The sequence below is a fragment of the Halomonas sp. B23F22_20 genome (genome assembly GCF_043496985.1).
GTDB lineage: Bacteria > Pseudomonadota > Gammaproteobacteria > Pseudomonadales > Halomonadaceae > Halomonas.
This window is the reverse complement of sequence record NZ_JBIEKH010000013.1, coordinates 94,627-142,614: the sequence shown is the minus strand read 5'-3', so window position 1 is coordinate 142,614 and position 47,988 is coordinate 94,627. Positions and strand designations below refer to the sequence as shown.

The 47,988-nt window shown below is 66.6% G+C and carries 48 protein-coding genes and 1 other RNA gene (1 of these 49 only partly in view); 9 read left to right on the top strand and 40 right to left on the bottom strand.

The genetic code is table 11. The features are described from left to right. Positions 1 to 92 (top strand): IS3 family transposase (locus ACGTN6_RS12695; RefSeq protein WP_378075268.1); only part of this gene is annotated, 92 nt, incomplete at its 5' end. A 91-nt stretch (positions 93 to 183) separates the two neighbouring features. On the opposite strand, the gene murB is transcribed toward ACGTN6_RS12695, so the two are convergent. From murB to ACGTN6_RS12650, 9 genes are read right to left on the bottom strand one after another with little or no spacing between them, the layout of a single operon-like run. Beyond that, positions 184 to 1,200 (bottom strand): UDP-N-acetylmuramate dehydrogenase, encoded by a 1,017-nt coding sequence (gene murB / locus ACGTN6_RS12690; RefSeq protein ID WP_394592043.1) that lies wholly within the window; start codon positions 1,198 to 1,200, stop codon positions 184 to 186. Beyond that, a complete protein-coding gene (locus tag ACGTN6_RS12685; protein ID WP_394592041.1) occupies positions 1,197 to 1,673 on the bottom strand; it encodes a low molecular weight protein-tyrosine-phosphatase in 477 nt (158 codons plus the stop codon). The genes murB and ACGTN6_RS12685 overlap by 4 nt, the downstream gene beginning before the upstream one ends. Then, the gene (gene kdsB, locus ACGTN6_RS12680) at positions 1,673 to 2,446 is read right to left on the bottom strand and encodes a 3-deoxy-manno-octulosonate cytidylyltransferase (RefSeq protein ID WP_394592039.1); all 774 of its coding nucleotides are present in this window, start codon (positions 2,444 to 2,446) and stop codon (positions 1,673 to 1,675) included. Before kdsB ends, ACGTN6_RS12685 begins: the two co-directional genes overlap by 1 nt. 12 nt (positions 2,447 to 2,458) lie before the next feature. Then, on the bottom strand, positions 2,459 to 2,662 hold the full coding sequence (locus tag ACGTN6_RS12675) for a Trm112 family protein (protein ID WP_394592038.1): 204 nt from the start codon (positions 2,660 to 2,662) through the stop codon (positions 2,459 to 2,461). Between the two features lie 57 nt (positions 2,663 to 2,719). Continuing rightward, entirely contained in the window at positions 2,720 to 3,718 is a 999-nt protein-coding gene (lpxK, locus tag ACGTN6_RS12670) for a tetraacyldisaccharide 4'-kinase (protein WP_394592036.1), read from the bottom strand. Further along, positions 3,715 to 5,460: a lipid A export permease/ATP-binding protein MsbA gene (gene msbA, locus ACGTN6_RS12665; RefSeq protein WP_394592034.1), complete on the bottom strand. Its 1,746-nt coding sequence runs from the start codon at positions 5,458 to 5,460 to the stop codon at positions 3,715 to 3,717. The genes lpxK and msbA overlap by 4 nt, the downstream gene beginning before the upstream one ends. Continuing rightward, on the bottom strand, positions 5,457 to 5,879 hold the full coding sequence (locus ACGTN6_RS12660; protein ID WP_394592033.1) for an ExbD/TolR family protein: 423 nt from the start codon (positions 5,877 to 5,879) through the stop codon (positions 5,457 to 5,459). Before ACGTN6_RS12660 ends, msbA begins: the two co-directional genes overlap by 4 nt. Further along, the gene (locus tag ACGTN6_RS12655; RefSeq protein ID WP_394592031.1) at positions 5,876 to 6,577 is read right to left on the bottom strand and encodes a MotA/TolQ/ExbB proton channel family protein; all 702 of its coding nucleotides are present in this window, start codon (positions 6,575 to 6,577) and stop codon (positions 5,876 to 5,878) included. The genes ACGTN6_RS12660 and ACGTN6_RS12655 overlap by 4 nt, the downstream gene beginning before the upstream one ends. A 21-nt stretch (positions 6,578 to 6,598) precedes the next feature. Beyond that, positions 6,599 to 8,911 (bottom strand): DNA internalization-related competence protein ComEC/Rec2, encoded by a 2,313-nt coding sequence (locus ACGTN6_RS12650; protein ID WP_394592029.1) that lies wholly within the window; start codon positions 8,909 to 8,911, stop codon positions 6,599 to 6,601. 158 nt (positions 8,912 to 9,069) lie between these two features. On the opposite strand from ACGTN6_RS12650, the gene ACGTN6_RS12645 reads away from it, so the two are divergent. Continuing rightward, complete coding sequence (locus ACGTN6_RS12645; RefSeq protein ID WP_394592027.1) at positions 9,070 to 9,606, top strand: DUF2062 domain-containing protein; 537 nt, start codon at positions 9,070 to 9,072, stop codon at positions 9,604 to 9,606. A 70-nt stretch (positions 9,607 to 9,676) separates the two neighbouring features. On the opposite strand, the gene ACGTN6_RS12640 is transcribed toward ACGTN6_RS12645, so the two are convergent. The 3 genes from ACGTN6_RS12640 to ACGTN6_RS12630 all read right to left on the bottom strand — a co-directional run bounded on the left by ACGTN6_RS12640 (position 9,677) and on the right by ACGTN6_RS12630 (position 11,998). After that, the gene (locus tag ACGTN6_RS12640; protein WP_394592025.1) at positions 9,677 to 10,417 is read right to left on the bottom strand and encodes an ABC transporter ATP-binding protein; all 741 of its coding nucleotides are present in this window, start codon (positions 10,415 to 10,417) and stop codon (positions 9,677 to 9,679) included. Then, positions 10,410 to 11,651, bottom strand: coding sequence for a lipoprotein-releasing ABC transporter permease subunit (locus tag ACGTN6_RS12635; protein ID WP_394592023.1), 1,242 nt, complete (start codon positions 11,649 to 11,651; stop codon positions 10,410 to 10,412). The genes ACGTN6_RS12640 and ACGTN6_RS12635 overlap by 8 nt, the downstream gene beginning before the upstream one ends. 104 nt (positions 11,652 to 11,755) lie before the next feature. Then, positions 11,756 to 11,998, bottom strand: a complete 243-nt coding sequence (locus tag ACGTN6_RS12630) for a hypothetical protein (protein WP_394592021.1) — start codon at positions 11,996 to 11,998, stop codon at positions 11,756 to 11,758. A 197-nt stretch (positions 11,999 to 12,195) separates the two neighbouring features. On the opposite strand from ACGTN6_RS12630, the gene ACGTN6_RS12625 reads away from it, so the two are divergent. Next, complete coding sequence (locus ACGTN6_RS12625) at positions 12,196 to 13,260, top strand: agmatine deiminase family protein (protein ID WP_394592019.1); 1,065 nt, start codon at positions 12,196 to 12,198, stop codon at positions 13,258 to 13,260. Continuing rightward, positions 13,257 to 14,159: a carbon-nitrogen hydrolase gene (locus ACGTN6_RS12620; RefSeq protein WP_394592017.1), complete on the top strand. Its 903-nt coding sequence runs from the start codon at positions 13,257 to 13,259 to the stop codon at positions 14,157 to 14,159. Before ACGTN6_RS12625 ends, ACGTN6_RS12620 begins: the two co-directional genes overlap by 4 nt. 180 nt (positions 14,160 to 14,339) lie before the next feature. Here ACGTN6_RS12620 and ACGTN6_RS12615 read toward each other — a convergent pair whose 3' ends face one another. The 4 genes from ACGTN6_RS12615 to ACGTN6_RS12600 form a co-directional block, all read right to left on the bottom strand. Continuing rightward, positions 14,340 to 15,287, bottom strand: a complete 948-nt coding sequence (locus ACGTN6_RS12615) for a Nudix family hydrolase (protein ID WP_394592049.1) — start codon at positions 15,285 to 15,287, stop codon at positions 14,340 to 14,342. Positions 15,288 to 15,384: 97 nt separating this feature from the next. Beyond that, entirely contained in the window at positions 15,385 to 16,614 is a 1,230-nt protein-coding gene (argJ, locus tag ACGTN6_RS12610) for a bifunctional glutamate N-acetyltransferase/amino-acid acetyltransferase ArgJ (RefSeq protein WP_394592016.1), read from the bottom strand. Between the two features lie 286 nt (positions 16,615 to 16,900). Then, positions 16,901 to 19,630, bottom strand: a complete 2,730-nt coding sequence (secA, locus tag ACGTN6_RS12605; protein WP_394592014.1) for a preprotein translocase subunit SecA — start codon at positions 19,628 to 19,630, stop codon at positions 16,901 to 16,903. A 25-nt stretch (positions 19,631 to 19,655) separates the two neighbouring features. Further along, positions 19,656 to 20,093 carry a hypothetical protein gene (locus ACGTN6_RS12600; RefSeq protein ID WP_394592013.1) on the bottom strand — a complete coding sequence of 146 codons (438 nt, stop codon included), beginning with the start codon at positions 20,091 to 20,093 and terminating at the stop codon, positions 19,656 to 19,658. A gap of 140 nt (positions 20,094 to 20,233) precedes the next feature. Between ACGTN6_RS12600 and ACGTN6_RS12595 the strand changes: the two genes are divergently transcribed. After that, positions 20,234 to 20,659: a DUF721 domain-containing protein gene (locus ACGTN6_RS12595; protein ID WP_394592011.1), complete on the top strand. Its 426-nt coding sequence runs from the start codon at positions 20,234 to 20,236 to the stop codon at positions 20,657 to 20,659. 171 nt (positions 20,660 to 20,830) lie between these two features. Here ACGTN6_RS12595 and lpxC read toward each other — a convergent pair whose 3' ends face one another. The 17 genes from lpxC to rsmI all read right to left on the bottom strand — a co-directional run bounded on the left by lpxC (position 20,831) and on the right by rsmI (position 39,700). Further along, positions 20,831 to 21,742, bottom strand: a complete 912-nt coding sequence (gene lpxC, locus ACGTN6_RS12590; RefSeq protein ID WP_394592009.1) for a UDP-3-O-acyl-N-acetylglucosamine deacetylase — start codon at positions 21,740 to 21,742, stop codon at positions 20,831 to 20,833. 112 nt (positions 21,743 to 21,854) lie between these two features. Then, the gene (ftsZ, locus tag ACGTN6_RS12585) at positions 21,855 to 23,057 is read right to left on the bottom strand and encodes a cell division protein FtsZ (protein WP_394592008.1); all 1,203 of its coding nucleotides are present in this window, start codon (positions 23,055 to 23,057) and stop codon (positions 21,855 to 21,857) included. Between the two features lie 34 nt (positions 23,058 to 23,091). Then, complete coding sequence (gene ftsA, locus ACGTN6_RS12580; protein WP_394592006.1) at positions 23,092 to 24,384, bottom strand: cell division protein FtsA; 1,293 nt, start codon at positions 24,382 to 24,384, stop codon at positions 23,092 to 23,094. A gap of 198 nt (positions 24,385 to 24,582) precedes the next feature. Beyond that, positions 24,583 to 25,308 (bottom strand): cell division protein FtsQ/DivIB, encoded by a 726-nt coding sequence (locus ACGTN6_RS12575; RefSeq protein ID WP_394592004.1) that lies wholly within the window; start codon positions 25,306 to 25,308, stop codon positions 24,583 to 24,585. 4 nt (positions 25,309 to 25,312) lie between these two features. Further along, positions 25,313 to 26,239 (bottom strand): D-alanine--D-alanine ligase, encoded by a 927-nt coding sequence (locus ACGTN6_RS12570; RefSeq protein WP_394592003.1) that lies wholly within the window; start codon positions 26,237 to 26,239, stop codon positions 25,313 to 25,315. Further along, the gene (murC, locus tag ACGTN6_RS12565; RefSeq protein ID WP_394592047.1) at positions 26,236 to 27,648 is read right to left on the bottom strand and encodes a UDP-N-acetylmuramate--L-alanine ligase; all 1,413 of its coding nucleotides are present in this window, start codon (positions 27,646 to 27,648) and stop codon (positions 26,236 to 26,238) included. The genes ACGTN6_RS12570 and murC overlap by 4 nt, the downstream gene beginning before the upstream one ends. Positions 27,649 to 27,709: 61 nt before the next feature. Next, positions 27,710 to 28,795 carry an undecaprenyldiphospho-muramoylpentapeptide beta-N-acetylglucosaminyltransferase gene (murG, locus tag ACGTN6_RS12560; protein ID WP_394592001.1) on the bottom strand — a complete coding sequence of 362 codons (1,086 nt, stop codon included), beginning with the start codon at positions 28,793 to 28,795 and terminating at the stop codon, positions 27,710 to 27,712. Continuing rightward, positions 28,792 to 30,000 carry a putative lipid II flippase FtsW gene (gene ftsW, locus ACGTN6_RS12555; protein WP_394592000.1) on the bottom strand — a complete coding sequence of 403 codons (1,209 nt, stop codon included), beginning with the start codon at positions 29,998 to 30,000 and terminating at the stop codon, positions 28,792 to 28,794. The genes murG and ftsW overlap by 4 nt, the downstream gene beginning before the upstream one ends. Continuing rightward, positions 29,997 to 31,403, bottom strand: a complete 1,407-nt coding sequence (gene murD / locus ACGTN6_RS12550; RefSeq protein ID WP_394591999.1) for a UDP-N-acetylmuramoyl-L-alanine--D-glutamate ligase — start codon at positions 31,401 to 31,403, stop codon at positions 29,997 to 29,999. Before murD ends, ftsW begins: the two co-directional genes overlap by 4 nt. A 10-nt stretch (positions 31,404 to 31,413) precedes the next feature. Beyond that, positions 31,414 to 32,496, bottom strand: a complete 1,083-nt coding sequence (gene mraY, locus ACGTN6_RS12545) for a phospho-N-acetylmuramoyl-pentapeptide-transferase (protein ID WP_394591998.1) — start codon at positions 32,494 to 32,496, stop codon at positions 31,414 to 31,416. Between the two features lie 8 nt (positions 32,497 to 32,504). Then, a complete protein-coding gene (locus ACGTN6_RS12540; RefSeq protein WP_394591996.1) occupies positions 32,505 to 33,872 on the bottom strand; it encodes a UDP-N-acetylmuramoyl-tripeptide--D-alanyl-D-alanine ligase in 1,368 nt (455 codons plus the stop codon). Beyond that, entirely contained in the window at positions 33,869 to 35,377 is a 1,509-nt protein-coding gene (locus tag ACGTN6_RS12535) for a UDP-N-acetylmuramoyl-L-alanyl-D-glutamate--2,6-diaminopimelate ligase (RefSeq protein ID WP_394591994.1), read from the bottom strand. The genes ACGTN6_RS12540 and ACGTN6_RS12535 overlap by 4 nt, the downstream gene beginning before the upstream one ends. A gap of 30 nt (positions 35,378 to 35,407) precedes the next feature. Then, on the bottom strand, positions 35,408 to 37,123 hold the full coding sequence (locus ACGTN6_RS12530; RefSeq protein ID WP_394591993.1) for a peptidoglycan D,D-transpeptidase FtsI family protein: 1,716 nt from the start codon (positions 37,121 to 37,123) through the stop codon (positions 35,408 to 35,410). Then, positions 37,120 to 37,443: a cell division protein FtsL gene (ftsL, locus tag ACGTN6_RS12525; protein WP_394591992.1), complete on the bottom strand. Its 324-nt coding sequence runs from the start codon at positions 37,441 to 37,443 to the stop codon at positions 37,120 to 37,122. Before ftsL ends, ACGTN6_RS12530 begins: the two co-directional genes overlap by 4 nt. A gap of 7 nt (positions 37,444 to 37,450) precedes the next feature. Beyond that, positions 37,451 to 38,407, bottom strand: coding sequence for a 16S rRNA (cytosine(1402)-N(4))-methyltransferase RsmH (rsmH, locus tag ACGTN6_RS12520; protein ID WP_394591990.1), 957 nt, complete (start codon positions 38,405 to 38,407; stop codon positions 37,451 to 37,453). A 50-nt stretch (positions 38,408 to 38,457) separates the two neighbouring features. Beyond that, positions 38,458 to 38,810, bottom strand: an RNA gene (gene rnpB / locus ACGTN6_RS12515) — RNase P RNA component class A. Between the two features lie 32 nt (positions 38,811 to 38,842). Further along, positions 38,843 to 39,700, bottom strand: a complete 858-nt coding sequence (gene rsmI / locus ACGTN6_RS12510; protein ID WP_394591988.1) for a 16S rRNA (cytidine(1402)-2'-O)-methyltransferase — start codon at positions 39,698 to 39,700, stop codon at positions 38,843 to 38,845. A 46-nt stretch (positions 39,701 to 39,746) separates the two neighbouring features. Between rsmI and ACGTN6_RS12505 the strand changes: the two genes are divergently transcribed. Genes ACGTN6_RS12505 through ACGTN6_RS12490 form a run of 4 tightly spaced genes read left to right on the top strand, consistent with a single transcriptional unit; the run spans position 39,747 to position 43,064 of the window. Beyond that, on the top strand, positions 39,747 to 41,510 hold the full coding sequence (locus tag ACGTN6_RS12505; protein ID WP_394591986.1) for a penicillin-binding protein activator: 1,764 nt from the start codon (positions 39,747 to 39,749) through the stop codon (positions 41,508 to 41,510). Next, positions 41,494 to 41,862 (top strand): YraN family protein, encoded by a 369-nt coding sequence (locus tag ACGTN6_RS12500; protein ID WP_394591984.1) that lies wholly within the window; start codon positions 41,494 to 41,496, stop codon positions 41,860 to 41,862. The genes ACGTN6_RS12505 and ACGTN6_RS12500 overlap by 17 nt, the downstream gene beginning before the upstream one ends. A gap of 24 nt (positions 41,863 to 41,886) precedes the next feature. After that, on the top strand, positions 41,887 to 42,480 hold the full coding sequence (locus tag ACGTN6_RS12495) for a phosphoheptose isomerase (RefSeq protein WP_097788660.1): 594 nt from the start codon (positions 41,887 to 41,889) through the stop codon (positions 42,478 to 42,480). A 5-nt stretch (positions 42,481 to 42,485) separates the two neighbouring features. Further along, positions 42,486 to 43,064 (top strand): BON domain-containing protein, encoded by a 579-nt coding sequence (locus ACGTN6_RS12490; RefSeq protein WP_394591982.1) that lies wholly within the window; start codon positions 42,486 to 42,488, stop codon positions 43,062 to 43,064. Positions 43,065 to 43,158: 94 nt separating this feature from the next. On the opposite strand, the gene ACGTN6_RS12485 is transcribed toward ACGTN6_RS12490, so the two are convergent. The 7 genes from ACGTN6_RS12485 to rplM all read right to left on the bottom strand — a co-directional run. Further along, a complete protein-coding gene (locus ACGTN6_RS12485; RefSeq protein WP_394591980.1) occupies positions 43,159 to 43,638 on the bottom strand; it encodes a ClpXP protease specificity-enhancing factor in 480 nt (159 codons plus the stop codon). A gap of 55 nt (positions 43,639 to 43,693) precedes the next feature. Further along, positions 43,694 to 44,320, bottom strand: coding sequence for a stringent starvation protein SspA (gene sspA, locus ACGTN6_RS12480; RefSeq protein ID WP_183389545.1), 627 nt, complete (start codon positions 44,318 to 44,320; stop codon positions 43,694 to 43,696). Between the two features lie 149 nt (positions 44,321 to 44,469). Continuing rightward, a complete protein-coding gene (locus ACGTN6_RS12475) occupies positions 44,470 to 45,240 on the bottom strand; it encodes a cytochrome c1 (RefSeq protein WP_394591978.1) in 771 nt (256 codons plus the stop codon). Further along, positions 45,240 to 46,499 (bottom strand): cytochrome b, encoded by a 1,260-nt coding sequence (locus ACGTN6_RS12470; protein ID WP_394591976.1) that lies wholly within the window; start codon positions 46,497 to 46,499, stop codon positions 45,240 to 45,242. Before ACGTN6_RS12470 ends, ACGTN6_RS12475 begins: the two co-directional genes overlap by 1 nt. Further along, positions 46,499 to 47,098: a ubiquinol-cytochrome c reductase iron-sulfur subunit gene (gene petA, locus ACGTN6_RS12465; RefSeq protein WP_394591974.1), complete on the bottom strand. Its 600-nt coding sequence runs from the start codon at positions 47,096 to 47,098 to the stop codon at positions 46,499 to 46,501. Before petA ends, ACGTN6_RS12470 begins: the two co-directional genes overlap by 1 nt. Positions 47,099 to 47,314: 216 nt before the next feature. Next, positions 47,315 to 47,704 (bottom strand): 30S ribosomal protein S9, encoded by a 390-nt coding sequence (rpsI, locus tag ACGTN6_RS12460; RefSeq protein ID WP_394591972.1) that lies wholly within the window; start codon positions 47,702 to 47,704, stop codon positions 47,315 to 47,317. Between the two features lie 13 nt (positions 47,705 to 47,717). Beyond that, positions 47,718 to 47,988, bottom strand: partial view of a 50S ribosomal protein L13 gene (gene rplM / locus ACGTN6_RS12455; RefSeq protein WP_394591970.1) — the 3' portion only. 158 nt of this gene lie beyond the right edge of the window; 271 of the gene's 429 nt are visible here — the last part of the coding sequence; the start codon falls outside the window, past its right edge; the stop codon is at positions 47,718 to 47,720.

Below are 47,988 nucleotides of genomic sequence, written 5' to 3'. Positions count from 1 at the left end.
ACATCCACTACTACAACCATCAACGAATCAAGCAGAGACTAAAAGGCCTGAGCCCCGTGCAATACAGGACTCAGGCCATGGCCGCCGGTTAAGAGAACCAACCGTCCAACGATTGGGGGTCAGTTCAATTGGCCACGGGCGTTTTCGTTGCGTCTACTGAAGACGCCGGAAGCATCGATTTCCCTACTCTGTCGCCAGCCGCGGCTCCCGCTCCAGCGCCACGCCGAAGCGCTCTTGCACCGCCTCGGCAACACGTGCGGCGAAGGCGAGCAGCCCAGCCGCGTCTCCGCCGCCGTGATGCACCAGCACCAGAGCTTGGCGATCATGGACGCCGAACGCCCCATCACGCCATCCCTTGAGACCACAGCGATCGATCAGCCAACCGGCGGCCAGCTTGACCCTGCCATCTGCCAGCGGAAAGCTCGGCATGTCGGGATACGCCTCGCGCAGAGCCTCTGCCCGCGCCGCGGACACCGCCGGATTCTTGAAGAAGCTGCCGGCGTTGCCTAGCGCAGCCGGATCTGGCAGCTTCTCGCGGCGCACCGCACACACGGCCTCGGCCACCTCGAGCGCCGCAGGCGCCTCAGCGACACGACTGGCCAGGTCGCCGTAGCCGAGACGCGGCTCGGCCGTACGCGAGACGCGCAGCACTAACCGAGTGATCGCCACCCGCCCCGCCAAGGCATGCTTGAAGACACTATCGCGATAGCCGAAGGCACAGTCATCGGGCGCCAGCACCGCCTCGCGGCCATCGTCGAGATGCACCAGATGCACGGCCTCGAGATGCTCGGCCAGCTCGACCCCGTAGGCGCCGATGTTCTGGATCGGCGCCGCACCGCATCGCCCGGGAATCAGCGCCAAGTTCTCGAGCCCCCAGAGGCCGCGGGCGGCCAGCGCCATGACCAGCTCGTGCCAGACCACGCCGGCCTCGGCGTGCACCCGTACGCTTCCGTTGTCGACCTCCTCCAGCCACCAGTCATTCATGGCCGGGCGGATGACCAGCCCCGGCAGAAAGGCGGGCAGGATCAAGTTGCTGCCGCCGCCCAGCACCAGGATCGGCCAGCCGGCCTCGCGGGCCAGCAACAGCGCCTCGCCGAGCTCGGTGGCATTTGCCGGGCCAACGAGGCGCTCTGCTCGACAGGTCAGCCCCAAGGTGTTGGCTGCGGTCAGGTCGTGGTCGGCGAGGATGGCCAGGCTCAAGCGCCCTCCTCCAGGCGCCGACGCACGTCCTCGACGAGGCCGCGGGACGCCGCCTCGATCAGGTCCAGCACCTCCTCGAAGCCGTCGTCACCGCCGAAATAGGGATCAGGCACCGCCCGATCGGGGAAGCCGGCGAAGGCGAGGAAAAGCCCCAGGTGTGCATCGCAGTCGGACGGGCGGCGCGCGTCCAGGGCGGCCAGGTTGTCATGATCCATGGCCAGCAGGTAGTCGAAGCGCGTGAAGTCCGCATCGCACAGCTGTCGAGCCCGTTGCGTGGACAGGTCGAGCCCGCGCGAGATGGCTGCCGCCTGGGCTCGGGCATCAGGTGACTTGCCCACGTGCCAGGGGCCAATGCCGCAGGAATCGACGTCGACGCGACCGGCGAGTCCGGCCTCCTCCAGATGTTGGCGAAACATGCCCTCGGCAGTCGGCGAACGGCAGATATTGCCCAGGCAGACGAACAGCACCCGCATCAGCGCTCTCCCTCTTCGTGCCCCAGGATCCTGCGCACCCGGTCGAGATCCTCGGCGGTATCCACACCGGCGGGGTGCGGTTCACGGGACAGCGCCACCTGGATGGCATGGCCATGGTGAAGCGCACGCAGCTGTTCGAGTTGTTCAAGCTGCTCCAGCGGCGACGGCGCCCAGTGCCGATACTCGGCCAGAAAGCCGGCTCGATAGGCATAGAGGCCGATATGGCGCAGCCAGGCATCGGTCTCGAGCAGCTCGGGGCGCGCGGCGAAGGCCTCGCGGTCCCACGGGATCGGCGCACGGGAGAAATAGAGCGCTCGCCCCGAGAGGGCACGCACCACCTTGACCACGTTGGGATTGAAGAGCATCTCGACGTCGCCGATCGGCTCGGCGAGGGTCGCAATGGAGGCGCCGGCGTCATCCATCAGCCGCGCCGCCACCTGGTCGATCAAGGTTGCCGGCAGCAGCGGCTCATCACCCTGGACGTTGACCAGCACCGCATCATCGGCAAGCCCCAAGCGCTCGGCCACCTCGGCCAGCCGGTCGGTGCCCGAAGGATGATCGGCGCGGGTCATGATCACCTCGGCGCCGAGGGGCAACAGGGCCTCTCGAATGCGCGAGTCGTCGGTGGCGACGACCACACGGCCGGCAGCACTGGCAGCGGCCTGTCGCCAGACATGCGCCACCATCGGCTCGCCGGCGATATCGAGCAGCGGCTTGCCCGGCAGGCGTGTGGAGGAGAAGCGCGCCGGAATGACGGCGATGAAATCCTGCATCCCGTTGTCTCCTCAGCCCTCGGCGCCGGGCGACGGCGGCAGCTTCTCGTCCACATCGATGGCGCGCGCCTCGTCGGGCAGCATCACCGGAATTCCGTCACGCACGGGGTAGGCCAGGCCGTCGTAGCGACAGACCAACTCGCCCGCCTCGCGGTCGTAGGCCAGTTTACCCTTGCACAGCGGGCAGACCAGCATCGCCAGCAGTTGCTTGTCCATCTCTCACGCCTCCAGGTTCAGCATCGGCGGCCACTCGAGCGGCGACCGTCAGGGAATTCACAGGGTCGCCAGGCGCTCGTCCAGCCAGGCGACGAAATCGGGATCCGGCACCGCCTCCACCTCCAGCACCCAAGCCTCGTTCGCCTTCAGGTCGCGGCACTTGACCGCGTCCTTGGCGGTCATCACCAGCGGGTGCCCGTCCGCGAAGGCCAGGTCGGCATCGGTAAAACGGTGATGATCGGCGAAGGCATGCGTCCAGTGGGCAATGCCCAGGCCCTCCAGGGTCTCGAAGAAGCGCGCCGGTCGGCCGATGCCGGCCAGGGCGTGCACCGGCGCCACGAAAGGCGATGGCGTCACGGCTCGGCGTTCGCCGCCGCCCAGCGGGCGCCAGCCCGCAGGAACCAGGGCCATGCGGTAATGATCGCCAAGCACGGCGTCTCGCGGCACGCCGTTGACCACCACGGCATCCACCGTGGCCAGGCGCTCGGCGGGCTCACGCAGCGGCCCGGCGGGCAGACAGTGCCCGTTGCCGAGACCACGCTGGCCGTCGACCACCACCAGCTCCAGGTCACGCCCCAGCGGCAGATGCTGCAGACCGTCATCGGCGAGCAGGATATCGCAGCCCTCCTCCAGCAATCGCCGGGCGCCGCGCGGGCGGTCCGGGTCGACCACCACCGGCACGTCGGTCTGGTCGGCCAGCATGCGCGGCTCGTCGCCGCAGGCCGAGGCCGGGGTATCGGCCTCGACCCGAAGCGGATAGCCATCCGACCGACCGCCGTAGCCGCGTGAAATGATGCCCGGCCGCCAGCCGGTCTCGCTCAGATGACGCGCCAGCCAGGCCACCAGCGGTGACTTGCCGGTGCCGCCCAGGGTGATATTGCCCACCACTACGACCGGCACCGGCGCCTGCCAGGCCTGGCGACGCCCCTCGGCATAGGCCCGGGTGCGGCGCTCGACCACGCGACGATACAGCGCCTCTAGCGGACGCAGCGGCCATAGCCAAGGCGACCCGGCGTAGGCCGCCTCGAGCCAACGCTCGCCGACACCGCCGCTCATGCCGGTTCCGCATCCTGGAACTGCAAGCGATGCAAGGCCGCGTAGGCGCCGTCACGGCCCAGTAGCTCGGCATGACTGCCCTGCTCGATCACTTCCCCATTCTCCATCACCAGGATGCGATCGGCGCGCTCGATGGTGGAGAGCCGGTGGGCAATGACGAAGGTGGTACGGTCACGACACACTTCCTCCAGGGCCGCCTGAATATAGCGCTCGGACTCCGTATCCAGCGCCGACGTGGCCTCGTCGAGCACCAGCAGCGGCGCATCCTTGAAGATCGCCCGGGCGATGGCCAGGCGCTGGCGCTGGCCGCCAGACAGCATCACGCCGTTCTCCCCCACCACGGTATCGTAGCCCTGAGGCAGGCGCTCGATGAATTCATGAGCATGGGCCGCGCGCGCCGCGGCCTCGACCGCCATCGGGTCGGGATCGTCGATGCCATAGGCGATGTTGTCGGCGATGGTGGAATTGAACAGTGTGACCTGCTGGGACACCAGGGCGATGCGTCGACGCAGCGGCAAGAGTCGGAAATCCTCGATGGGTACGCCGTCGATGCAGATGCGCCCGGCCGTCGGCCGGTAAAAGCGCGGAAGTAGCCCCACCAGCGTCGACTTGCCGCTGCCAGAGCGGCCGACGATGGCCACCATCTCGCCAGGAGCCACGTCCAGGTCGATGCCCTTGAGCACTTCGGGCTGATCGGCAGCATAAGCGAAGCGCACGCCTTCGAAGGTCACCCGGCCTTCGAGGCGTCCCGGCTCGCGAGTGCCGTTATCTTCCTCGGGCGGCCGCTCCAGCAGGCCGAATAGCTCACCGGCCGCCGCGATCCCCTTCTGGATGGTGGCATTGATCTCGGTGAGCTGGCGTACCGGCTTGGCCATCAATGAAGCCGCGGTGATGAAGGCCACGAACTCGCCGGGCGTCATGTCGGCCATCAGCGCCGGCGACATGGCCAGCCACACCAGCACGGCCAAGGCCAGGGCCACCAGCAGCTGGATCACCGGCGTGCTGGTGGCTTTGGTCAGCGCTTCCTTCATGCTCTGACGACGGTTGATCTCGCTGACCGCGGCGAAACGGGCCTTCTCATATTCCTCGGCGCCATGGGTGCGCACCACCCGGTAGCCGGACAGCGCCTCGGAAGCCACATGGGTGACATCGCCCATGGAACGCTGAATGCGTCGCGAGATACGACGGAAGCGCTTGCTGGCGTAGCTGACCACGCCACCGATCAGCGGCGTCACGGCCAGGAACAGCAGGGTCAGCATCCAGTTGGTCCACAGCAGATAGGCCACCAGGCCGATCACGAACAGTCCCTCGCGCAGCAGGATGGTGATCGCCTTGGTGGCAGCGCCGGTCACCTGCTCCACATGGTAGGTGACGCGCGAGATCAGGTGTCCCGAGGAATGCTCGTCGAAGAAGCGACCCGGCAGGTGCAGCATATGATTGAAGACGTCGCAGCGCAGCGCATGAACCAGGTTACGGGCCACGTCGCTCATGAAATAGGTACCGAGAAAGGTCCCCAAGCCACGGGTGGCGAACATGCCCACCACGAACAGCGGCAACATCATCCGAAAGGCGGCATCCGGATTCTGGATACCGTCGATCAGCCGCTTCATCATCTCGGCCAGCGCCGTGCTGGACGCCGCATAGATGGTGTATCCGATGATCGCCAAGGTGAAAGCCTTCCAGTAAGGCTTCACATAGCCCAGCAGACGCTTGTAGAGGGTCCAGCCCGAGTGTTCGCTCACGGTCTCTCCGCTTCAGTATGTGTCGCCTCGGCGGTGGCGATGCGCACCCGCCGGATATTCAGGGCACCGGCCCTGTCGAGCACCCGCACCACGGCGGCATGGGGCGCTCGGCCGTCGGCCTCGATCACCAGGCCTTCCTCTCGGGCCCGGGGCGCCTCGTCGGTCAGCCGCGACGCCAGCTCGTCCGCCGACAAGGCACGCTGGCCGAGCCGATAGTCGCCATCGGCGGTGACCACCACCGTCACCGGCGAGGAGGCCTGGGCGTCCCCGATGGCGCTTTCCGGCAGCTCGAGTTCGAGCGCCTGGCGAGTCTCGAACGTGGTCGACACCATGAAGAAGATCAGCAGCAGGAAGACCACGTCGATCAGCGGGGTAAGATTCACCTCCACTGCGTCGCGTCGCCTGCGGGGCACTCTCATGGCCGTCCCCCGCCAGGTGCCGGACGTCCTTCCGCCTCCCGCTGCGCGCTTTCCTGCGCCCCTGACTCGTGCCGTTCAGCCAGCGTCAGCTCGCCGGAATAATGCGCCAGAAACTCCACGACCTGACCGGCCTGCGCCTCGATACGCACCGTGATGTCCTCGACGCGGCGCTGGAAATAGCGGTGAAACATCAGGGCAGGAATCGCCACGGTCAAGCCCGCCGCGGTAGTGACCAGCGCCCGGGAGATGCCGCCGGCCAGGTCGGCGGTACGCTCGCCGCCATCACTGGACACGATCACCGAGAAGACCTCGATCATGCCCATCACAGTACCCAACAAACCGATCAACGGCGTAATCGAGGCAATGGTGCCGAGCGGGCTCAGGAACCGCTCCATGTCGTGGACCACTGCAGTGGCGGCTTCCTGAAAGCGCGCCCTCACCTGTTCGTGGCCCAGACGGACGTTGCGCAGCCCCGCCGCCAACACGCTGCCCAGTGGCGAGTGGCTCTCCAGCCAGTAGAGATTGACTTGGCCACGCGCCACCATCACGCAGACCTCCTGGCCGAGCCCGCTGGGCGCGATGCGCGCGGCACGCAATGCCCAGAGACGCTCGATGACGATCACCGTCGCCACCAGCGAGCAGCCAAGCAGCGGCACCATCAGCCAACCTCCAGCGATCAAGGCCTCCATCACGGTCATGGGATCACCTCCCTCGAACAGTTACCGGGGCGCCGCCGGCATCGATGGAGGCGATTCTAACGCAAGGCACTCGCCTCCGACACCGCCGCGCCGCCAGTCCGGCCGGCGCTGGGACTCGATTCGATCCTCTCGCTCATCCCCCAGCCACAGGGTCACGGCACCATCCTCCGCGGTATTCCACAGGCAGCTGCCTAGCCGCCTGAAACGGCGCACCACCACCGGCGCCGGGTGGCCGAAACGGCTATCGCGCCCCGCGCTGAAAATGACCTGGCGAGGCCGCGCGATGGCCAGAAAACCGGGGCTGGAGCTAGTCTTGCTGCCATGATGCCCCGCCACCAGGACATCCACGGGGCCATCCAGCTTGGCCACCAGTTCATGCTCTACCCTCGCGCCGGCGTCGCCGGTAATCAACAGTCGCCGATGTCCCGCCGTAATCAGCAGCACACAGGAGCGATCATTGTCCGAGAGGCCCTCCGCCCGGGCCGGCGGCCAGAGCACACGAAAGTCCACCTCGTCGCGCCGCCAGTGCCGCCCCGCCACACAAGGCTCGGTCTCTACCGGCAGTTCACTGTCGGGTGGCGCCAGATAGCGTCCGACAAGGTGCGAGTCCATCAGTCCCACCAGGCCGCCGGCATGGTCACGGTCATCGTGGCCGACGATGACGTCGTCGAAGCGCTGCCCCTCCGGCCACAGCGTGGTCAGGGGCATGAAGCCGGAGGCGAAGCGCGGCCCGGTATCGATCAGCGCCCGGTAGTGGGCGGTGTGCAGCGCCACCAACTGCCCCTGTCCCACGTCGTGGACTCGCACGCGTAACACGCCGGGCCTCGGCAACGGAGGCATCAGCCATAGCGGCAGGCACGCCAGCAGCGCCGTGCCGACCAGGCGCAGCCGCATTGACAATCCCGGCAATGCCCACAGCAGGCCAACCAGAATCAGCCCTCCGCCTAATGGGCCCGCCACCGCCGGGTCGGGCTGCCACAGCGGCGCGACACGAACCGCCGCCTCGAGCCCCACGGCGAGCCCACCGGCCAGACTACCGAAGACGCTCCAGGCAAACTCAGACAGGGGAGGCGCCCAGGCCACCAACCAGCCTGCCAGCCCCAGTGGCACCATCAGGCTCCCTACCCAGGGCACGGCGATCAAATTGACCAGCGGGGCAGACGGGGCGAGACGTGCGAAGGCCAGCAACACCGCACCGGCCATCACCGGCGCCAGCAGTAGCTGAGTGCGTCCCAGGGCCCATAGCCAGCCCCCCACTCCTTTGGGGCGAGGGCGCCCCTGCCAGATCAGGATCAGCAGCGCCACCGCACCGAACGACAACCAGGTCCCGGGACGCCAGACGGCTAGCGGGTCCCAGATCTCCACCAGCGCAAACGCCAGCCACCAGGCCTGCCAGGGGCCCGGCGCATGACGACCGCTGGCCACCCACAGCCCCACCAGCACCATGATCATGGCCCGCGCTGCCGGCGGCTCGAGCCCGGCCAAGCTGGCGTATCCAACCGCCGCCACCCCGGCGAGCCACCAAGGCCAGATCGCCATGCGCCAGCCGCCCGGCGTCAGGCACCACGCCAGTCCTCGCGCCAGCCACAGGGCGAAGCCGGCCACCAGGCCTACATGGAGCCCTGAGATCACCATCAAGTGAGTGGTACCGCTGGCATTCAGCAGGTCCCAGTCGGCATCCGTCAATCGCTCGCCGGCCCCAAGGGTCAGCGCCGCCAGCCAGCGCGCGGTACGTGGCGAAAGCTCCAGATCATCGAGGTAAGCCAGCGCCCAGCGGCGCGGTGAAAAGCCCGCCGTTTCCAGGCGTCGCGGTGGCGGGTCGCGACGCACGTAGCCCGTGGCCTGGATGCCCTCACGCCACAGCCAAGCGCGATAGTCGAAGGCTCCGGGGTTAGCAAATCCCGAGGGGGGACGCAGCCGCACGACCAGTTGCCATCGCTCCCCCCGCGACATGGACGGGGCGTCATAGGCGCTCAGCCGCACCCGCGACAGGCCCTCACAGCCGGGCAAGCCTTCGGCTCGTGGCCGACACTGATCCACGACCATCTCCAGACGCGCTCGACCATCGCCACCGGAAACCTTCGTCAACTGTCCCTCCAGCACCAACTCCTGACGACTGAGCCCCTCGGGCAACTCACCGCCACGCATCCACCACAGCTGGCCGGCGACGCATGCGGTAACCGCCAACAGCACCAGAAGGCGCCAGCGGTGAGCCGCCCACACCACCAGCAGGGTCAACCCCAAGGCCTGGGGCCAGACGCAGGAAGTGAAGTGACCGATCAGCGCGCCGCCGAGGGCAGAGAGCGCGAGCGGCACGGCCAGCCCTGTTGCCATGATCTCGTCCCTGATCGAGTCATCCACCGGCGATATTGCCTATCCGCCGGCCATCGTTCGCGAGTCCGGCGTCAGTGGGTCGAGTTGACCGGCGGCATGGCGTGGCACCGGCCTTGTATGGATAATAGCTCGGGTACCGAAGCCGCGAGCCTATCGTCATGCCGCGCCGTCTCCTGCAGCGCTATCTGCCCCATCCCGAGACTCTCAGGCGCCAGCGCTCCCTGCGCTTCTTGAGCCATCTGATCGGCACCCCATCGCTATGGATGCTATCTCGGCGCAGCGTCGCCAATGCGTTCTTCGTCGGGTTGTTCTGCGCCCTGCTGCCGATTCCCTTCCAGATGGCGCTGGCAGCGCTGGGAGCCTGGTCGCTGCGCGCCAACCTGCCCCTATCGGTGGGCCTGGTGTGGATCACCAACCCGTTGACGATGCCATTGATCTTCTACGGCAACTATCGCCTGGGCGCCTGGCTGCTCGATCTGCCGGCACTCGCTGCCCCTGAGCAACTCTCCACCGACTGGGTCGCCGAGCAACTGCTCGAAGCCCTGCCGGCGCTGGTGGTGGGGTCTCTGACAGCCGCTATCCTGGCCGGCATGCTGGGTAGCCTGGCAATCCGCCTGGCATGGCGCTGGCAGGTCTCACGCAGTTGGAAAAGGAGGGCGCGTCGCCGCCGCTATCGGCTGGGCGACCGCACCTGAAGGCAAGCGACGATGACTGGCGATGATCGTGGCACCGCCTCGTCGCGGTAGGGATCAGCCGTTTTGCCACTCAATCATGGTGGGGCATGTCCGGGGCCAGACGTCCGCCGTCGAGACGCAGCACCCGGTCCTGGTGGGCTGCAAGCCCCGGGTCATGCGTGACGATCACGAAGGCGCACGCGGCGCTGGCGGACAGTTCATCCATCAGCGCCAGGATGCTCCCCGCAGTGGTCTGATCGAGGTTGCCGGTGGGTTCGTCCATCAGCACCAGGCTGGGATCGGTGACCAATGCCCGGGCAATGGCCACCCGCTGACGCTCTCCGCCGGAGAGTTCGCCGGGCTTGTGGGCGGCCCGCTTGGCCACGCCCACTCGCTCCAGTAGCTGCAGCGCCCTGGCCTCGGCCGCCTTCTTGCGCTGACCACGCACGATCAGCGGCAAGGCGGCATTCTCCAGCGCCGAAAATTCGGCGAGCAGATGGTGGAACTGGTAGACAAAGCCGATGTGGCGATTGCGAAAGCGTCCCAAGGCGGCGTCACCCAACTCGTGAAGCGCCTGACCGGCGATGCGCACCTCGCCGTGACTGGGATGGTCCAGTCCGCCGAGCAAGTTGAGCAGAGTCGTCTTGCCGGAGCCGGAGCTGCCGACCACCGCCACTCGCTCGCCGGCACGCACTTCCAGGGCCAGATCTTCCAGCACGGTGACATCGCCCGGTCCCTCGCGGTAAATGCGCGTGAGTCCTTCGCAGGCCAGCATCACCTCGCGGCGCTCGGCGTCCTGGACAAGACCCTGGGTGATGGCGGGATCATTCATAGCGAAGCACCTCGGCGGGCTGTACCCGGGCCGCACGCCAGGCCGGGTAGAGGGTCGACAGGAAAGTCAGCACGAAGGCCGCGGCGACGATCTGGACCACGTCCGACCACAGCAGCTGCGAGGGCAGCTCGCTGATGAAGTAGACGCCGGCATCGAGGAAGTGGATACCGAAGGTCGACTCGACGAAAGCGATGATGTCGGAGACCGTCAGCGCCAGCAGCACGCCGAGCCCCACGCCGATCACAATGCCGATCACCCCGATGGCCAGCCCCTGAACCATGAAGATCCCCATGATCGAGCGTGGAGTGGCGCCGATGGTGCGGAGGATGGCGATGTCAGCGTGTTTGTCGGTGACGACCATGACCAGGGTGGACACGATGTTGAAGGCAGCAACGGCGATGATCACGGTCAACAGCAGCGCGATCATGCGCTTCTCCATCTGGATGGCCTGGAAGAGATTACCCCGGGTATAGGTCCAGTCCAGGCCGCGATAGCCCGCCCCCAGATCGTCGATGATACTGCGGGTCACGCTACCGGCCTGGAACAGATCGTCGAGCTCCAGGCGCAATCCGCCCACCGCATTCCCCATACGAGCCAGCGTCTGCATGTCCGAGATGTTGGCATAGGCCAGACTGGCGTCGAGATCCGCCCCGACGCTGAAGATACCGCTGACCGTGAACCGCTTGAGCCGCGGAAAGACGCCGGCCGGAGTGATCGAGGCCTCGGGCACCAGCAGGGTCACCCGATCGCCGACTGCCACGCCGAGCTGGCGAGCCAGCAACGAGCCGAGTACCACGTTCCACTCGCCGGCCTGCAGGTCGTCGAGGCTGCCGCGCACCATATGCTCGTCGACGATCGACACCCGTTTCTCCCACTCGGGTTCGATACCGTTCACCAGGGCACCTTGATTGCGCCCTCCCACCGAGAACATGCCCTGCTGCTGGATATAGGGCGCTGCCCCGATGACATGCTCACGCTGCACGAGGCGGTCGGCCAGCGGCTGCCAGTCGGTAAGCCCGGAGGGCACCTCGATGCGGGTATGCGGCACCATGCCCAGGACTCGGGTGCGCAGTTCGCGATCGAACCCGTTCATCACGGACAGCACCAGGATCAGGACCGCCACACCCAGGGTCAGCCCCAGCATGGAGGTCAAGGAGATAAAGGAGATGAAGTGGTTGCGTCGTTTGGCCCGCACGTAGCGCAACCCGATCAGGAAAGGCAGACGATCCAGCATTTGAGCGTTCCTTGTCGGCGGGCGCTCATGGTACGTGTTTTTGCCGAGGCCTGCACCGGGCCGAGCCGGCCTTGCACGATGGCTGCACCTTGTTGCCCGGCGGCTCAGCGGCGTCGCGCGGCGGCCATCAGGCGAGCCACCAGAGACGGGGGCAGCCGCAAGCGGCGCTTGCGCTGCACCTGGGGCTCGACACTCTCGGGAGGTTCTCGCAGCGCCTTCGCCCCCAATCGCTCGCGCTTGGGCGCCGACGTGCGCACGCCGGCCAATCGTACGAGCACCGCCAGGCTGGCGAGCGACGCCAGCAAGGCGATGATAGCCAGACCGAAGGCCAGGGTCGTCGCATCCATGACATCGCACCTCGATCGTTGCCTTCCTGCTGACAGGATAGTCCTAGCCAGCGCGGTTCGCGGTTCGCCGTTCACCATCGGCCACGGCGATCATCGCCCGACGGCCACATGCTGGTGATCGGCGGTGATCACCGGGCTTGCATCGTGGACCACCGCCCCCTACATTTCGCCGGATTCCCTTTTCGAGGAGGCCTGCCATGGCCATCTGCCTGCTTCCCGAATGGCATCCCCAGGATGCCGTGCAACTGACCTGGCCAGGAGCGGACAGCGACTGGGCGCCGCTGCTGCCACGCATCGAAGCGACCCTGGAGAGTCTGGTCGCGGCCATCGCTCGCTACCAGACGGTACTGATCACCGTACCGGATGCGGCCACCCGGGACAGGCTCAGCGAGGCCTTCCAGCATCGTGGCATACCCGCTGAACGCCTGTACCTGGTCGTCGCCGAGGCCGACGACACCTGGGCACGCGACCATGGGCCGCTCGCCGTCGAGCGTGACGGGCGCCTCGAGCTGCTCGACTATGTCTTCACCGGTTGGGGCGGTAAGTTCCCGGCGGCCCTGGATGACAGCCTGACCCGCCGACTCGCCGCGGCCGGCGTATTCACCGCGCCGCTGATCTCTCATGACCTGGTGCTCGAGGGCGGAGCCCTGGAGAGCGACGGCCAGGGCACCCTGCTGACCACCGAGGCCTGCCTGCTCAACGAGAACCGCAACCCGTCGCTGACGCGGACCGCCATCGAGGCTCGCCTGGCCGAGGAGCTTGGCATCGAGCGGGTGCTGTGGCTCGCCCACGGCCATCTGGAGGGCGACGATACCGACAGCCACATAGACACCCTGGCACGCTTCTGCGATCCGGCCACCATCGCCTATGTACGCTGCGACGACGCGCGTGACCCCCACTACCCGGCACTTGCCGCCATGGAAACCGAGCTCCAGGCGCTGCGACGCGCCGACGGCGAGCCCTATCGACTGATTCCGCTGCCCTGGCCGCGCCCCTGCTTCGATCCCGAGGATGGTCACCGGCTGCCGGCCACCTACGCCAACTTCCTGATCATCAACGGTGCCGTGCTGGTCCCAACCTACGGCGATGCCGCCGATTTCCGCGCCCTCGAGGCTCTGGCCAAGGCCTTCCCCGAGCGTGACATCGTGCCCATCGACTGCAGCACCGTGATCCGCCAGCATGGCAGCCTGCACTGCCTGACCATGCAGCTGCCCCGCGGCACCCTGGCCGGGGTTCGCCATTGCGAAGGAGAAAGATCATGACCCGCACCCTCAAGGCTGGCCTGGTCCAGCAACCGGCCTGGCCCGACAAGGCCAGGAGCCTCGACGAGAGCGAGGCCGGCATCCGCGAACTGGCCGCGGCCGGCGCCCAACTGGTAATGCTGCAGGAGCTGCATGCCACCCACTACTTTTGCCAGTACGAAGACACCGAACTGTTCGATCTCGCCGAGCCGCTGGACGGCCCCAGCGGCCAACGGCTGGCCGCGCTCGCCGCGGAGCTCGACATCGTGCTGATGGGATCGCTGTTCGAGCGCCGCGCACCGGGCCTCTACCACAATACGGCCGTGGTCTACGACGGCGCCCGCGGCCGGGTGGGGCACTATCGCAAGATGCACATTCCCGACGATCCGGGCTTCTACGAGAAGTTCTACTTTACGCCGGGCGACCAGGACGAGGAGCGCGGCCAGGGCTTTCAGCCCATCGACACCTCGGTGGGCCGGCTCGGCGTGCTGGTGTGCTGGGATCAGTGGTACCCGGAAGCCGCACGGCTGATGGCCATGGCCGGCGCCGAACTGCTGCTCTACCCCACCGCCATCGGTTGGCATCCGCCGGATGACGACGACGAGAAGGCCCGCCAGAAGGACGCCTGGACGCTTATCCAGCGCAGCCATGCGGTGGCCAATGGGCTGCCGGTGATGGTCGCCAACCGGGTCGGCCATGAGGCAGACCATTCCGGTATCAGCCCGGGCATCGACTTCTGGGGCGGCAGCTTCATCTGCGGCCCCCAGGGCGAGCTGCTGGCCCACGCCGGTCAACAGGCCGAACGCCTGCTGGTGACCCTGGACATGGCGCGCTGCGAGGAGGTGCGACGCATCTGGCCATACCTGCGCGATCGACGCATCGATGCCTATGGGGATCTGACCCGCCGCTATCGGGACTAGCCGTGCTGCGCGCAAGCTCGAAGCTCGAAGCTCGAAGCTCGAAGCTCGAAGCTCGAAGCTCGAAGCTCGAAGCTCGAAATCAGGATAATCACCACATGAAAACTAAACCCCCACGGGCACGGCCCGCGGGGGTTTCTTCCAGCTTCCAGGCGCGAAGCGGCGCTCTTTCAGCTTAACGCTTTATTTCCAGAAATCGCGGATCGAGGCGATGCCCTGGGCCCCCACGGCACGGGCGTGGTTGGCGTCGTAGCGGGTCATGCCGCCCAGCGCGAAGACCGGCATGCCGGCGTGCTCGACCAATTGCTGGAAGTCGTGCCAACCGATGGGCGCCACTTCGGGATGCGAGGGCGTGGTACGCAGCGGCGACAGGGTGACAAAGTCGCAGCCGATACGGTGGGCCTGGGCCAGCTGCTCTCGGTCATGGGTAGACGCAGAAAGCCACTTGCCCTCGGACAAGGGGCGCCGCTCGAGGCTCATCAGCCGTTCGCTGGTCAGGTGGATACCATCGGCATCGACGCCCTCGAGCAGCTCGGGCTCGCCGTTGAGCACCAGGCGCGCACCGTGGCGGCGGCAAAGCGCCAGGGCCTGTTCGGCACGGCTCAGATAGTCGCCGCGGTCCAGGGTCTTGGCGCGCAGCTGCACCAGGCGCACCCCGTCTTCGATCAGTGCCCGCTCGAGCCGCGTGAGAAAAAGCGCCTCATCCTCTTCCTCGTCGGTGATCAGGTACTCGGTGGGCAGCATCACCGCGCGCAGGATCGGCACGTTGGCGGCGGGGAAGGGATAGCCGAACAGCTCCCCCATCGGCACCCAGCGCACCGCCTGCCCCTCTCGGCCGAAAGGCTCGCCGGCGAAGTCATGAACCTGCCACACATCGAGCAGGATATGCTTGTCGGGGTACTCGTGATGGATACGAATCAGCGGCTGGGCCCGACGAATCTCCACGCCCAGTTCCTCGTGCAGCTCGCGCTTGAGGGCCTCGAGCCCCGTCTCGTAGGGCGCCAGCTTACCGCCGGGAAATTCCCAGAGACCACCGTGATCGACGTTGGACGGGCGCCGGGCGAGCAGCACCTCACTACCGTCGGCGCTGATGATGGCGGCGGCCGCCACGTGCACCCTTCTCTTCACCATTGCGTTCATTCACCTTGATCCCACTTGTCCCCGCGAGCGCCGCCGCGGGGGATTGCTCTGTTGACTTGGACGGAGAACACCGCCGCCACACCGTCGGTCAGCTGCGATAATCGGCGTTGATGGCAACGTATTCCCGTGTCAGGTCCGTGGTCCAGACCGTGGCACTGCGCTCGCCGCGCCCCAGGTCGATGCGAATCGGGATCTCCTCCCGAGCCATCACCTCGCTGCCGGCCTCTTCAGTGTAACCGGCGGCCCGGCCGCCACCCTCCACCAGGCGCACCTCACCCAGGTCGATGACCACTCGGTCGACGTCGAAGTCGACGACCGGTGCACGACCCACCGCGGCGAGAATTCGTCCCCAATTGGCATCGCTGGCAGCCAGCGCCGTCTTGACCAGCGGCGAATGCGCCACGGTAAAGGCCACGTCCAGGGCCTCCTGGCGGGACACCGCCCCGTCGACCTGCAGACTGACGAACTTGGTAGCGCCTTCTCCGTCACGCACGATGGCCTGGGCCAGCTCGATCATCAGCCGCTGCAAGGCATCCCGGAACAGCGCGAGCCGGTGGTCGTCGTTGATGGCAGCACCCCGGCCGGTGGCGATCAGCATGCAGGCATCGTTGGTGGAGGTATCGCCATCCACCGTGATGCAATTGAAGGAGCGCTCCACGGTCTCGCGCAGCAGCTCGTCCAGCAGCGCCGGCGCCAGTGCTGCATCGGTGGCCACGAAAGCCAGCATGGTGGCCATGTTGGGCTTGATCATGCCCGACCCCTTGCTGATCCCGTTCAGGGTAATCGTTTCGTCGTCCAACTGGACCGTGACGCTGGCCCCCTTGGGGCGAGTATCGGTGGTCAGGATGCCCTCGCCTGCCGCGGCCCAGCCCTCCGGACCCTCGTCCAGCGAGCGCAACGCCTCCGGCAGGCCGCCCAACAAGCGCTCCATGGGCAGCGTTTCACCGATGACGCCAGTGGAAAAAGGCAGCACGCAAGAAGCCTTGACGCCAGCCAGCCGGCCAAGCTCGACACAGGTCGCACGAGCATCACGCAGCCCGACCTCTCCGGTGCCGGCGTTGGCGTTACCGGTGTTGATCACCAGATAGCGTGGCGCCTCTCCTTGAAGGGTACAGGCCGCGAGATGCTCGCGGGCCACGGTGACCGGGGCCGCACAGAAGGCATTGCGTGTGAAGCTGCCCGCCACGGTCGCCCCTTGAGGCACCTCGATCACCACCAGATCACGCTGTTCGGCGGCCTTGATGCCGGCCTTGGCCGTCCCCAGGCGCAGCCCCTCGATCACCGGCATGGCCGGAAAGCTTGCAGGCCCCACTGCCATCGCTTGTCTCCTGTATCAATTTGCTTCGAGCTACGGTGTGCCTTCGAAAGCAGCTTCGAGCTTCGGTGTGCCTTCGAAAGCAGCTTCGAGCTTCGACGAGCCTTGGAAAGCGGCTTCGAGCTTCGGTGAGCCTTCGAAAGCGGCTTCGAGCTTCGGTGAGCCTTCGAAAGCAGCTTCGAGCTTCGAGCTTCGAGCTTCGAGCTTCGAGCTTCGAGCTTCGAGCAGGATGATGCTCGGTGCCTCGCGCCCCGTAGCCCGTCGCCCGTCGCCCGTCGCCCAGCTCAGCTCAGCTCAGCTTGCCGCAGCACTGCTTGAACTTCTTGCCCGAGCCACAGGGGCAGGGGTCGTTGCGCCCCACCTTGGGACCTTCCCGACGCAGCGGCCGACCATCGCTTCCGGGCGCGGCGGACGCTTCGTCCTCCGACTCCGGGGCGGTCTCGGGCGCATCGTGCAGGCTGGCCGCTGCCGCCTTCTCACGCTCGAGTGACTCGCGACGCTGCTGTTCCAGAGCCTCGACCTCTTCGGGACGGCGCACCTTGACGTGGCTGAGGATACGCGTGACATCGGCCTTGATGTTGGTGAGCAGCATCTGGAACAGCTCGAACGACTCGCGCTTGTACTCCTGCTTGGGATTCTTCTGCGCATAACCGCGCAGATGAATGCCGCGTCGCAGGTGATCCATGGACTGCAGATGCTCCTTCCAGCGGGTGTCCAACACTTGGAGCATCACCTGCTTCTCGAAGCGACGCATCAGCTCGGTGCCGGCGATCTCGGCCTTCTCTTCGTAGGCCTGGCGGTGCATCTCCTGGAGTCGCTCGCGCAGCTGCTCCTCGTGGAAGCGCTGATCCTCCTCGGCCCACTGCTGCACCGGCACCTCGAGATTGAACTCGGACTTGAGGTGCGACTCGAGGCCTGCCAGATCCCACTGCTCCGGCAGGCTCTGGGGCGGCACGAACTCGCTGATCGCCTCGTCGAGCACCTCCGTGCGGATGCCAATGACGTTCTCGGAAACGTCATCGGCGGCGAGGATCTCGTTGCGCTGCTCGTAAATGACACGACGCTGGTCGTTGGCCACGTCGTCGTACTCGAGCAACTGCTTGCGAATGTCGAAGTTGCGGCCCTCGACCTTCTTCTGGGCTCGCTCCACGGCGTTGGAGACCATTTTGTGCTCGATTGCCTCGCCGCGCTCCAGGCCCAGCGCCTGCATCAGTTTCTGCACGCGCTCGGAGCCGAACAGCCGCATCAGGTTGTCTTCCAGTGACAGGAAGAAACGCGTCGAGCCGGGATCCCCCTGACGACCGGCGCGTCCGCGCAGCTGGTTATCGATGCGCCGCGACTCGTGGCGCTCGGACCCGACCACGTGCAGGCCGCCGGCCTCAAGCACGGCCTCATGACGCTCCTGCCACTCGGCCTTGAGGCGCTCGATCTGTTCTTCGCTCGGCGACTCGAGCTGGGCCGCCTCGGCTTCCCAGTTACCACCCAGCACGATGTCGGTACCACGACCGGCCATGTTGGTGGCGATGGTGATGGCGCCGGGACGACCGGCCTGAGCGATGATCTGTGCCTCGCTCTGGTGCTGTTTGGCGTTGAGCACGTTGAAGGCCAGCCCGGCCCGCTTCATCAGCTCGGCCAGGTACTCGGAGGTCTCGATGGAGGCGGTACCCACCAGCACCGGACGACCGGCCTCTGTCTGCGCCTTGACGTCCTCGATGATGGCCTCGTACTTTTCCTCGGCGGTGAGGTAGACAAGGTCGTTCTGATCGCGGCGAACCAGCGGCCTGTTGGTGGGAATGACCACCACGTCCAGGCCGTAGATCTGCCGAAACTCGAAGGCCTCGGTATCGGCGGTGCCGGTCATCCCCGACAGCTTGTCATACAGGCGGAAGTAGTTCTGGAAGGTGGTGGAGGCCAGCGTCTGGCTCTCGCGCTGGACCGTCACGCCCTCCTTGGCTTCCACCGCCTGGTGCAGCCCCTCCGACCAGCGACGGCCGGGCATGGTCCGACCGGTGTGCTCGTCGACGATCACCACCTGACCGTCGCTGACGATGTAATCGACGTCGCGGTGGTAGAGGTGCCGGGCCCGCAGGGCCGAATGCATGTGCTGAAGCAGGTTGAGGTTCTGGGCGGCGTACAGAGAGTCCTCCTCCCCCAGCAGCCCCTGGCCGCGCATCAGCTCCTCGACCCGGTGGTGACCGCCCTCGGTCAGTTCCACCTGCTTCTGCTTCTCGTCCAGGGTGAAGTCACCGCTCTCCGGGTCTTCCTCGTCGGTGCAGGCCGTCAGATGGTGCGCCAGGCGATCGACGACCTTGTAAAGCTCGGTGTTCTCGTCCACCGCTCCGGAGATGATCAGCGGCGTTCGCGCCTCGTCGATCAGGATGGAGTCGACCTCGTCGACGATGGCATAGCTCAGCCCTCGCTGGACCTTGTCCTCCAGCGAGAACGCCATGTTGTCGCGCAGGTAGTCGAAACCGAACTCGTTGTTGGTGCCGTAGGTGATGTCGCAGGCATAGGCCGCACGCTTCTCCTCGGGGGTCTGGCCGGCGTAGATGGTACCCACGGAAAGACCGAGGAACTCGTAGAGGGGACGCATCCAATCGGCGTCGCGGCGGGCCAGGTAATCGTTCACGGTGACCACGTGCACCCCGTCGCCCGGCAGGGCGTTGAGGTAGACGGCCAGGGTCGCCACCAAGGTCTTGCCCTCGCCGGTCTTCATCTCGGCGATGCGGCCCCCGTTCAGGGTGATGCCGCCGATCATCTGGACATCGAAGTGGCGCATGCCCATGACGCGCTTGCTGGCCTCGCGCACCGTGGCGAAGGCCTCCGGCAGCAGGGCGTCGAGCGCCTCGCCGCCGGCCAGGCGCTCACGAAAGTCGTCGGTGCGGGCCTGGAGCGCCGCATCGTCGATCGTCTCCAGGTCCTTCTCGAGGGCGTTGATACGGGCCACGGTGCGGCCCATGCGTTTCACTTCACGGTCGTTCTTGGAACCGACGACCTTGCGTAACAGGTTGTTGATCATGAAGGGTCCAGTCGCTGCGGGTGCCTCAGGCCGGGAGTCGCTCCCGGCCGCTCGTCATGGGAAGGAGACGAGCCATCGGCGGGCCGCGACGGTTCAGCACATCATGGCCCGCCACGGCAGGCAGTACCCGACTCACGATGGTGCGTCCAGTGAGGGCATCCTGCGATGACGACGGGCGGCGGCTGGCCGGCCAGCGGCGGCGAGCGCGCCGCCGAGCCTGTAGCCGGGAACTGGCGCGGATCAGTGCCGGTGCCAGGATACAGATCTGGATGATACGCTCGATGGGCCTCGCCGCTTCGAGCGGGGCCAGTCCCGCCGGCAGCAGGCAGCCCACCAGCAAGCCGGCCAGCCACCAGCGAGGCGCTCGGCGCTCGGACAGCCGACGCGACGTCGCCGTCTCGGCCGAGGAGAAATCTCCGGCGAGGGCTGACGGACGTGTCTCCGCGGTCGGGCTGCTGGCCATGCTGTCGAGGGACTCCCATGCCTGTGCTAGGCTCATGCGTTCGAGGGCCGTCGAAGCAACACTCGACGGCCACTCCCCAGGGTCACACCCCGAGAATCAAGCTGATGAGTATAAAGGTTAAGCGGTTCCGAGCACAGCCCATGTCCCGGCTGTTGGACGGCCGAGGGGAACTCGGCGATCTGATGCGCCGGGCCCGGCTGATCGACCGTGCCCAGTGCCACCTGCGCGACCATCTGCCTGCCGAACTCGGCGATCACATGTTCGTAGGCGGCTTTCACCAGGGACGCCTGACGGTGATCACCGACCGCGCCGTCTGGCTGACCCGCCTACGCTACGAGCAGGCCCGCCTGCTGGCGCTGCTCCATGAACTTCCCGGGTTTTCCGCGGTGACAGGCTTCGACTTCAAGGTCCGCCCGGTACGCCCTCCCAAGGCACCAGTGCGCCAGACTCGCCGGCTGCCTGCCAGCGCCGCCGACGAACTCACCAGCTGCGCCGAAGACGTGACCGATCCGCGACTCAAGAGCGCCCTGGAGCGCCTCGCCTCCCACGCCGAGCGCGAGCCGTAAGCTGGAAGCTGGAAGCTGGAAGCTGGAAGCTGGAAGCTGGAAGCTGGAACGCAGCATGGCCTCGGCCTGATACGAAACAACCCCGCTGGGCCTGCCAGCGGGGTTGTTTGTCTTCAAGCTTCCAGCCGCGAAGCGGCGCTCTTCCAGCTTGCGGCTCCCGGCGAAGCCCGGCTAGGCCATGGCCGGCGCCGCGTAGGAAATCGGTGCCTTGGCAGCCTCTTCCTCAAAGGTCACGATCTCCCAGGCATCCTGGTTTTCCATCAGCGCCCTACACAGCTGGTTGTTCAGCGCATGCCCAGACTTCACGCCCCGGAACTCCCCAATCAGGCTATGCCCCAGCTGGTAAAGATCTCCGATGGCATCCAGCACCTTGTGCTTGACGAACTCGTCGTCATAGCGCAGACCGCCCTCGTTCACGATCCGGTAGTCGTCGACCACGATGGCGTTGTCGAGACTGCCGCCCAGCGCCAGGTTGTTGGAGCGCAGGTGCTCGAGATCGCGCATGAAGCCGAAGGTACGGGCGCGAGATACTTCCTTGACGAAGGAGGTCGTGGAGAAATCGACCACGGCGTTCTGCTTCTGGTCTTCGAACACCGGATGGTCGAAATCGATGGCGAAGGACACCTTGAAGCCTTGGTGCGGCAGGAAAACGGCTTCCTTGTCACCGTCGCGCACTACCACCTCGCGCTTGATGCGGATGAACTTCTTGGCGGCATTCTGCTCGGCGATTCCGGCGGACTGAATCAGGAACACGAACGGCCCGGCACTGCCATCCATGATCGGCACCTCCGGCGCACTGACATCCACGTAGGCATTGTCGATACCCAGGCCAGCGAGGGCCGACATCAGGTGTTCCACGGTTGCCACCTTGACACCATCCTTGGACAGGGCAGTGCACAGGGTGGTGTCGGTGACGCTTTCGGCCCGCGCCGGGATCTGCACCTCTGGATCCAGGTCCGTGCGCACGAAAACGATGCCAGTGTCGACCGGCGCCGGCCGCAGGGTCAAATAGACCTTCTTGCCAGAGTGCAGGCCGACGCCGGTGGCGCGAATGACGTTCTTGAGTGTGCGTTGTCTGATCATGGGCAGTCGCCAGGCAGTCGGTGATTATCAAACACCGTTCACTATAACACCGAACGCACGTTTCAACAAAAATAACTTCCGCTAACAGGGCCTATGTGAACGATAGCGACTCTCAATCAGCCTGCCGACGCAGGAAAGCCGGAATGTCCAGATAGTCATCAAGATCCTGGGACTTGCGCGGCTCCTGCTGGGGCCGTGACGACTCCTGGGACTCAGGCTTGGACGCCGTCGCCGCACCACGGCTGGCCACGGCCTGCTGAGCTCGCCCGGCAGCGGCGGACTGACGCTGGCGATAGTCGCCGGAAGCGGCCTTCTCGCGCCGGGAACTCTCGCGCTGGGCTGAGGCCTGCGGGCGCTGACCATCGAGACCGGCGGCCACCACGGTGACCCGAAGCTCGTCGGTCATTTCCATGTCGATGGACGTACCGACCACGATAGTGGCGTCCTGGGAGGCGAACTCCTGAACGGTGGCACCCACGTCATTGAATTCACCGATCGACAGGTCCGGCCCAGCGGTGATGTTGACCAGGATGCCGCGAGCACCGTGCAGGTCGATATCCTCGAGCAGCGGACTGCGAATCGCCTTCTCGGCGGCCTCGCGGGCCCGGTTCTCGCCGGTGGCGCCGCCGGTACCCATCATCGCCATGCCCATCTCGGACATCACGGTGCGCACGTCGGCGAAGTCGACGTTGATGATGCCGGGGCTGGTGATCAGCTCGGCAATGCCCTGGACGGCACCCAGCAGCACATCATTGGCGGCGCTGAAGGCGGTCAGCAGGCTGGCGCTCTTGCCAAGCACCGAGAGCAGCTTCTCGTTGGGGATGGTAATCAACGAGTCGACATGCTCGGATAGTTCCTTCATGCCCTCTTCGGCAGCCCGCATGCGCTTGGGCCCCTCGAAGGGGAAGGGACGCGTGACCACGGCCACGGTCAGGATACCAAGCTCCTTGGCCACCTGGGCGACTACCGGCGCGCCGCCGGTGCCGGTCCCACCGCCCATGCCGGCAGTGATGAAGACCATGTCGGCGCCATTGAGGAGCTCGGCGATACGCTCACGATCCTCCATGGCGGCCTGACGCCCTACATCGGGATTGGCGCCGGCCCCGAGGCCCTTGGTGATCTCACTGCCGAGCTGGAGGACGGTCTTTGCCGCCACCCGTTTCAGCGCCTGAGCATCGGTGTTTGCGCAGATGAACTCGACGCCCTCGATGCTGCTCTCGACCATGTGATTGACGGCATTGCCGCCGCCGCCGCCGACACCGATGACCTTGATGACCGCACTACTTGAGGGTGCGCTGTCTACCAGTTCGAACATTAGCCCCGTCTCCTGGACCGCGTACGCGGCCCTGTCAGAAATTTCCTTTGAACCAGCCCTTGAGCTTTACCAGCGCCGGAATCCTTTCCCCTGCTTCGCGCCGGGAGACGTCACCACGCCTCGGTTGCGCCGATATGCTGCTGCCCGACGACTCTTGTTGGCCGTGCCCCTGACGGGCCTCGTTTAGAGCGTAATGTAGCAAACCGACCCCCGTCGAATAAATCGGATTGCGTACCACATCGGCGAGACCGCGCACGTTCTGGGGGCAAGCGATCCGCACCGGCATGTGAAAAATCTCTTCCGCCAGCTCGACCACCCCTTCCATTCGCGAGGTGCCACCGGTCAACACCACGCCGGCGGCGACCAGATCTTCGAACCCGCTGCGACGCAGCTCATCGCGCACCAGAGTGAAGAGCTCTTCGTAGCGCGGCTCCACCACCTCGGCCAGCGACTGGCGCGACAGGTCGCGGGCCGGTCGATCGCCGACGCTCGGCACCTTGATCATCTCGTCGCTGGCGGCGAGCTGCGTCAAGGCACAGGCGTACTTGACCTTGATTTCTTCGGCGTGCTGGGTCGGCGTGCGCAGCGCCATCGCGATATCGTTGGTCACCTGGTCACCGGCGATGGGGATCACCGCGGTGTGGCGAATGGCACCCTCGGTGAACACCGCGATATCGGTGGTCCCGCCCCCGATGTCGACCATGCAGACACCCAGCTCGCGCTCGTCCTCGGTCAGCACCGCGTGACTTGAGGCCAGCTGCTCGAGAATGATGGCATCCACGTCGAGCCCGCAGCGGCGCACGCACTTCTCGATATTCTGAACGGCATTGAGCGCCGCGGTGACCAGGTGCACACGGGCCTCCAGGCGCACCCCGGACATGCCCAGCGGCTCACGGATGCCCCCCTGGGTGTCGATGGCAAACTCCTGGGGCAGCACGTGCAGCACGCGCTGTCCCTCGGAAATCGCGCGGGCCCTGGCAGAATCGATCACCCGATCGATATCGCTGGGGGCAACTTCGCGTTCCTTGATCGCCACCACGCCGTCGGAGTTCATCGAACTGATATGACTACCGGCGATGCCCACATAGACGGAGTGGATGTCACAGCCGGCCATCAGCTCGGCTTCTTCCACGGCCCGCTGAATGGACTGCACTGTGGACTCGATGTTGATGACGACGCCCTTCTTCATCCCACGCGAGGGATGCGAGCCGATACCGGCGATCTCGATGCCGCCATCGTCGGTGGGTTGGCCCACGATCGCCACGACCTTGGATGTTCCGATATCCAGCCCGACTACCATATTGGACGCATTGGATGGACCTGACATGAGCCGGGAAATCTCCTCGAGCCTGACCCGCTAGGGGGATGACGTGTTTACAACAAAAAAACCTGGGCCAATTATAGGAACAACTTCCCGTCCTTCACCAGCCCATGGCGAAAAACATCCGTCACGATACGGCGATTTTCACCCAAAAGAAATACCTGACAACCGGCATGAATGGGTCGTGCGCCGTGAGATGAGCCATCAGCTTCCCGTCGACGCGCTGGCCACCACCGGTTCGGTTTCTCCGTGCCAGGCAACGGCCACGCCATTGGGATAGCGTAGATCGATGTAGCGAATATGCGACGCCAAATCAGCGAACTCGCGGTCCCATGCCGCCAGGAAACGCGCCAGTCGGGCATCGCGGTTATTGCGCCCCAGCATGACCCATATACCCCCTTTGACCTGTAGCCGCCAGGCACCGCGATCCTCGAGACGCAACTGACGAAGCGTCAGGCCGTGCTCGGCCAGTCGCTCGTCCAGGTCATCGTGATAGGCCAGCACTTCCGGGCCGCTGCCAGCCGGACCGGCCAGATGCACCAGCCCTGCGGGCGCCGGCAAGGGATCAAAGGCGAAAGGCTCCCCCTCCGGGTTGAGCAGACGGCCATCGTTCCAGTGCGCCACCGGGACCTGCTCGACGAGTTCGAACACCAGCGCATTGGGCCATTCTCGGCGAATCCGTACCTCGCTGAGCCAGCCGATGGCACGAGCCTGGTCGCGCAGCGTGCCGAGATCGGCCGACAGCCAGGTTTGGCCTTGAACCAGTGGCGCCAATTGGCGACGCAGGTAGTCTGCGCTGACCCGCTCCAGATCGCCACGGATGGATACCCGCTCGATGGGGCGATCGAGCCACAGCCACAGGGCACGGCCGCCGGCGCCGAGCACCAACGCCAGCAACAGAACACCGATCAGGCTTCCGCGACGGGCCATAGCGTCACGCCCGCCCGGCACTGTCGAGGATGCGCAGCACCAGGGCCTCGAAGTCCAGGCCGGCATGAGTGGCGGCCTGGGGCACCAGGCTATGGTCGGTCATGCCGGGCACGGTATTGACCTCCAGCAGCCAGAATCGTCCCTGGGCATCGCGCATCACGTCGACCCGCCCCCAGCCTTCGCCACCCACGGCAGTGAAGGCTTGACGGCACAGCTCGGCCAGTCTCCGCTCCTCGTCCGCCTCCAGCCCACAGGGCAGGTGGTAACGGGTCTCGTCGGAGAGGTACTTGGCCTCGTAGTCATAGAAACCGCTCGGCACCTCGACGCGGATGGCCGGCAACGCACTGTCGCCGAGAAGCGACACCGTATACTCCTCGCCACGCACGAAACGCTCGGCCATGACCCGGGCATCGAAGCGAGCGGCATCGCGATAGGCCGCCTCCAGCGCCTCGGGCGTCTCGACGATCGTGATGCCCAGCGTCGAGCCCTCGTGCACCGGCTTGACGATGAGCGGCAGGCCAAGCCGCTCGGCCACCGCCGGCCAATCGGCATCCGGGCCAAGCATCACGCTCTCGGGGGTCGGCAGCCCCAGGGCCTGCCAGACGAGCTTGGTGCGCTGCTTGTCCATACCGAGCGCCGAGGCCAGCACTCCGCTACCGGTATAGGGAATGCCCAGCAGTTCCAGGGCCCCCTGCAGCGTCCCGTCCTCGCCGCCACGGCCGTGCAGCGCGATGAAGACGCAATCAGGGGCCAGCGCTTCGAGGCCTGCGAGCCCGCCCTGCTCGGCGGGATCGAAGCCGATAGCGTCGATACCGCCGCGGCGCAGCGCGGCCAGCACCGCCGCCCCGCTCTTCAACGATACCTCACGCTCGGCGGAATCACCGCCGTACACCACTACCACCCGGCGCTGGCCGGTCGTCTGCATCGTCATAGTGATACCTCGCCGAACGCCAGTCGGGCATCGGCCAGACGCTGGGCGATGCCGCCCACGTCGCCAGCGCCCTGAGTAATGAGGATATCGCCGGGACGCAGCACCTTGGCCAGCAGTCCCGGCAATTCGTCCTTGTCCTGAACGAAGATCGGATCGACCTCGCCGCGCTGGCGAATCGAGCCGGCCAGGCTGCGGCCGTCGGCGCCCGGCAGCGGCGGCTCGCCGGCCGCATAGACATCGAGCAGCAAAAGGGTATCGACCCCCGCCAGCACGCGGACGAAATCTTCATAGAGATCCCGGGTCCGCGAATAGCGATGCGGCTGATAGACCATCACCAGGCGCCGCTCGGGCCAGCCGTCACGCACCGCCCTGATGACCATTTCCACTTCCCGGGGATGATGGCCATAGTCATCGACCAACATCACTTCGCCGTCGCCGGCCGGCGTCGCGAAGTTTCCATGCACCTGGAAGCGGCGACCGACCCCGGCAAAGCCCGCCAGGCCACGCAGGATGGCCGCATCGTCGACCCCGGCATCGCTGGCCACGGCGATCGCGGCCAGGGCGTTGAGGGCGTTGTGACGTCCTGGCATGGCCAGGCGCACCGGCAGCGAGGCCAGACCGTCGGGACGACGTGCATTGAAGCGAACTTCCCCGCCCGCTTGCTCGAAGTCTTCGATCCGATAGTCGGCATCGGCACTGAAGCCGTAGGTCACGAACTGGCGATTGACTCGCTCGATCAGCCCGCGCACGTTGGCGTCGTCGATGCACAGCACCGCCAGCCCATAGAACGGCAGGTTGTGCAGGAACTCGACGAAGGTGCCCTTGAGGCGTTCGAAGTCGCCGCCGTAGGTGGCCATGTGGTCGGCATCGATGTTGGTGACGATGGCCACCATCGGCTGCAGATGCAGGAAAGAGGCATCCGACTCGTCGGCCTCGGCCACCAGGTAGTCGCCCTCTCCCAACCGCGCATTGGTCCCGGCGCTGGTCAGCTTGCCGCCGATCACGAAGGTCGGGTCCAGCCCGCCCTCGCCCAGCAGCGTGGCCGTGAGGCTGGTGGTGGTGGTCTTGCCATGGGTGCCGGCCACGGCGATGCCGTGGCGGAAGCGCATCAGCTCGGCGAGCATCTCTGCACGGCGAACCACCGGGACGCGATGCTCCTGGGCCCAGCGAATCTCCGGATTGGTCGGATCCACCGCGGTAGAGACCACCACCACGTCGGCGTCGTGGGCGTTGTCCTCGGCATGGCCGATGGCCACCCGGATGCCGCAACCCTGCAGCCGACTGACCACCGGCGAGGCCTTGAGGTCGCTGCCGCTGACCGCGTAGCCCTGGTTGGCCAGCACTTCAGCGATACCGCACATGCCGGCACCGCCGATGCCGACGAAGTGAATGCGCCGGATGCGGCGCATGCCCAACCCGCGCCCGGGACGCGGTGGCGTGGCTTGGCCGGGAACCGGCCCTAGGGTCTCATCACTCAAAAGCTGTCTCCATGCAACCTGCCACCAGCCGTTCGACGGCATCGAGATGGGCACAGCGTCGCGCCTGCGCCGCCATGGTGGCGAGAGTATCGGGATCGAGCAGCGACGTCAGGCGATCCGCCAGCGTCGCCGCCGTCATCTCAGCCTGCGGCATCAGGGCGGCGGCCCCTTCCGCCACCAGCGCCGCGGCATTGGCCGTCTGGTGATCGTCCACGGCATGAGGGAAGGGCACGAACAGCGCCGGCTTGGCCGCCGCCGCCAACTCCGCCACGGTGAGAGCGCCGGCGCGGCACACGACCAGATCGGCCCAGTCGTAGGCCGCCGCCATGTCGTCGATGAAGGGCGTGACCTCGGCCTCGACGCCATGGCACTCATAGGTTTCACGGGTCACGGCATCCTTGTCGCGACCGGCCTGGTGGCGCACCACGGGGCGATCAGACTCAGGCAATCGGGCCAGCGCCTCGGGCACGCCTCGGTTCAGCGCCAGCGCCCCTAGCGAGCCGCCGACCACCAGCAGGCGCAGCGGACGCTGCGCCATGCTGTCAGCCGTGCGAGGCGTCTCACCCAGCACAGCGATCTCGTCACGCACCGGATTGCCGACCACCTCGGCGCGCCCTGGAAACGCCTGCGGAAAGGCCGCATAGACACGTCGGGCCAGCCTCGCGAGCACGCGATTGGTCAGTCCCGCCACGGCGTTCTGCTCGTGGATCACCAGCGGCCGGCGGGCCAGCCAGGCGGCGAGTCCCCCGGGACCGCTGGCAAAGCCACCGAGTCCCACCACCAACTGGGGATCGAAGTCGCGGATCACTCGGCCCGCTTCGCGCACCGCGCGCAGCAGGCGCCATGGGGCCATCAGCCAGCCGGCCAGGCCGTTGCCGCGCAGCCCGCTCACGGCGATGCGGTGCAGCGGCAGGTCGGCCTCAGGCACCAGGCGATTCTCGATGCCTCGCGGACTGCCCAGCCATTCGACATCGACTCCCTGGGCCACCAGCGCTCGGGCCAGCGACAGGGCCGGGATGACGTGGCCGCCGGTGCCACCCGCCATGATCAAGGCGCGTCGCCCTTTGCGTCGACTCATGCTTGCGTTCCTTTGCGGTTATCGGGGACCCCGCTGCGGACGGCGGTCGACCGGGTACGACGCCGCGCCTGGCGGGTCTCGATATCGGCTCGCAGCACCAGCGCCATCATGATGCAGCTCACCACCAGGCTCGAGCCCCCATAGCTGAGCAGCGGCAGGGTCAGCCCCTTGGTGGGCAGCATCCCACTGCTCACGGCGATGTTGATGAACGCCTGGGCGCCGATCACCAGGGCGACGCCATAGCTGGCATAGGCGGCGAAGGTCAATCCGGCCAGCTCGGCGCGTCGTCCCACCGCCATGGCTCGCCATACCAGCAGCGCGAACAGGCCGATGACGGTGATCGCCCCCACCATCCCCAACTCCTCGGCGAGTACGGCGAACACGAAGTCGGTATGCGCTTCGGGCAGGTAGAACAGCTTCTGCACGCTATTGCCAAGCCCGGTACCAAGCCACTGACCTCGCCCGAAGGCGATCAGCGCCTGGGTCAGCTGATAGCCGCTGGCGAACTGATCGGCCCAGGGGTCGACGAAGCTGGTCAGGCGCGCCATGCGATAGGGCTCGGCGATCGCCACCAGGGCCCCGAGGGCAGCCACCAGCGCCATCAGCAGCAGAAAGCGCCCCCAAGGGGCACCGGCCATCAGCAGCATGCCCATCACGCAGCCGGTCATCACCACCACGGCACCATAGTCCGGCTCCAGGATCAGCAAGCCGCCGAGCAGCGCCATCACCATCAGCGGGCGCAGGAAGGCCCCCCACTCGCGGCGTACCTGGGGCAGGAAGCGCTCCAGATATCCGGCCAGATAGGTGATCAGGCACAGCTTGGCGACCTCAGAGGCCTGGAGGTTGAAGGGTACACCGGGCAACGATAGCCAGCGCTTGCTGCCGTTGACCTCGCGACCGATCACCAGCACCAGCACCAGCAACACGATGCCCACCAGCAGCAGCAAGGGACCATTAGCCTTCCACCAGCCCAACGGTACGCGCAGCGCCAAGGCGCCCACCGCCAGCGACACCAGCAGGAAGGCGCCGTGACGCAGGCTGAAATACCAGGCGTTTCCGGTCAGGCTCGAGGCCACCTCGGTGGAGGCCGAAGTCACCATCACCCAGCCGATCAGCATCAGCGACAGGGCGGCGATCAGCAGCCAGCCATCGACCGGCTGGTCCGCAGTGGACAGCCGAGCGCGAAGTCGGGTCAGTCGGCTCATGGTGCGTCCCCTCCGTCCAGGCGGCGGACGATGGCGCGAAAGGCCTCGCCACGAGCCTGATAGTCAGTGAACTGGTCGAGGCTGGCACAGGCCGGCGACAGCAGCACGCAGTCGCCGGGCGCGGCGATCTCGACGGCCCGGGCCATGGCGGCCGTCAGGTCGTCGACACGGGTCAGCGCCACGGCGCCCTCGAGCGCCGCCGCCAGCCGCCCGGCATCGCGCCCGAACAGGATCGCCTCGCGGCCATGACGGGCCAGCGGCGCGGCCAGCGGGACAAAGTCGGCCCCCTTGCCCTCCCCGCCGGCGAGCAGGATCAAGCGGCCGGAAAGAGTCGGCCCCAGGCCGGCGATAGCGGCCAGGGTGGCGCCCACGTTGGTGCCCTTGGAATCGTTGATCCAGCGCACACCGTCGATGTCGGCCACCAGCTCGCCGCGATGCGGCAGGCCGGCGAAACGTTCCAGCACGCGACGCATGGAGGAAAGCTCAAGTCCGAGGCGATGTCCCATGGCCAGAGCCGCCAGGGCGTTGGCCTGGTTATGGCGCCCCGGCAAGCGCACCGCGGCGGCAGGCATCAGCGCCGTCTCTCCGTGCATCAGCCAGTCGCAGGAACCCTTGCCATCATCATGGACCGCGATGCCCCACTCCGCCGCCTCACGCTCGCTGCCGGGCGCGGGAGTCGCGGTGGTGAAACGCTCGAGCGCCGGCAGAGACACGTCCGGCCAGGTCGCAGGGTCCTCGGCGTTGACCACCGCATGGCGCGCGCCACGGAAGATGGCCTGCTTGGCGGCGCGGTAGCCGGCGAGATCGCCGTGGCGGTCCAGGTGATCCTCTGACAGGTTCAGGAAGGCGACGCTCTCAGCACCGAGACACGGCGTGGTCTCGAGCTGGAAGCTCGACAGCTCGAGCACGAACAGCTCGGCGTCGGATCGCTCGGCGAGCAGATCGAGCGCCGGTGTGCCGAGATTGCCGCCGACCGCCACGCGGCGACCGGCTTCGGCGGCCATCTCGCCGAGCAGGGTCGTCACCGTCGACTTGGCATTGGCCCCGGTGATGGCGGCGATGGGCGCACGGGCCGCGCGCACGAATAATGCGATTTCGCCAATCAGCAGCGGCTCGCCCGTGGCGGAGACTCGCCCGGCCATCGCCGCGAGGCCGGGGCTGCGCGGATCCACACCGGGACTGACCACCACCTCGCGGGCCGAGCTCATATCCACCTCGGCCAGCGGCCCGCAGTGGACCGCGACGCCAGGATGAGCGTGACGGAAGTCGTCCAGCCCCGGCGGCGCGGCGCGCGTGTCGGCAACCATGAACGGCTGCCCCAGCCGCTCCAGGTGACGACAGATGGCGCGCCCGGAAACCCCGAGCCCGACCACTAGCGTAACGCCATTGGGCACCTTGACCATCGACAGTTCCTCAGCGGATCTTCAGGGTGGCCAGCCCAAGCAGCACCAGCACCACGGTGATGATCCAGAAACGCACGATGACACGCGGCTCCGGCCAGCCCTTGAGCTCGTAGTGGTGATGCAGCGGCGCCATGCGAAAGATACGCCGGCCGGTGAGCTTGTAAGAGCCCACCTGCAGGATCACCGAGACGGTCTCCATGACGAAGATGCCGCCCATGATGAACAGCACGATCTCCTGACGCACGATTACCGCGACCACGCCCAGCGCGGCCCCCAGGGCCAGCGCGCCCACGTCGCCCATGAAGACCTGGGCCGGGTAGGTGTTGAACCACAGGAAACCGAGCCCCGCCCCAGCGATGGTGGCACAAAACACCGCCAGCTCACCGGCACCGGGAATCATCGGGATCTGCAGATATTCGGCGAACACCACGTTGCCGCTGGCATAGGCGAACACCGCCAGCCCCATGGCCACCAGTACGGTAGGCATGATCGCCAGACCGTCCAGACCATCGGTGAGATTCACGGCATTGGAGCTGCCGACGATCACCAGGTAGGTGAGCACGACGTAGAACACCCCGAGCGGCAGCACGAACTCCTTGAACAGCGGCAGAATCAGGCTGGTTTCCACCGGGGAAGCGGCGGTGATGTAAAGAACGACCGCGGCGCCAAGGCCGATCACCGACTGCCAGAAATACTTCCAGCGCGCCGGCAGGCCACGGGGATTCTTCTCCACCACCTTGCGGTAGTCGTCGACCCAGCCGATCGCGCCGAAGCCCAGAGTCACGGCCAGCACCACCCAGACGTAGTGGTTGCGAAGGTCTCCCCACAGCAGAGTGCTGACGGCGATCGCCATCAGGATCATGGCACCGCCCATGGTGGGTGTGCCGGCCTTGGAGAGATGCGACTGGGGGCCGTCATCGCGCACGGCCTGGCCGATCTGGCGCTCCACCAGGCGGCGAATCACCACCGGGCCGAGCCACAGGCACAGCACCAGAGCGGTCAGGGTCCCCAGGATCATGCGCAGGGTCAGGTAGTTGAAGACGTTGAAGGCGCTCTGGAATTGCGCCAGTAGTTCAGCCAGAAAGAGCAGCATGTAATGCCTTACCTTGATGCATCCGGACACAGCGCCGCTACCACGGCTTCCATGCCGGCACTGCGCGATCCCTTGACCAGCACGCTGGCCCCTGGCGGCAGATGATGGAGGACGTGGCGCGTCAGCGCCTCCCGATCGTCGAAATGGCAACCCGCCTCGCCGAAGGCCCGGCTGGCCGGTCGCGCCGCCTCGCCGAGGGTGCCGAAAAAGTCGATGCCGAGCGTGTGTGCGTAGCGACCTACCTCGGCGTGCAACCGTTCCGAGGCCTCCCCCAGTTCGCCCATGGCGCCCAGCAGGCACCAGCGCGGCCCCGGCAGGCCGGCCAGCAGATCGAGGGCGGCCTTCACCGCACCGGGGTTGGCGTTGTAGCTATCGTCAAGCAGCTGCGACGACTTGAGCCCGGCCCTCACGTTGAGACGTCCCGGCATGGGAGCTACCGCCTCGAGGCCGGCCAGCACGTCGTCCGGGGCCAGCCCCATGGCCAGCGACGCGCCGGCCGCCGCCAGGGCGTTGGCCACGTTGTGACGGCCAAGCAGAGCCAGCTGGACACGCCCCAGTTCGCGATCGTCACAAAACAGCGTGAAAGCATAGCGTCCAAGCGCATCGCAAACCAGTGTCTCGGCGCGCAGACGCGCCGGCCCCTCGATGGCGAAATCCAGCACTTCCCGAGGGGCCGCGAGGCTCGCCCAACTGGCGAAATAGCGATCGTCGCGGTTGAGCACCGCCACCCCGTCGCCAGGCAGCGACATCAGGATCTCGGCCTTGGCCTGGGCAATGCGACCGAGGCCACCGAATTCTCCCACGTGGGCACCGGTGACGTTGGTGATCACCGCCACCTTCGGCTCGGCCAGGCTCGACGTCCAGGCGATCTCGCCCAGATGATTGGCGCCTAGCTCGACCACCGCCTGGCGATGCTCGGAAGAGAGCTCCAGCAGCGTCAGCGGCGCCCCGACGTCGTTATTGAGGTTGCCGCGTGTGGCCAAGGTCGCGCCGCGGCGGGCGAGCAGCGTGCCCAGCATCTGCTTGACCGTGGTCTTGCCGCTGTTGCCGGTCACCGCCACCAACGGGCCGCCCCAGGCGCGACGCCGGGCGCGTCCCAACAGGCCTAGCGCCAGCCGGGTGTCGGCCACCTCCAACTGCGGCAGCGGGTCGTCGATGCGATGCTCGACCACCGCGGCCACCGCACCGGCCTCACGGGCCTGGGCAATGAAGTCGTGGCCATCAAAGCGCTCGCCGACCAGCGCCACGAACAGCGCCCCCGCCCCCAAGCGACGGGTGTCGGTGACGATCTCACCCACCGGCACATCCGCTTCGGGGGCAGCGAGCCCCAACGAGCGGGCGATATCGGAAAGCGTGTCGAGCCCTACGCCGCTCATGCCTCGCCCTCCCGGCGAGCGGCCAGCGCCGCCTCGGCCTCGGTCAGGTCAGAGAAGGCGTGGCGCACGCCGGCGATCTCCTGATAGGACTCGTGGCCCTTGCCGGCGATCAGGATCACATCCTCGGCGGCCGCCTCAACGATGGCGTCGCGGATCGCCCGGTCGCGGCCGTCGACCGAGCGGGCCGCCTGGCGGCCAGCCTCCGTGAGGCCATCGAGCATCGTCTCGCGGATCGCCGCCGGCGATTCGGAGCGGGGATTGTCGTCGGTGATCACCAGCCGATCGGCATGGCGTTCGGCGGCGGCGGCCATCAGCGGACGCTTGCCGGCATCCCGGTCTCCTCCGCAGCCGAACAGGCACCACAGCCGGCCGCGGCCGGGCAGGTGGGCGCGCAGCGCCTCGAGGGCGTTCTCCAGGGCATCCGGCGTGTGGGCGTAGTCGATCACCACTGTGGGCATGCCCTCGCCGACCAGCGCCTGCATGCGACCGGGTACCGGCGCCAGGCCGGCGGCGGCCTCGAACAGCGCCTCGAGATCCTCGCCCAGCCCATGCAGGGTAGCGATGGCGAGCAGCACATTGGTCAGGTTGAAGCGCCCCATCAGCGGCAGAGTCAGCACCCGCTCGCCATCGGGCGTGGCAATCAGCGCCCGCTGGCCCTCGCCGTGGGGTACCCAGTCCACCACCCGCAGCGTCACGGCCTCATCCTCGCCCACGGCCAACACCCGCACACCGTCGGCCAGGCCGGCCAGCATCAGCCGCGCCAGCGGATCGTCGGCGTTGACTACCGCCAGTTCGAGCTCGCTGCGCCGGAACAGCCGCGCCTTGGCCGCGGCATAAGCGGCCATGCTGCCATGGTAATCCAGATGGTCGCGACTCAGGTTGGTGAAAACGCCCGCCGCGAGCCGACAAGCGTCGAGCCGCCCTTGCTCCAGGGCATGGGAGGAGACCTCCATGGCCACCCGCTCAAGCCCGGCGGCAGCCAGCTCACCGAGCATGGCCTGCAGCGCCAGCGGACCCGGGGTGGTCAACCGCCCTTCGACGAGCGCACCGGGGCGACCGTGGCCCAGAGTGCCGACCATGCCGGCCGGTCGTCCCAGGCGCTCGCTCAGCGCGGCGATGTAGTGGGTGACCGAGCTCTTGCCGTTGGTCCCGGTAACCCCGATCAGCTCCAGTGCCTCGGGCACCGCGAACAGGTCGCGACCGAGCTCGCCGAGCCGCTGACGCAGGTGCGGCAGCGCAACCACTCGGGCATCGTCGACCGGCGGGACCGAGTCGTCATCATGGGCCAGCACCAGGGCGGCGCCGGCCTCGAGGGCCGCGGCGACGAAATCGCGACCGTCCCCCGCCACGCCCGGCACGGCAAGGAAGACATCGCCGCCGACGACGTCTCGGCTGTCCAGGCATAACCGCAACCGCTCGGGCAGACCAAATGACAGCAGGGTCTCACGCTGTCGCGGCCAGAGCGCGGCCAGCGCGGCGATCAGGCGGGCAGCGGTCACGTCCATGGCGTACTCTCCTCAGGGTGCAGGGGCGGTTCAACCCTCATCGGCGGTCTCCACCTGGTCCGGCGGCACGTCCAACAGACGCAGGGCGTTGCCGGCAACCCGCGAGAACACCGGCGCCGCCACGGCGCCACCGTAATAGGAGCCGCCACGGGGATGGTCGATCATTACCACGGTGATCAGGCGCGGGTCGGATACCGGCGTAATGCCCACGAACAGCGAGCGGTAGGCGTTTTCCTCGTAGCCAGCGCCGCCGGTCTTGCGCACCGTGCCGGTCTTGCCGGCCACGCTGTAGCCCGGCACCAGGCCACGCCGGGCGCCTGTCCCCGGCGCCACCACCTGGTCCATCATGCCCAACACACGATCGGCGACCGCCGGCTCGACCACCGGCTGCCCGGCCGGTGGCTCGTTGAGCCGCAGCAACGACGGCGGCAGTCGCTCGCCATGGTTGGCGATGGCGGTGTAGGCGCTGGCCAACTGCAACGCGGACACTGACAGGCCATAGCCGTAGGACAGCGCCGCCCACTGGCTGCTGGACCAGACCCGAGGCGACGGCACGCTGCCGCTGGCCTCGCCGGGGAACCCGGTACCCAGCGCCTGATCGAGCCCCAGCGCACGGTAGCGCTGGGGTACCACGGGCTCATCCAGCTGCAGGGTCAGCTTGGACATGCCGATGTTGGAGGACTTCTCGAGGATGCCGGACAGGCTGAGCTCGCGGTAGTTGGCGACGTCCTTGATGGTATAGCCGTCGATCACCATCCAGCCCGGCGAGGTATCGATCACGGTATCGGGCGGGAAACGGCCGGTCTCAAGCAGCGCCGTCATGGCCAGCGGCTTGATCACCGAACCGGGCTCGTATGCGTCGACGATGGCACGATTGCGCAGTCCGTCGGGGTCGAGCCCAGCGCGGTTGTTGGGATTGTAGGAAGGCTGATTGGCCATGGCCAGCACCTCGCCGCTGCGGGCGTCGAGCATCACCAGCATGCCGCCATCGGCGTCATTCTCGTCCACCGCCGCCTTGAGCTCGCGATAAGCCATGTACTGCAGGCGCTGGTCGATGGACAGCGTCAGATCGCCTCCGGGCTCGGCCTCGCGCAGCACCTCCAGATCACGCACCAGCCGGCCACGACGATCCTTGAGCACTCGGCGACGCCCCGGCTCACCGGAGAGATAGGGGTTATAGGCTAGTTCAAGCCCTTCCTGCCCCTGATCGTCGATGTTGGTCACACCGATCAACTGGGCGATCACCTCACCGGCCGGATAGTAGCGCTTGTACTCGGCGCGCTTGTGCACCCCGGGGACACGCAGATCGAGCACGCGTTGGGCGGCCTCGGGGGTCATGCGGCGGCGCAGATACATGAACTCGCGATCGGCATAGCGCTCGATGCGTGCATTCAGAGCGTCCAGATCCTGCCCCAGCGCCTGGGCCAGCCGCAGCCGCTGAATGCCGTCGTCGGGCAGATCCTGTGGGTTGGCCCACAGCGTCACTACCGGGGTGGAAATCGCCAGCGGCTCTCCATGGCGATCGGTGATCATGCCGCGGTGGGCGGGGATGGCATCGACGCGCAGGGTGCGGGCATCGCCCTGCCCTTGAAGAAAGGAGCGGTCAAAGACGTGCAGGTCGACGATGCGTCCGGCGAGCAGCGCCAGGCCGAGCAGCACCAGCCCCAGCATCACCCGATAGCGGGCTTGGCCCATCGGCGCCGAGGTCCGGCGACGCGCGCTCTCTCGACGTGGAGTCGCGCTCATTGGCGAATGACCTCCACTTCGCCGATGTCCGGCAGGCGCATCTCGAGACGTTCGCTGGCCAGGCGCTCGATACGCGACGGCGAAGACCAGGCACTCTCCTCCAGCAGCAATTGACCCCACTCGGTCTGCAGCTGCTGCTGCTCACGTTCGAGCTGTTGCAAGCGAGCGTACTGCTCGCGGGTATGGTGACTGGTGGCAATCACCACCAGGGCCGCGCCAAGGCAGGCAAGCAGCAGTAATCCGTTGACGACCAGCGCCAATGTCAGACGCAGGCGCAGCGGCCAGGCGAAAGCGGAGGTGGCATCACGTCCCTGAGCCATGTAAACCTCAGTATCGTTTGCGCGCCGCGCGCATCACCGCACTGCGGGCACGGGGATTGGCCTCGACCTCCTGCGGCCCGGGTCGGCGCGCCTTGCCGAGGGCCTCGAGACGACGCTGGATCTGGTCGTCACGCAGCGGCACGCCCTTGGGCAGGTGCGTGTCGCCGCGCACATGATCGCGGATAAAACGTTTAACCCGGCGATCCTCCAGCGAGTGAAAGCTGATCACCACCAGGTGGCCGCCGGGGGCCAGTGCCTCCAGGGCCGCCTCGAGAGCGGCATCGAGCTGGTCGAGTTCACCGTTGACCTGAATCCGCAGGGCCTGGAAGGCACGGGTGGCGGGATGCTTGCCCTTCTCCCAGGCGGGATGCGCCGCCTTGATCACCTCGGCCAGGTCGGCGGTGCGGCTAAACGGCGTTTCGGCGCGGCGGGCCACGATCGCCTTGGCCAGCCGACGGGCGAAGCGCTCCTCGCCGTAGGTCTTGAAGACCCGGGCGATCTCGCCTTCATCAACCCGAGCGAGCCAGTCCGCGGCACTCTCGCCGCGTGACGGGTCCATACGCATGTCGAGGGGGCCGTCACGCAGGAAGCTGAAGCCGCGCTCGGGGTCGTCGAGCTGGGGCGAGGAGACACCGACATCGAGCAACACTCCGGCCAGCTGGCCGTGCAGGCCGCGCGCTTCGGCGAACTCGCCGAGGCGCGCGAACTCACCTCGCTCGATGGCAAAACGCGGATCGTCGATCGCTGCTGCCTCGGCGATGGCCTGTGGGTCACGATCGATTGCCAGCAGGCGCCCTTCGGGCGACAGGCGCTCGAGAATGGCTCGGGAGTGGCCGCCGCGGCCGAAGGTGCCATCGAGATAGGCGCCGGCGGAATCGTGGATAAGGGCCTCGACCGCCCCATCGAGCAGCACGCTGGCATGGCGAAAGCCGCGGGAGGCGTGTTCGGGGGCGGATGACGTCATGCGATTCTCGGTGGCGGCTGGCAGGGCGCCGCAAAACGGCGATGGAAATTCGTGGGAGTCGGCCGATAAGCCGGGTTCTGTCGAGGACAGCCATTCCTCTAGGGGCGACGTCACCGTCGCCCTCGAGCAACCTACCCGAACCCAGCGCGGGCCACGCCATCGGGTTCCTATTTGGTCTTGCTCCGAGTGGGGTTTACCGTGCCACGCACTGTTACCAGGCGCGCGGTGCGCTCTTACCGCACCCTTTCACCCTTACCGGCCTCCCGTGGGAGACGTAGGCGGTCTACTCTCTGCTGCACTTTCCGTCGGCTCGCGCCGCCCAGGCGTTACCTGGCACTCTGCCCTGTGGAGCCCGGACTTTCCTCCCCCGGATCACTCCGGCGGCGACTGTCTGGCCAACTCCCGCGGCAAGCATACCAGCGCCTCGTCACCCCCTCAATCCCCGTCCTTGAGGGACTGCGCTCTGGCATACCAGACTTTCTTGGCACCACCCAGGGTACGCGCCGTCACCGCCGCAGCCTGCTTGACGCCGACCCCCTCGGCAAGCAACGCCTTGAGCAGGGCATCCGCTTCGATGATCGAGGCGTCTCCGCCGGCCTTGGGCTCGGCACCGGCCACCATCACCACGAATTCGCCGCGGGCCTGATCCGGATCCTCGGCGAGTCGCGCGAGCAGCGCCTCGGCACTCCCCTCGAGGAACGTCTCGAAGGTCTTGGTCAGCTCACGTGCCAGCACCACCTGGCGCGATCCCAGCACGGCATCCAGATCGGCCAGGGTGTCACGAATACGATGCGGCGACTCGTAGAACACCAGGGTCTCCTCACGCTCGGCCAGCGCCTCGAGCCGCCCGCGCCGCCCCGCGCCCTTGGCCGGCAGAAATCCCTGGAACAGGAAGCGATCGGTCGGCAAGCCGGCGCCAGACAGCGCCGCCACCAGGGCACAGGCCCCCGGCACCGGCACCACTCGACGCCCGCGAGCTCGCAGCTCGCGCACCAGCACGAAGCCGGGATCGCTGATCAGCGGCGTGCCGGCATCGCTGACCAGAGCGACGGACTGCCCGGCAACCAGCCGCGCGTCGATCTGATCGACTCGAGCGGCCTCGTTGTGCTCGTGCAGCGACAACGTTGGCGGTGCGACCCCCAGGTGACGCAACAGCCGCGAGGTATGGCGGGTATCCTCGGCAGCCACCAGATCGACTTCGCCCAACAGACGAGCGGCCCGCGGGCTCAAGTCGTCCAGATTCCCAATCGGCGTGGCGACCACGTACAATACCCCTTCAATGGCGTCTGACATTTCGGCTCCCGGGATGCACTCCGCACGTGAGGACAAGGAAGGATTCATGAAGATTTCGTCTCGCGGCCTGCTGGCCGCTGCCCTGATGGCACTGTGGCTGGCCGGCTGCGCCTTCCAGCCCGCCGTTACCGAGCGACAGCCCACCGGCGACCCGGACCAGCTACTGGCCCAGGCCGAGCAACAGGCCCCTGAACAGGCGGCCCTGTCCCGCCTTCAGGCGGCCGACATCCTAGCACGCCAGGGCAGCCGCCCCCAGGCGCTGGCCATCGCCAAGGAGATCGACGACAGCCGCCTCTCCCCCGACGCTCGCGGCCGCTGGGCGCTGCTGCTCTCAGACCTGGGCGAGACCGAGGACGATCCCTGGGCCGTCATCCAGGCAGCCCAATTACTGGACGAGCTGCAGCTGCCTCGCGACCAGGCCTATCTGCTGCGGGAGCGACAGGCCCGCGCCCTGGGCCAGGTCGACGAGCCCCTGGCAGCCGCGCGCGCGCTGCTGCGACTGCAGGCCGACACCGGGCGAGTCGACCTCAACGACCCCATCTGGGAACAGCTCTCGAGCCTGGCACCCGGCACCATCGCCGAGTTGCGTAACGGCGCGAATGACCCGACCCTCGCCTGGCTCGACCTGGCCGAGCTAGTGCGCACCAGCGGCGGCGATATCCAGCGACTGTTCACCCGCCTCGACGACTGGCGTAGCCGCAACCCCGAGCACCCCGCGGCCCGCCGCCTGCCAGCCGACATCATGGCGCTGCGCGAACTGAGCGGCCAGGACGTGCGCCATATTGCCGTCTTCCTGCCCGAATCCGGCCCCCTGGCTGGCGTCGCCGACGCCATCGAGCAGGGGCTGCGGGCACATCACATGAACACCGTCAACGGCGGCGCCAGCGGCGCCCAGCTGACCTTCCTTGATTCCTCGGCTGGCACCCTCGATGCGCTGTACCAGGAGGCCCAGCGGCAGGGCGCCCAAGTGGTAATCGGCCCGCTGGACAAGGACGCCGTCACTTCACTGGAACGCCGCGACCGGGTACCGATGCCGACCCTGGCACTCAACTACGGTGAGGACGAGCGCAACCGCGCCGAAGGGCTCTTCCAGTACGGCCTGTCCGCCGAGGACGAGGCACGCGAGGTCGCCGCCCGCGGCCGCCAGGACGGCAAGCGAAGCGCAGCGCTGCTGGTGCCCGACAACGCTTGGGGCCGCCGGGTCGGCGAGGCCTTCGCCGCTGCCTGGCGCGAACGCGATGGCGAGATCGCCAACGCCGTGCGCTACAACCCGGGCCGCTCGGCCACCGAGAGCACCCGCCGCGCCCTCGGCTCGAGCCGGCCCGACATGCTGTTCCTGCTGGCACTACCCGACTATGCTCGCCAAGTGCCGCCGACCATCGACTACTACGCCTACAATCAGGGCCTGTCGGTCTATGCGACCTCGCATCTCTACGAGGGACGCCCCCAGCCACGGCTCGACAAGGACCTCGACGGCGTGATGTTCGTCGACATTCCCTGGCAGATTCCGGATGCCGCCGCGGGCGGAGAAGAGGCCCTGCCCTTCCTCGACAGCTATCGCCAACTGCGCGAGGAGTCCGATCCCACCATGTTCCGCTTGATGGCCATGGGCGTGGACGCGTACGAGCTGGCCCGCCGCCTGCCGCAGTTCCAAGCCATCCCGGGCAGCGAGCTGTTCGGCGCGACCGGCACCCTGAGCGCCGACCGGGACGGCCGCATCCATCGCGACCTGCCCTGGGCACGCTTCGCGGACGGCGTCCCCCGCCCGCTGATCGACATGCAGCGCCTCGACGATGATCGGTCCCTCTGACGCCCGACGCCGCGGCGCGCGCATCGAACGCGTCGCCGCGGACTGGCTAGTCGGCAAGGGACTCGACCTGGTGGCCACCAATCAGCATGCCAAGGGCGGCGAGCTCGACTTGGTGATGCGCGAGGGCGAGGTGCTGGTGTTCGTCGAGGTCCGCCATCGCGCCAGCATCCGCCACGGCCATCCGCTCGAGACCGTTACCGCTACCAAGCAGCGCCGCCTCGTCCAGGCGGCGCGTTTTTATCTTCAGCGCAACCGGCTATCATGTGCCTGCCGCTTCGATGTGCTGGCCGTGACCGGCACGCCACCCCACCTCGACTTCGAGTGGGTGCGCGGGGCCTTCGAAGCGTTCTGACCGCCCAAGGACCAGGAAGCCACGATGGATTTCCAGAACCGCATTCTCGGACACTTCAACGCCAGCATCGATACCAAGACCTACGCCAGTGAGGTGCTGCCGCCCTTCATCGAGGTCGCCAGCCAGATGATGGTGCAGGCCCTGGTCAACGAGGGAAAGATTCTGGCCTGCGGCAATGGCGGCAGTGCCGGCGACAGTCAGCACTTCTCTTCCGAACTGCTCAATCGCTTCGAGCGCGAACGCCCCAGCCTGCCGGCTCTGGCGCTGACCACCGACACCTCGACGCTGACCTCGATCGCCAACGACTACAGCTACAACGAAGTGTATTCCAAGCAGGTACGTGCGCTCGGCCAGCCCGGCGACGTGCTGCTGGCGATCTCCACCAGCGGCAATTCCGGCAACGTCATCCAGGCCATCCAGGCCGCCCATGACCGCGAAATGACGGTGGTGGCCCTGACCGGCCGCGACGGCGGCAACATGGCCTCCCTGCTCGGCCAGGACGACTGCGAGATCCGCGTCCCGGCCACCTCGACGGCCCGCATCCAGGAGGTTCACCTGCTGGTGATCCACTGCCTGTGCGACCTCATAGACGAACAACTCTTCGGCGCAAGCGAGTGATGCCCATGCCCAGCAAGTCCCGACTCCTCGGCCTGTCCCTGACCCTGATGCTGGCCCTGTCCGGCTGTACCACCGTCAGCTCGGTCACCCATCCGGGCACCATCAACGAGAACTATGGCGAACGCACCCTCGGCACCAAGGTCGAGGACGAGAGCATCGAGACCAAGGTGTCCCACAACCTTGGCACCACCGATGCCCGCCTGGGTGATGCTCGCATCAACGTCGACAGCTTCAACGGCGTGGTACTGCTCACAGGCCAGGTGCCGAGCCAGGAGCTCAAGAACATGGCCGAACGCGTTGCCGGCAATGTCCGCAACGTGCGCCGCGTCCACAATGAACTCTCCATCGCCGCCAACCTGCCGGCCAGCCAGCGACTCGCCGATACCTGGCTGAATACCCGGGTGCGCACGGCACTGGTTTCCAACGAAGCCATCGACTCCAGCCGCCTGCGCATCGTCACCGAGAACGACAGCGTCTATCTGATGGGCATCGTGCGCCGCGCCGAGGCCGACCGCATCGTCGCCGCGGCCCGCAACGTCGGCGGCATGCAACGTATCGTCAAGGTCTTCGACTACCTGGACTGACCCACCCCTCCCCAACACACCGACCAGAACGCAAGACGGCAGGCCACAGGGCCTGCCGTCTTGTCTTGCGTCGAGGGCACTCGGCCCAGCGACACTACTTGACCACGCGCAGCGAGGGACGCCCCTTCTTCGGCGCCTCCTCCGGCTCGCCGCCGGCACCGGCATCGCCGTCATCACTATCGACGTTTTCGACGCTGGACAGACCCGGCGCCTCCTCTTCCGTGGCCTCGTCCGCCACGTCATTGGCGTCGTCGACCGGCATCTCCGGCTCGTGACCGAACACCATGCCCACGCCATTCTCGCGGGCATAGATCGCGATCAGCGCTTCGATGGGCACCATGATCTGCATCGGCTGACCTCCGAAACGCGCCGAGAAGGCAATCGCCTCGTTGGTCATCGACAGGTCGCGAATCGCGCTGACGCCGAGGTTGAGCACGATCTGCCCGTTCTGCACGAACTGCCGCGGCACCTCGACACCCTCTTGTTCGGCATCGACCACGGCATAGGGTGTCAGCTCATTGTCCAGCAGCCACTCGTACAGGGCCCGCGCGATATAGGGACGACTCGATTGCATCGGTTGGCCCTCCTGGGTTCGGGGCCCCGGCCTCGGGCCGGGGCGTGAAAGAGATTCAGGGACGCATCTCGCGCTCACCCTCGCTGAGGGCCGCCTTGAATCCCTCGCGATCGAACACGCGCTCCATGTAGCCCATCAGCGGCTTGACCTGCTTCTCGGGCAGCTCAATGCCGAGCACCGGCAGGCGCCACAGGATCGGCGCCAGGCAGCAGTCCACCAAGGTAAACTCCTCGCTCATGAAGAACGGCATGTCCTCGAAGATCGGGGATATCCCGATCAGACTCTCGCGAAGCTCCTTGCGCGCCTTGTCGGCATCCTTCTTCGATCCGCTCTGGATCTGCTCGACCATCGGGCACCACTCGCGTTCGATACGGTGCATCCACAGCCGGCTCTGGGCACGCGCCACCGGGTAAACCGGCAACAGAGGCGGATGCGGAAAACGTTCGTCGAGGTACTCCATCATCACCTTGGACTCATAGAGCACCAGATCGCGATCAAGCAGCGTGGGGACGCTGTTGTAAGGGTTGAGATCGGCAAGCTCCTCGGGGTGGCTATCCTCGGTGACCTCGACGATATCCACCGCCACGCCCTTCTCGGCGAGCACGATACGCACTCGATGACTGTAATGATCATCGCCCCCGGAGTAGAAGATCATCGACGACCGCTTGGCCACTACACCCATGAAACAATCCTCGCATCAGTTCGTGCCGAGATGATAACACGACGCACCCACTCTCGGGGGCCTCGTCTGCATGCCCGTGGACAGGCGTACCACCAGATGAGGGCGCATGGCCGTAACCATGCGCCCTCCTCTGCTGCATCCCGTTCGGATCAGTGAATATCGCGCCAGTATTCGCGCTTGAGCAGGTAGGCAATGACGCCAAAAATGAAAATGAAGATCAACACCTTGGGCGCCAGCGTCTGGGCCTGGAGCTTGGACGGCTCACCAACGTAGGCCAGGAAATTCGTCAGATCGAAGATCGCAGCCTCGAATGCCTCGGGCTCGAGCTGCCCCGGCTCCGTGACGCGCAGCGTTTCGCAGGACTGGTACTTGCCGGTCAGGGGATCGAGCTCGGCGCCTTCGATGGGATGATCCGTGGCGGCACAGATCTTCTCCTGCACGCCCTGCAAAGGCTCCAGCACATTGGGCATGGCCACCAGTGGGAAGACCCGGTTGTTGACGCCGGTGGGCCGTGACGGATCCCGGTAGAAGCCGAGCAGGTAAGAATAGATCCAGTCGGTGCCGCGCAGCCGCGCGGTCAGGGTCAGGTCCGGCGGCGGCGCCCCGAACCAGTTCTCGCCGTCGGCGGCGTCCATGGCGTTGTGCATCTGATCATTGAATCCCAGCGCCGAGGCAAAGATCAGGTTCTCCTCTACCAGGTCCTGAGGCATGTCGAGATCCTCGGCGGCCCGAGCGAAACGCTGGTGCTCCAGGGAGTGGCAGCCCATGCAATAATTCACGAACAGCTTCATACCGTTCTGCAGCGAGGCCCGATCCTGCAGATCGGGCGTCATCTCCTGCAAGTGCACTCCGCCACCCCCAGCGGCGAACCCGAGGGCCGGAATCAGCGTGAAGAGCAGTGCAAGCAGTCGCTTTTTCATTAGCCAGTCACCCTTTCCGGTTCGGGTTTGGTCTTCTCCCACCGGGTATAGAACGGCATCAGCAGGAAGAAGGCGAAATACACCACGGTGCAAAGCTGAGCGAGAATGGTGCGGGCCCCGGTCGGCGGCAACACCCCCAGCACACCCAGGATGACGAAGCTCACCGCGAACAGCGCCAGCATCAGCCGGGAGACCCAGCCCTTGTAGCGCATCGAACGCACCGGGCTGCGGTCGAGCCAGGGCAGCACGAACAGCACCGCGATGGCCGCCCCCATGCACACCACGCCAAGGAACTTGGCGTCAAGACCGAACAGCGAGAAGGTGATGGCACGCAGGATGGCGTAGAAGGGGGTGAAGTACCATACCGGCGCAATATGGTCCGGGGTCTTCAGAGGATTGGCCGGCTCGAAATTCGGCTTCTCGATGAAGTAGCCACCCCCCTCGGGGAAATAGAAGACCACCACGCTGAACACGAACAGGAAGACCGCGACGCCCACCAGATCCTTGACCGTGTAGTAAGGATGGAAGGGAATGCCATCCAGCGGCTTGCCAGCCTCGTCCTTCCTGGCCTTGATGTCGATGCCGTCGGGGTTGTTGGACCCCACCTCGTGCAGGGCGATGATGTGCAGCACCACCAGCGCCAGGATCACGATCGGCAGCGCCACCACGTGCAGGGCAAAGAAGCGATTCAGGGTAATGCCCGAGATCAGGTAGTCGCCGCGAACCCACTGCGCCAGATCGGGCCCGATGCCCGGGATGGCGGAGAACAGCGAGATGATCACCTGAGCGCCCCAGTAGGACATCTGCCCCCAGGGCAGCAGATAGCCCATGAAGGCCTCGGCCATCAGCGCCAGATAGATGGCCATGCCGAAGATCCACACCAGCTCCCGCGGCGCCTTGTACGAGCCATAGAGCAGGCCGCGGAACATGTGCAGGTAGACCACCACGAAGAACGCCGAGGCCCCGGTGGTGTGCATGTAACGGATCAGCCAGCCCCACTCCACGTCGCGCATGATGTACTCCACGGAGGCAAAGGCGCCCTCCGCGGAGGGGTTGAAGCTCATGGTCAGCCAGACGCCCGTCAGGATCTGGTTGACCAGCACCAGCAGCGCCAGCGAGCCGAAGAAGTACCAGAAATTGAAGTTCTTGGGAGCGTAGTAGCGGGACAGATGCTCCTGCCACATCTGGGTCGCCGGGAAACGGTCATCGACCCAACGCATGAAACCGCGTTCCGCCTTGGCCTTGTTCGGATGTCCCATCAGGCAGTCTCCTTGTCTTCGCCGACGACAATGACGTCATCGCTCTCGAAGCGATAAGGGGGAACCTCGAGGTTGAGCGGTGCCGGCACATTAGCGAAGACCCGTCCCGCCAGGTCGAATCGCGAGCCGTGGCAGGGACAGAAAAAGCCGCCAGGCCAGTCCGCGACCCCGACATCCTCGGCATCGGGCTCCGGCTTGAACAGCGGCGAGCAGCCCAGGTGGGTGCAGATACCAACCAGCACCCCGATCTCGGGCCGGATCGACCGCATCCCCCCTTCGATATAGGTAGGCTGCTGGGGCTCCTGTGATTCGGGATCGGCGAGACGATCGGCACCGATGGCCTCGGTACGCTCGATCATCTCGGGCGTGCGATTGAGGATCCAGACCGGCCGCCCCCGCCACTCGACGGTCATCCGCTGGCCGGGCTCGAGCTTGGAGATATCCGCCTTGACGGGCGCCCCCGCCGCTCTCGCCCTGGCACTGGGCTGCCAGGAAGCCACGAAGGGCACCGCTACCCCGACTGCGCCTGCCGCCCCAACGACGGAGGTGGCGCCCACGAGGAAGCGGCGTCGCCCCATGTTCACGCCGCTATCTGTCATTGTTAGATTTCTCCCATCAGCTTGCCCGCCGTTCCGTCACGGGCATCCAAGCGAGTCACGGCCACGGTCTGCGACGCGCAATTCCATGGTAAGAAAACGGATCGCCCCGTACAACAACGCTCCCGGACGCTAGTCAAGTTAGCGACAAATTCTTGACCTCGCACAAAAAAACGCCCGGGTCGAAGACCCGGGCGTTTGTCTGGCGAGCGTCGCGTATCAGCGCTTGGAGAACTGCGGACGACGACGCGCCTTGCGCAGGCCGATCTTCTTACGCTCGACCTCACGGGCATCACGCGTTACGTAACCGGCTTCGCGCAGCGGTTTGCGGAAGTCTTCGTTGTACTCCATCAGGGCACGGGTGATGCCGTGACGGATCGCGCCGGCCTGGGCGCTACCACCGCCACCCTTGACGGTGACGTAGACGTCGAACTGTTCCAGGGTCTCGGTCAGCTCGAGGGGCTGACGAACGACCATGCGGCCGGTCACGCGGCCGAAGTACTCGTTCAGCTCACGGCTGTTGACGGTGATCTTGCCGGTACCCGGCTTCAGGAAGACGCGGGCGGTAGAGGTCTTGCGGCGACCGGTACCATAATACTGCTGTGTCATGGCGAGGGCTCCCTTAGAGGTTCAGTTCTTGCGGCTGCTGGGCGACGTGCGGGTGTTCGGTGCCGGCGTAAACCTTGAGCTTGGAATACATGGCACGACCCAGCGGGCCCTTCGGGAGCATGCCCTTGACCGCGGACTCGATGACGCGCTCGGGGGCATGAGCGATCATTTTCTCGAAGTTCATGGAGCGCAGGCCACCCGGATAGCCGGTGTGACGATAGTAATTCTTGGCGCTGGCCTTGTTGCCGGTGACCTTCACCTTCTCGGCGTTGATCACGACGATG

Coding starts and splice junctions, on each gene's coding strand:
- rsmI (WP_394591988.1), bottom strand. CDS start 39,700: ATGTCAGACGCCATTGAAGGGGTATTGTACGTGGTCGCCACGCCGATT.
- ACGTN6_RS12615 (WP_394592049.1), bottom strand. CDS start 15,287: ATGGTGAAGAGAAGGGTGCACGTGGCGGCCGCCGCCATCATCAGCGCC.
- murC (WP_394592047.1), bottom strand. CDS start 27,648: ATGCGCCGCATCCGGCGCATTCACTTCGTCGGCATCGGCGGTGCCGGC.
- secA (WP_394592014.1), bottom strand. CDS start 19,630: ATGATCAACAACCTGTTACGCAAGGTCGTCGGTTCCAAGAACGACCGT.
- lpxK (WP_394592036.1), bottom strand. CDS start 3,718: ATGAGCGGCGGTGTCGGCGAGCGTTGGCTCGAGGCGGCCTACGCCGGG.
- ftsZ (WP_394592008.1), bottom strand. CDS start 23,057: ATGTTCGAACTGGTAGACAGCGCACCCTCAAGTAGTGCGGTCATCAAG.
- ACGTN6_RS12660 (WP_394592033.1), bottom strand. CDS start 5,879: ATGAGAGTGCCCCGCAGGCGACGCGACGCAGTGGAGGTGAATCTTACC.
- ACGTN6_RS12570 (WP_394592003.1), bottom strand. CDS start 26,239: ATGACGATGCAGACGACCGGCCAGCGCCGGGTGGTAGTGGTGTACGGC.
- lpxC (WP_394592009.1), bottom strand. CDS start 21,742: ATGATCAGACAACGCACACTCAAGAACGTCATTCGCGCCACCGGCGTC.
- ACGTN6_RS12600 (WP_394592013.1), bottom strand. CDS start 20,093: ATGGCCAGCAGCCCGACCGCGGAGACACGTCCGTCAGCCCTCGCCGGA.
- ACGTN6_RS12535 (WP_394591994.1), bottom strand. CDS start 35,377: ATGGACGTGACCGCTGCCCGCCTGATCGCCGCGCTGGCCGCGCTCTGG.
- ACGTN6_RS12575 (WP_394592004.1), bottom strand. CDS start 25,308: ATGGCCCGTCGCGGAAGCCTGATCGGTGTTCTGTTGCTGGCGTTGGTG.
- murD (WP_394591999.1), bottom strand. CDS start 31,403: ATGGTCAAGGTGCCCAATGGCGTTACGCTAGTGGTCGGGCTCGGGGTT.
- argJ (WP_394592016.1), bottom strand. CDS start 16,614: ATGGCAGTGGGGCCTGCAAGCTTTCCGGCCATGCCGGTGATCGAGGGG.
- sspA (WP_183389545.1), bottom strand. CDS start 44,320: ATGGGTGTAGTGGCCAAGCGGTCGTCGATGATCTTCTACTCCGGGGGC.
- ACGTN6_RS12475 (WP_394591978.1), bottom strand. CDS start 45,240: ATGAAAAAGCGACTGCTTGCACTGCTCTTCACGCTGATTCCGGCCCTC.
- murG (WP_394592001.1), bottom strand. CDS start 28,795: ATGAGTCGACGCAAAGGGCGACGCGCCTTGATCATGGCGGGTGGCACC.
- ftsL (WP_394591992.1), bottom strand. CDS start 37,443: ATGGCTCAGGGACGTGATGCCACCTCCGCTTTCGCCTGGCCGCTGCGC.
- ACGTN6_RS12630 (WP_394592021.1), bottom strand. CDS start 11,998: ATGGATGCGACGACCCTGGCCTTCGGTCTGGCTATCATCGCCTTGCTG.
- ACGTN6_RS12530 (WP_394591993.1), bottom strand. CDS start 37,123: ATGAGCGCGACTCCACGTCGAGAGAGCGCGCGTCGCCGGACCTCGGCG.
- ACGTN6_RS12495 (WP_097788660.1), top strand. CDS start 41,887: ATGGATTTCCAGAACCGCATTCTCGGACACTTCAACGCCAGCATCGAT.
- ACGTN6_RS12650 (WP_394592029.1), bottom strand. CDS start 8,911: ATGGCAACAGGGCTGGCCGTGCCGCTCGCGCTCTCTGCCCTCGGCGGC.
- ACGTN6_RS12620 (WP_394592017.1), top strand. CDS start 13,257: ATGACCCGCACCCTCAAGGCTGGCCTGGTCCAGCAACCGGCCTGGCCC.
- ACGTN6_RS12685 (WP_394592041.1), bottom strand. CDS start 1,673: ATGCGGGTGCTGTTCGTCTGCCTGGGCAATATCTGCCGTTCGCCGACT.
- ACGTN6_RS12640 (WP_394592025.1), bottom strand. CDS start 10,417: ATGAATGATCCCGCCATCACCCAGGGTCTTGTCCAGGACGCCGAGCGC.
- petA (WP_394591974.1), bottom strand. CDS start 47,098: ATGACAGATAGCGGCGTGAACATGGGGCGACGCCGCTTCCTCGTGGGC.
- ftsW (WP_394592000.1), bottom strand. CDS start 30,000: ATGAGCCGACTGACCCGACTTCGCGCTCGGCTGTCCACTGCGGACCAG.
- rsmH (WP_394591990.1), bottom strand. CDS start 38,407: ATGACGTCATCCGCCCCCGAACACGCCTCCCGCGGCTTTCGCCATGCC.
- ACGTN6_RS12595 (WP_394592011.1), top strand. CDS start 20,234: ATGTCCCGGCTGTTGGACGGCCGAGGGGAACTCGGCGATCTGATGCGC.
- rpsI (WP_394591972.1), bottom strand. CDS start 47,704: ATGACACAGCAGTATTATGGTACCGGTCGCCGCAAGACCTCTACCGCC.
- ACGTN6_RS12485 (WP_394591980.1), bottom strand. CDS start 43,638: ATGCAATCGAGTCGTCCCTATATCGCGCGGGCCCTGTACGAGTGGCTG.
- mraY (WP_394591998.1), bottom strand. CDS start 32,496: ATGCTGCTCTTTCTGGCTGAACTACTGGCGCAATTCCAGAGCGCCTTC.
- ACGTN6_RS12625 (WP_394592019.1), top strand. CDS start 12,196: ATGGCCATCTGCCTGCTTCCCGAATGGCATCCCCAGGATGCCGTGCAA.
- ACGTN6_RS12655 (WP_394592031.1), bottom strand. CDS start 6,577: ATGACCGTGATGGAGGCCTTGATCGCTGGAGGTTGGCTGATGGTGCCG.
- ACGTN6_RS12470 (WP_394591976.1), bottom strand. CDS start 46,499: ATGGGACATCCGAACAAGGCCAAGGCGGAACGCGGTTTCATGCGTTGG.
- ACGTN6_RS12540 (WP_394591996.1), bottom strand. CDS start 33,872: ATGAGCGGCGTAGGGCTCGACACGCTTTCCGATATCGCCCGCTCGTTG.
- ACGTN6_RS12635 (WP_394592023.1), bottom strand. CDS start 11,651: ATGCTGGATCGTCTGCCTTTCCTGATCGGGTTGCGCTACGTGCGGGCC.
- ACGTN6_RS12645 (WP_394592027.1), top strand. CDS start 9,070: ATGCCGCGCCGTCTCCTGCAGCGCTATCTGCCCCATCCCGAGACTCTC.
- ACGTN6_RS12490 (WP_394591982.1), top strand. CDS start 42,486: ATGCCCAGCAAGTCCCGACTCCTCGGCCTGTCCCTGACCCTGATGCTG.
- ACGTN6_RS12675 (WP_394592038.1), bottom strand. CDS start 2,662: ATGGACAAGCAACTGCTGGCGATGCTGGTCTGCCCGCTGTGCAAGGGT.
- kdsB (WP_394592039.1), bottom strand. CDS start 2,446: ATGCAGGATTTCATCGCCGTCATTCCGGCGCGCTTCTCCTCCACACGC.
- ftsA (WP_394592006.1), bottom strand. CDS start 24,384: ATGTCAGGTCCATCCAATGCGTCCAATATGGTAGTCGGGCTGGATATC.
- ACGTN6_RS12505 (WP_394591986.1), top strand. CDS start 39,747: ATGAAGATTTCGTCTCGCGGCCTGCTGGCCGCTGCCCTGATGGCACTG.
- ACGTN6_RS12500 (WP_394591984.1), top strand. CDS start 41,494: ATGATCGGTCCCTCTGACGCCCGACGCCGCGGCGCGCGCATCGAACGC.